The 55,241-nt window shown below is 62.2% G+C and carries 54 protein-coding genes, 1 other RNA gene and 1 riboswitch; of the genes, 24 read left to right on the top strand and 31 right to left on the bottom strand.

Annotation, left to right across the window (positions count from 1 at the left end):
• Positions 1–173: 173 nt before the first annotated feature.
• From nusG to AC2FM5_RS05100, 7 genes are all read right to left on the bottom strand, one after another.
• Positions 174–707: a transcription termination/antitermination protein NusG gene (gene nusG, locus AC2FM5_RS05130; RefSeq protein WP_093964422.1), complete on the bottom strand. Its 534-nt coding sequence runs from the start codon at positions 705–707 to the stop codon at positions 174–176.
• 247 nt (positions 708–954) lie between these two features.
• The gene (gene secE / locus AC2FM5_RS05125) at positions 955–1,152 is read right to left on the bottom strand and encodes a preprotein translocase subunit SecE (RefSeq protein ID WP_093964338.1); all 198 of its coding nucleotides are present in this window, start codon (positions 1,150–1,152) and stop codon (positions 955–957) included.
• Between the two features lie 89 nt (positions 1,153–1,241).
• Positions 1,242–1,400, bottom strand: a complete 159-nt coding sequence (gene ccoS, locus AC2FM5_RS05120; RefSeq protein WP_093964337.1) for a cbb3-type cytochrome oxidase assembly protein CcoS — start codon at positions 1,398–1,400, stop codon at positions 1,242–1,244.
• A 5-nt stretch (positions 1,401–1,405) separates the two neighbouring features.
• Positions 1,406–3,583: a heavy metal translocating P-type ATPase gene (locus tag AC2FM5_RS05115; protein ID WP_496734233.1), complete on the bottom strand. Its 2,178-nt coding sequence runs from the start codon at positions 3,581–3,583 to the stop codon at positions 1,406–1,408.
• Between the two features lie 4 nt (positions 3,584–3,587).
• Positions 3,588–4,046 carry a FixH family protein gene (locus AC2FM5_RS05110; protein WP_170364356.1) on the bottom strand — a complete coding sequence of 153 codons (459 nt, stop codon included), beginning with the start codon at positions 4,044–4,046 and terminating at the stop codon, positions 3,588–3,590.
• A gap of 3 nt (positions 4,047–4,049) precedes the next feature.
• Complete coding sequence (gene ccoG, locus AC2FM5_RS05105; protein ID WP_170391110.1) at positions 4,050–5,477, bottom strand: cytochrome c oxidase accessory protein CcoG; 1,428 nt, start codon at positions 5,475–5,477, stop codon at positions 4,050–4,052.
• A 101-nt stretch (positions 5,478–5,578) separates the two neighbouring features.
• Positions 5,579–6,454, bottom strand: coding sequence for a LysR family transcriptional regulator (locus tag AC2FM5_RS05100; protein WP_496734230.1), 876 nt, complete (start codon positions 6,452–6,454; stop codon positions 5,579–5,581).
• A gap of 99 nt (positions 6,455–6,553) precedes the next feature.
• Here AC2FM5_RS05100 and AC2FM5_RS05095 point away from each other — a divergent pair, with 99 nt between their 5' ends.
• On the top strand, positions 6,554–6,715 hold the full coding sequence (locus tag AC2FM5_RS05095; protein ID WP_170364352.1) for a hypothetical protein: 162 nt from the start codon (positions 6,554–6,556) through the stop codon (positions 6,713–6,715).
• Positions 6,716–6,865: 150 nt separating this feature from the next.
• On the opposite strand, the gene ccoP is transcribed toward AC2FM5_RS05095, so the two are convergent.
• From ccoP to ccoN, 4 genes are read right to left on the bottom strand one after another with little or no spacing between them, the layout of a single operon-like run.
• Entirely contained in the window at positions 6,866–7,729 is an 864-nt protein-coding gene (ccoP, locus tag AC2FM5_RS05090; RefSeq protein WP_496734227.1) for a cytochrome-c oxidase, cbb3-type subunit III, read from the bottom strand.
• Complete coding sequence (locus AC2FM5_RS05085) at positions 7,726–7,911, bottom strand: cbb3-type cytochrome c oxidase subunit 3 (RefSeq protein ID WP_093964331.1); 186 nt, start codon at positions 7,909–7,911, stop codon at positions 7,726–7,728. The genes ccoP and AC2FM5_RS05085 overlap by 4 nt, the downstream gene beginning before the upstream one ends.
• Before the next feature lie 11 nt (positions 7,912–7,922).
• Complete coding sequence (gene ccoO, locus AC2FM5_RS05080) at positions 7,923–8,651, bottom strand: cytochrome-c oxidase, cbb3-type subunit II (RefSeq protein ID WP_093964330.1); 729 nt, start codon at positions 8,649–8,651, stop codon at positions 7,923–7,925.
• A gap of 14 nt (positions 8,652–8,665) precedes the next feature.
• Positions 8,666–10,273, bottom strand: coding sequence for a cytochrome-c oxidase, cbb3-type subunit I (ccoN, locus tag AC2FM5_RS05075; RefSeq protein WP_093964421.1), 1,608 nt, complete (start codon positions 10,271–10,273; stop codon positions 8,666–8,668).
• 196 nt (positions 10,274–10,469) lie between these two features.
• Here ccoN and AC2FM5_RS05070 point away from each other — a divergent pair, with 196 nt between their 5' ends.
• Positions 10,470–11,309, top strand: coding sequence for a universal stress protein (locus AC2FM5_RS05070; RefSeq protein WP_170342393.1), 840 nt, complete (start codon positions 10,470–10,472; stop codon positions 11,307–11,309).
• Positions 11,310–11,360: 51 nt separating this feature from the next.
• On the opposite strand, the gene AC2FM5_RS05065 is transcribed toward AC2FM5_RS05070, so the two are convergent.
• Both AC2FM5_RS05065 and glyA read right to left on the bottom strand, forming a co-directional pair.
• Complete coding sequence (locus tag AC2FM5_RS05065) at positions 11,361–11,615, bottom strand: GlsB/YeaQ/YmgE family stress response membrane protein (RefSeq protein WP_093964328.1); 255 nt, start codon at positions 11,613–11,615, stop codon at positions 11,361–11,363.
• A 58-nt stretch (positions 11,616–11,673) separates the two neighbouring features.
• Positions 11,674–12,996, bottom strand: a complete 1,323-nt coding sequence (glyA, locus tag AC2FM5_RS05060) for a serine hydroxymethyltransferase (RefSeq protein ID WP_496734223.1) — start codon at positions 12,994–12,996, stop codon at positions 11,674–11,676.
• A gap of 98 nt (positions 12,997–13,094) precedes the next feature.
• Between glyA and AC2FM5_RS05055 the strand changes: the two genes are divergently transcribed.
• Positions 13,095–13,967 (top strand): LysR family transcriptional regulator, encoded by an 873-nt coding sequence (locus tag AC2FM5_RS05055; RefSeq protein ID WP_170365004.1) that lies wholly within the window; start codon positions 13,095–13,097, stop codon positions 13,965–13,967.
• Here AC2FM5_RS05055 and fnrL read toward each other — a convergent pair.
• Positions 13,964–14,707 carry a transcriptional regulator FnrL gene (gene fnrL / locus AC2FM5_RS05050; RefSeq protein ID WP_170360914.1) on the bottom strand — a complete coding sequence of 248 codons (744 nt, stop codon included), beginning with the start codon at positions 14,705–14,707 and terminating at the stop codon, positions 13,964–13,966. The genes AC2FM5_RS05055 and fnrL overlap by 4 nt on opposite strands.
• Positions 14,708–14,768: 61 nt before the next feature.
• Here fnrL and hemN point away from each other — a divergent pair, with 61 nt between their 5' ends.
• Positions 14,769–16,124, top strand: a complete 1,356-nt coding sequence (hemN, locus tag AC2FM5_RS05045; RefSeq protein WP_496734220.1) for an oxygen-independent coproporphyrinogen III oxidase — start codon at positions 14,769–14,771, stop codon at positions 16,122–16,124.
• A gap of 211 nt (positions 16,125–16,335) precedes the next feature.
• Positions 16,336–18,264, top strand: a complete 1,929-nt coding sequence (locus tag AC2FM5_RS05040) for an elongation factor G (RefSeq protein WP_496734218.1) — start codon at positions 16,336–16,338, stop codon at positions 18,262–18,264.
• Here AC2FM5_RS05040 and AC2FM5_RS05035 read toward each other — a convergent pair.
• The 5 genes from AC2FM5_RS05035 to AC2FM5_RS05015 form a co-directional block, all read right to left on the bottom strand.
• Positions 18,261–19,838: an ABC transporter ATP-binding protein gene (locus AC2FM5_RS05035; protein WP_170342383.1), complete on the bottom strand. Its 1,578-nt coding sequence runs from the start codon at positions 19,836–19,838 to the stop codon at positions 18,261–18,263. The genes AC2FM5_RS05040 and AC2FM5_RS05035 overlap by 4 nt on opposite strands.
• Positions 19,835–20,941 carry an ABC transporter permease gene (locus tag AC2FM5_RS05030; RefSeq protein ID WP_170342380.1) on the bottom strand — a complete coding sequence of 369 codons (1,107 nt, stop codon included), beginning with the start codon at positions 20,939–20,941 and terminating at the stop codon, positions 19,835–19,837. Before AC2FM5_RS05030 ends, AC2FM5_RS05035 begins: the two co-directional genes overlap by 4 nt.
• Positions 20,942–22,036 (bottom strand): microcin C ABC transporter permease YejB, encoded by a 1,095-nt coding sequence (locus AC2FM5_RS05025; RefSeq protein WP_170341405.1) that lies wholly within the window; start codon positions 22,034–22,036, stop codon positions 20,942–20,944.
• A 1-nt stretch (position 22,037) separates the two neighbouring features.
• On the bottom strand, positions 22,038–23,948 hold the full coding sequence (locus tag AC2FM5_RS05020) for an extracellular solute-binding protein (protein WP_496734242.1): 1,911 nt from the start codon (positions 23,946–23,948) through the stop codon (positions 22,038–22,040).
• 172 nt (positions 23,949–24,120) lie between these two features.
• Positions 24,121–24,624 carry a c-type cytochrome gene (locus tag AC2FM5_RS05015; RefSeq protein ID WP_170341467.1) on the bottom strand — a complete coding sequence of 168 codons (504 nt, stop codon included), beginning with the start codon at positions 24,622–24,624 and terminating at the stop codon, positions 24,121–24,123.
• A gap of 119 nt (positions 24,625–24,743) precedes the next feature.
• Between AC2FM5_RS05015 and AC2FM5_RS05010 the strand changes: the two genes are divergently transcribed.
• Entirely contained in the window at positions 24,744–25,577 is an 834-nt protein-coding gene (locus AC2FM5_RS05010; protein ID WP_170342378.1) for a prephenate dehydratase, read from the top strand.
• A 56-nt stretch (positions 25,578–25,633) separates the two neighbouring features.
• On the opposite strand, the gene AC2FM5_RS05005 is transcribed toward AC2FM5_RS05010, so the two are convergent.
• Positions 25,634–26,101, bottom strand: a complete 468-nt coding sequence (locus AC2FM5_RS05005) for an SRPBCC family protein (protein WP_496734213.1) — start codon at positions 26,099–26,101, stop codon at positions 25,634–25,636.
• A gap of 38 nt (positions 26,102–26,139) precedes the next feature.
• Positions 26,140–27,123, bottom strand: a complete 984-nt coding sequence (gene nudC / locus AC2FM5_RS05000) for an NAD(+) diphosphatase (RefSeq protein ID WP_170600087.1) — start codon at positions 27,121–27,123, stop codon at positions 26,140–26,142.
• 173 nt (positions 27,124–27,296) lie between these two features.
• Between nudC and AC2FM5_RS04995 the strand changes: the two genes are divergently transcribed.
• Complete coding sequence (locus tag AC2FM5_RS04995) at positions 27,297–29,165, top strand: 5'-nucleotidase C-terminal domain-containing protein (protein ID WP_496734212.1); 1,869 nt, start codon at positions 27,297–27,299, stop codon at positions 29,163–29,165.
• A 39-nt stretch (positions 29,166–29,204) separates the two neighbouring features.
• An RNA gene (gene ffs / locus AC2FM5_RS04990) (signal recognition particle sRNA small type) lies at positions 29,205–29,303 on the top strand.
• A gap of 81 nt (positions 29,304–29,384) precedes the next feature.
• Here the strand turns inward: ffs and AC2FM5_RS04985 are convergent.
• A complete protein-coding gene (locus AC2FM5_RS04985) occupies positions 29,385–30,242 on the bottom strand; it encodes an alpha/beta hydrolase family protein (protein ID WP_170434042.1) in 858 nt (285 codons plus the stop codon).
• A gap of 84 nt (positions 30,243–30,326) precedes the next feature.
• Between AC2FM5_RS04985 and AC2FM5_RS04980 the strand changes: the two genes are divergently transcribed.
• On the top strand, positions 30,327–30,899 hold the full coding sequence (locus AC2FM5_RS04980; RefSeq protein ID WP_170364992.1) for a TetR/AcrR family transcriptional regulator: 573 nt from the start codon (positions 30,327–30,329) through the stop codon (positions 30,897–30,899).
• Positions 30,900–30,927: 28 nt separating this feature from the next.
• Positions 30,928–31,145, top strand: a riboswitch (cobalamin riboswitch).
• An 86-nt stretch (positions 31,146–31,231) separates the two neighbouring features.
• On the top strand, positions 31,232–31,639 hold the full coding sequence (locus AC2FM5_RS04975) for a hypothetical protein (protein WP_170341391.1): 408 nt from the start codon (positions 31,232–31,234) through the stop codon (positions 31,637–31,639).
• 3 nt (positions 31,640–31,642) lie between these two features.
• Here AC2FM5_RS04975 and AC2FM5_RS04970 read toward each other — a convergent pair whose 3' ends face one another.
• Entirely contained in the window at positions 31,643–32,146 is a 504-nt protein-coding gene (locus tag AC2FM5_RS04970; protein WP_093964312.1) for a protein-tyrosine phosphatase family protein, read from the bottom strand.
• 155 nt (positions 32,147–32,301) lie between these two features.
• Between AC2FM5_RS04970 and AC2FM5_RS04965 the strand changes: the two genes are divergently transcribed.
• The 3 genes from AC2FM5_RS04965 to recR all read left to right on the top strand — a co-directional run bounded on the left by AC2FM5_RS04965 (position 32,302) and on the right by recR (position 35,127).
• Positions 32,302–34,056, top strand: coding sequence for a DNA polymerase III subunit gamma/tau (locus tag AC2FM5_RS04965; RefSeq protein WP_170457403.1), 1,755 nt, complete (start codon positions 32,302–32,304; stop codon positions 34,054–34,056).
• Positions 34,057–34,142: 86 nt separating this feature from the next.
• Positions 34,143–34,487 (top strand): YbaB/EbfC family nucleoid-associated protein, encoded by a 345-nt coding sequence (locus tag AC2FM5_RS04960; RefSeq protein WP_005980576.1) that lies wholly within the window; start codon positions 34,143–34,145, stop codon positions 34,485–34,487.
• Positions 34,488–34,533: 46 nt separating this feature from the next.
• Positions 34,534–35,127 (top strand): recombination mediator RecR, encoded by a 594-nt coding sequence (gene recR, locus AC2FM5_RS04955; protein ID WP_170341385.1) that lies wholly within the window; start codon positions 34,534–34,536, stop codon positions 35,125–35,127.
• Positions 35,128–35,198: 71 nt separating this feature from the next.
• Here the strand turns inward: recR and AC2FM5_RS04950 are convergent, their stop codons facing one another.
• Complete coding sequence (locus AC2FM5_RS04950; RefSeq protein ID WP_093964418.1) at positions 35,199–35,696, bottom strand: lactoylglutathione lyase family protein; 498 nt, start codon at positions 35,694–35,696, stop codon at positions 35,199–35,201.
• A 196-nt stretch (positions 35,697–35,892) separates the two neighbouring features.
• Here AC2FM5_RS04950 and AC2FM5_RS04945 point away from each other — a divergent pair, with 196 nt between their 5' ends.
• Positions 35,893–36,381 carry a hypothetical protein gene (locus AC2FM5_RS04945; RefSeq protein WP_170341383.1) on the top strand — a complete coding sequence of 163 codons (489 nt, stop codon included), beginning with the start codon at positions 35,893–35,895 and terminating at the stop codon, positions 36,379–36,381.
• Here AC2FM5_RS04945 and AC2FM5_RS04940 read toward each other — a convergent pair.
• A complete protein-coding gene (locus tag AC2FM5_RS04940; RefSeq protein WP_170342355.1) occupies positions 36,378–37,019 on the bottom strand; it encodes a ribonuclease T2 family protein in 642 nt (213 codons plus the stop codon). The genes AC2FM5_RS04945 and AC2FM5_RS04940 overlap by 4 nt on opposite strands.
• A gap of 130 nt (positions 37,020–37,149) precedes the next feature.
• Here AC2FM5_RS04940 and AC2FM5_RS04935 point away from each other — a divergent pair, with 130 nt between their 5' ends.
• A complete protein-coding gene (locus tag AC2FM5_RS04935) occupies positions 37,150–37,911 on the top strand; it encodes a DUF1013 domain-containing protein (protein WP_170342353.1) in 762 nt (253 codons plus the stop codon).
• Between the two features lie 50 nt (positions 37,912–37,961).
• Positions 37,962–38,351 (top strand): hypothetical protein, encoded by a 390-nt coding sequence (locus AC2FM5_RS04930; RefSeq protein ID WP_170341377.1) that lies wholly within the window; start codon positions 37,962–37,964, stop codon positions 38,349–38,351.
• Positions 38,352–38,392: 41 nt separating this feature from the next.
• Here the strand turns inward: AC2FM5_RS04930 and AC2FM5_RS04925 are convergent, their stop codons facing one another.
• The gene (locus AC2FM5_RS04925; protein WP_496734205.1) at positions 38,393–39,421 is read right to left on the bottom strand and encodes a permease; all 1,029 of its coding nucleotides are present in this window, start codon (positions 39,419–39,421) and stop codon (positions 38,393–38,395) included.
• Positions 39,414–39,722, bottom strand: coding sequence for an ArsR/SmtB family transcription factor (locus tag AC2FM5_RS04920; RefSeq protein WP_093964304.1), 309 nt, complete (start codon positions 39,720–39,722; stop codon positions 39,414–39,416). The genes AC2FM5_RS04925 and AC2FM5_RS04920 overlap by 8 nt, the downstream gene beginning before the upstream one ends.
• 134 nt (positions 39,723–39,856) lie before the next feature.
• Here AC2FM5_RS04920 and pdxR point away from each other — a divergent pair, with 134 nt between their 5' ends.
• The 6 genes from pdxR (at position 39,857) to AC2FM5_RS04890 (ending at position 48,893) form a co-directional block, all read left to right on the top strand.
• Positions 39,857–41,317 (top strand): MocR-like pyridoxine biosynthesis transcription factor PdxR, encoded by a 1,461-nt coding sequence (gene pdxR, locus AC2FM5_RS04915; RefSeq protein WP_170391132.1) that lies wholly within the window; start codon positions 39,857–39,859, stop codon positions 41,315–41,317.
• A 125-nt stretch (positions 41,318–41,442) separates the two neighbouring features.
• Positions 41,443–43,218 (top strand): sulfoacetaldehyde acetyltransferase, encoded by a 1,776-nt coding sequence (gene xsc / locus AC2FM5_RS04910; protein ID WP_496734202.1) that lies wholly within the window; start codon positions 41,443–41,445, stop codon positions 43,216–43,218.
• Between the two features lie 21 nt (positions 43,219–43,239).
• Entirely contained in the window at positions 43,240–44,247 is a 1,008-nt protein-coding gene (pta, locus tag AC2FM5_RS04905; protein ID WP_496734200.1) for a phosphate acetyltransferase, read from the top strand.
• Between the two features lie 90 nt (positions 44,248–44,337).
• A complete protein-coding gene (locus AC2FM5_RS04900; protein WP_496734198.1) occupies positions 44,338–47,157 on the top strand; it encodes a molybdopterin oxidoreductase family protein in 2,820 nt (939 codons plus the stop codon).
• Between the two features lie 112 nt (positions 47,158–47,269).
• A complete protein-coding gene (locus tag AC2FM5_RS04895; protein ID WP_496734196.1) occupies positions 47,270–48,019 on the top strand; it encodes a 4Fe-4S dicluster domain-containing protein in 750 nt (249 codons plus the stop codon).
• A gap of 1 nt (position 48,020) precedes the next feature.
• Positions 48,021–48,893: a dimethyl sulfoxide reductase anchor subunit family protein gene (locus tag AC2FM5_RS04890; protein WP_496734194.1), complete on the top strand. Its 873-nt coding sequence runs from the start codon at positions 48,021–48,023 to the stop codon at positions 48,891–48,893.
• A 74-nt stretch (positions 48,894–48,967) separates the two neighbouring features.
• Here the strand turns inward: AC2FM5_RS04890 and dapA are convergent, their stop codons facing one another.
• Positions 48,968–49,840: a 4-hydroxy-tetrahydrodipicolinate synthase gene (dapA, locus tag AC2FM5_RS04885; protein ID WP_496734192.1), complete on the bottom strand. Its 873-nt coding sequence runs from the start codon at positions 49,838–49,840 to the stop codon at positions 48,968–48,970.
• A gap of 133 nt (positions 49,841–49,973) precedes the next feature.
• On the opposite strand from dapA, the gene AC2FM5_RS04880 reads away from it, so the two are divergent.
• On the top strand, positions 49,974–51,947 hold the full coding sequence (locus AC2FM5_RS04880) for a lytic transglycosylase domain-containing protein (protein ID WP_496734190.1): 1,974 nt from the start codon (positions 49,974–49,976) through the stop codon (positions 51,945–51,947).
• Here the strand turns inward: AC2FM5_RS04880 and AC2FM5_RS04875 are convergent.
• Positions 51,921–52,790, bottom strand: coding sequence for a DMT family transporter (locus AC2FM5_RS04875; RefSeq protein WP_170451347.1), 870 nt, complete (start codon positions 52,788–52,790; stop codon positions 51,921–51,923). The two genes, AC2FM5_RS04880 and AC2FM5_RS04875, sit on opposite strands and share 27 nt — an antisense overlap.
• Positions 52,787–53,452, bottom strand: a complete 666-nt coding sequence (gene mnmC2, locus AC2FM5_RS04870; RefSeq protein ID WP_170360866.1) for a tRNA (5-methylaminomethyl-2-thiouridine)(34)-methyltransferase MnmC2 — start codon at positions 53,450–53,452, stop codon at positions 52,787–52,789. Before mnmC2 ends, AC2FM5_RS04875 begins: the two co-directional genes overlap by 4 nt.
• 55 nt (positions 53,453–53,507) lie before the next feature.
• Between mnmC2 and AC2FM5_RS04865 the strand changes: the two genes are divergently transcribed.
• Positions 53,508–54,542, top strand: a complete 1,035-nt coding sequence (locus AC2FM5_RS04865) for an NAD(P)/FAD-dependent oxidoreductase (protein ID WP_496734187.1) — start codon at positions 53,508–53,510, stop codon at positions 54,540–54,542.
• Here the strand turns inward: AC2FM5_RS04865 and AC2FM5_RS04860 are convergent.
• A partial coding sequence (locus AC2FM5_RS04860; protein ID WP_496734185.1) for an HTD2 family dehydratase occupies positions 54,534–55,241 on the bottom strand: 708 nt, incomplete at its 5' end. The two genes, AC2FM5_RS04865 and AC2FM5_RS04860, sit on opposite strands and share 9 nt — an antisense overlap.

Here is a 55,241-nt window from a genome sequence, read left to right as displayed (position 1 = left end):
AGCCCGGCTGCGCAACGGTCATACCTGTACCAAGCACAAGTGTGCATCAGGCAAGGAGTTAGGGCAAGCGGCCAAGGCTGTGGCGTAACCTTACCGGCAACCACCAGAAACAGTTGCGCCGCCTGTTACGGCGGCGCGTTCGATTTCTGCACGATCAGTTCCTGCAGGAAAGATCAGCTCTGCTTGGTGACCTGCGTAAAGTCCAGCTCGACCGGAGTTTCGCGCCCGAAGATCGAGACGGTAACCTTCAGCTTCTGGTTCTCGTCGTCCACGCCCTCGACCATACCGTCGAAATCCTCGAACGGGCCGTCGTTGACTTTGACCTTCTCGCCAACCTCGAAGCTGATCATCAGCTTGGGTGCTTCTTCACCTTCCTGAACACGGTTGAGAATCTGGTTCACCTCGGCGTCGCGCATCGGCATCGGGCGGCCCTGCGGACCCAGGAAACCGGTGACCCGGTTGATCGAGTTGATCAGGTGATAGCCCTGATCCGACATTTCCATGTGCACCAGAACGTAGCCGGGCATGAAACGGCGTTCAGTCGTGACCTTCTTGCCCCGGCGCACCTCGATGACCTCTTCGGTGGGAACCAGAACCTCGTCGATCTCGTCCTCAAGGCCGTGCTCGGCCACCGACGTGCGGATCTGCTCTGCGATCTTCTTTTCGAAATTCGAAAGAACGCTGACCGAGTACCACCGTTTCGCCATGAACCTGTCGTCCTTGTTTGCCTTTGGCGCGCCGCGTCGGGCGGACGCACCTGAATTGAAATTTTGTCGCGGTCCGGCCGCGTGTTCCGGAATAAAAAGCGGCGCGCAGTCCGAATCGCCGCACGCCCATCCCGAAAGGTCCCGCGTCAACTACTCTGACATTGCCTGCTGTGCAAGGGGGCAGTGCCGGTCGGGCGCCCGAAGCGGGCGCACCTCGGCGCGATCCGACGGGACCCGGCAGTCGGCTTTAGCTGAACATACCCAGGATCAGTTGCAGACCGCCGCGAATGCCCAGATCCACCAGAGCAAAGAACACGGCAGTCAGAGCCGCCATGATGAACACCATGACCGTGGTCAGCAGAACCTCGCGCCGCGTCGGCCAGACGACCTTTGCAACTTCGGCACGGACTTGCTGAATGAACTGGATCGGGTTTGTGGTGGCCATTAGGCTTGGTCTCTCTGCTAGCGGATGGGCCGGACATAGCCGGGCATTGCGGCAATTTCAAGGGCCGTCGGCATCACGATTGCACCCGGTCAGGACTTGGGGCGATCATCCCACTCGTTGCTCAGAATCCGTCGGGCATCGCCTTCGGGGTCGTCATATTGGTTGCTGCGGACCGTGTAGATGAACGCCACCAGCCCAACACCGCCCAACAGCAGCGAAATCGGTATCAGATAGGCCAGAACTTCCATAAGGATCACCTCAGGCGCAGAGCGTTCAGGGATACGGTAATCGACGATGTGGACATCGCCAAGGCCGCGATCAAGGGCGTCGCAAGGCCGGCAACGGCCAAAGGCACCGCGATGACATTGTAGATCGTCGCAATCTGAAAATTCTCGCGGATGCGCTGCGTCGCCCGGACAGCAGTATGGCAGGCATCGGCGATCGGCGACAGGTCATTGCCTAGCAGAACGATGTCCGAAGCCACACGGGCCGCATCCAGTGCCGAAGCCGGAGAGATCGAGGCATGGGCCGCCGCCAGCGCGGCTGTGTCGTTCAGCCCGTCACCGACCATCAAAACCCGGCGGCCTTGGTCTGCCAGCTTCTGAATGTGTCCCGCCTTGTCCTGCGGCAGTGCCCGCGCGATCCAGGTCTCGATCCCCAGCTTCTCGGCCAGAGCTTTCACGGCGTTGGTCGTGTCCCCGGACATGAGGATGACGTCCTTGCCCGCATCGCGCAAAGCCGCGACCGCGTCGGCGGCGCCGGGGCGCAATGAGTCGGCAAAGCGGAACTCGACCGGGCGATCGTCCCCCACCGCCAACCAAGCCGCGGTGTAATCACCTTCCGTCGCGCCCACCCATTCGGCTCGGCCCAGCCGCACGAGTTGCCCCTGAAACTGGCCTTCGGTCCCGCGACCGGGAATCTCGGTGACGTTTTCAACCTCGGCCGGGGTGTGCCCCTCGGCCCGAGCGGCCCGGGTCAGGGCGACCGCCAGCGGATGCGCCGAAGCCTGTGCCAAGGCCAGAGCGATCTCGATCTCACGGCCTGTGTGTTCGCCACCGTTGACCAGTTGAGGCGCGCCTGATGTGAGCGTTCCGGTCTTGTCGAACACTACGGTGTCGACCTCGGCCAACCGCTCCAACGCGGTGGCGTCCTTGATCAGCATCCCCTTGCGGAACAGCCGCCCCGAGGCTGCGGTGGTGACCGCAGGAACCGCCAACCCCAACGCACAGGGGCAGGTGATGATCAGCACAGCGGCGGCGATGTTCAGAGCTGTGCGCAGATCGCCAGAATAGATGTACCAGCCAACGAAACTGAGTGCGGACAGGATATGAACCCCGGGGGCATACAGCTTGGCCGCCTTGTCCGCCAAGGACGTATAGCGCGACCGCCCGGATTCCGCGATGGCCACAAGATCTGCCATGCGGTGCAGCGAAGTCTCTTCGCCCACCGCCGTTGCCTGAATGGTCAGCGGCCCGGTCAGGTTGACCTCACCCGCGCTGACCTGTGTTCCCGGCTGGGCAAATACCGGCAGGGTTTCACCGGTCAGCAACGACCGGTCCAACTCGGATTCACCGGTCACGATCTTGCCGTCCACCGGCATCCGCCCCCCTGGTCGCACCAGGATCAGGTCACCGACGGCCAGTTCGGCAACAGCGACCTCGCGCTCGGCCCCGTCAACAAGACGGATGGCGCGCGGCACCTCGAGGGCTGTCAGCTCCTCGGCGGCGGAGCGGGCCGCGGCACGGGTGCGGTAATCCAGATAGCGCCCCGCCAGCAGAAAGAACGTCAGCGTCAAAGCCGCATCGAAATAGGCGTGCTCACCGCTCAGCGCCGTTTCCCAAAGCGAAGTGACCAAGGCCAGCAGGATTGCCAGAACGATCGGCACGTCCATGTTCAGGCGGCGAACACGCAGCGCGCTCCACGCGTTGGCAAAAAACGGTTGGGCCGAGAACGCAATGGCCGGGAGGGCGATGGCCGCCGATATCCAGTGAAACATGTCGCGCGTCGCGTCAGTGGCGCCGGACCAGACGGACACTGACAGCAGCATCACGTTCATCGATGCAAAGCCGGCGACCGCGAGCCGCATCAAAAGGTCTCGTCCGGCCTTGTCTGATTGCGTGGCTGACAGGGCACCCGGATCCAGCTCATGCGCCTCGTACCCGGCCCGATCGAGGACCGGGATCAGGTCCGTTGCCCGAACCTCGGGGCCCGCCTTGATCAGAGCGCGCTTGAGCGTCAGGTTGACCCGCGCGTCCTGTATGCCGGGGTGCGCGTTCAACGCACGTTCGACATTGGCAATACAGGCCGAGCAATGAATGCCCGGCAGTGACAGCGCGATCTGAACGTCGACCGGTACCGGCCTGGCCGGTTCCGCCGGGGCCGCGATGCAGCCCGGACAGGCTGCGGTCCCGGATGTCACCTGCGACGACATCGGCCTAACCCTTGATGTACAACGGAATGCGCCGACTGAATTCCGCGCCGTCCGCATCGCGCGCGACGATACGGACATTCCAGTTGCCTTTTCCAAGTGTCGCCGGGGTGGAATACGCCACACCATCAAAGGTGAAGTCCGGCGAAAAATCCTCGCGCATATGAGTTGCGCGGCCGACCACGGCTTGCAGCTCGGCCACCCGCACAGGCACGCCTTGCGCATCCGTGATGCGAAGGATCAGCAGGCCGCCCTTGGTTTCCACGTCTGCATCCCAGCCCAGAGACTGCTGCTCCTGCAGCTTTTCGTTGAACTCCTGACTGGCAACGTAGGAGTTCTTGACCTCGAGCCCGGGAAATGTCGCGACTGCTTTGTATGCCAGCACCAGATTGACGGCGATGATGACCCCGAAGGCCCCGACAAAAACCGCAAGAGCGTGCTTTCCGGTGAATTTGCGCTCGGCCATGGTTCAGTTCCCCCGCCCGTTGAACGTGGTGTCCTTGTAGGCGCGCTCGCCGCTTTGCAGGTCTTCGACCCAGATCCGGACCGGTGTCGTTTCCGCCGATGCGGGCGCTGTATCTTTCGCGGCGACGATGTAAACCCGGGTCAACTGTGCCGTGTCCGCAGTTACGTTTACCGTATCCAGTTCCGTTCCTTCAATCTGAACCTGCAGGCTTGGGTCACCGACCAGAGACAGTTTGAACAGGCGGTCTTCGCCATGTTTGTTCCGCAACCGCACGTCGTAGGTGTTGCGGATCGAACCGTCGGACATGGTCACGAATGTCGGATTGCGCACCGGCGCAACCGTCAGATCGATATCCGACCGGATGAACAACGCAAACAGCAGGCCAAAACCCACCAGCGACCAAAGCGCGGTATACATGATCGTCCGGGGCCGCAGGATGTGCTTCCACACGTTCTTGGGAGGCTGGCCTGCGCGTTCACGCGTTTCGTCGCTGAGCGCCATATAGTCGATCAGACCGCGCGGCTTGCCGATCTTGGCCATCATGTCGTCGCAGGCATCGATGCACAGCGCGCAGGTTATGCACTCCAGCTGTTGTCCATCACGGATGTCGATTCCGACCGGGCAGACATTGACGCAGGCCATGCAATCGATGCAGTCGCCCAGTTCAGAGTCGGCCGTCCGTTTGCCCTTGCCGCGCGGCTCGCCCCGCCATTCTCGGTAGCCAACCACCAGTGTGTCCTCGTCCATCATCGCCGCCTGAATTCGCGGCCACGGACAGGCATAGATGCAGATCTGCTCGCGCGCGAACCCGCCGAAGAAAAAGGTCGTGCCGGTCAGAACCAGCATGGTGGTATAGGCGATCGGATGAGCGTTGCCGGTCACAAGATCCCGCGCAAGGGTCGGCGCATCCGCGAAATAGAACACCCAGGCCCCGCCGGTCGCCAGACCGATCAGGAACCAGACCACCCATTTGGTCAATCGCAGGCGAGCCTTGCGGAAATCCAGCTTCTTCTGACGATGAAGGCGCAGGCGGGCGTTTCGATCGCCCTCGATCCAGCGCTCGACCAGAATGAAAAGGTCGGTCCAAACCGTCTGTGGGCAGGCATAGCCGCACCACACCCGCCCCAAGGCCGACGTAAACAGGAACAGGCCCAAGCCGGCCATGATCAGCAGACCGGCCACAAAGTAGAATTCGTGTGGCCAGATCTCGATCCAGAAGAAGTAAAAGCGGCGGTTCGCAAGATCCAGCAGCACCGCCTGATCCGGAAGGCTGGGCCCCCGATCCCACCGGATCCACGGCGTCACATAGTAGATGCCAAGCGTGACGGCCATTATGATCCATTTGAGGTTCCGAAACTTGCCGGAAACGCGCCGTGGAAAGATCGGTTCCCTTGCGGCGTAAAGGCTGGGGGCTGGGGTGTGATCGCTCACGGCATGGCTCCGGATCTTGCTGTTTGTCGGGCGACTTGTTCCAGATCATACACCGAACAACTTTGACATGGGTCAAAAGCGCATCGCGCAGACACCTTTTGTCACACCTGGTTCGCTTGGCGTTTCAGCCACCCGACGAACGTCTTCACCGCCTTTCTCTGCGGCGTTTGCGCCATCACGATGTGGTAGCCTCGGGCGTCCGGTGCGACATGAAGTTCAACTAGTCTTCCGGCCACGATATCACGTTCGACCAAATGTCGCACCGTCACCGTGACCCCCTGCCCCGCGCGAACGCCCTCAAGGACCAGGTTGCCCGGCAGACTGGTCCGTCCGGCGCCTGGGTCCATGGCCGCCCCATGTTGTGCCAGCCATGTGCTGGCTTCGGTCGTGCCCACCTCTTCCAGCCACGGCAAACGGGCCAGATCAGCCGGCGACCACTCGGATCTGGACCCTAAGAGACTGGGCGCAGCAACGATGACCATCGGGGTTTTCAACAACATCTCGGACCGGACGCCCGGCCAATCGCCTGCCCCGTATCGAATCGCGACATCCACCCCGCCGGGGCGCAGATCGACCAGTTCCGGTGACGGATCCAAGGTCAGATCGATCCCCGGGTGATCCGACCGGAAAATCGGCAGCCGCGGCATCAGCCATGAAGCAGCAAATGAGGAGGTCAGCGAGACGTGTACCGGCCGATCCTCTCCCGCGCGCACCAAGTCCGAGACCGCCGCATGGATGGCGCCAAACCCCAGCTGAACGCTACGGGCCAGGTGTTCGCCATCCGACGTCAGGACCAGAGTCTTGCCCGACCGGTCCAACAGGGTCACGCCCATATGCGCCTCAAGCGCGCGCAACTGCTGGCTTATGGCGGCATGACTTACATTCAACGCATCGCCAGCCTTGACGATGTTTCTGTGCTCGGCGAATGCAGCGAAAGACCGTAGCGCCGATAGTGGCGGAAGGTTCAGCCAGTCCATATGTAACCTCTGCTTACATATGAACACGGTAATTGAGTCGCAAATATCCGGTCAAGAGCCGATGCTGGAACCCGAGTTCATCGCATCAGGAGAAAGACCATGCTGAACATCTACGCTGCTTCCTTCATGACCGCCACGCGGCTGAACGCCCCCAAGCTGCGCGACGCGCCCAAACCGAATGCGCCAAAAAGGAAAAGATGGCTGCCCGCCGGACACTGGTGGGTCAGCAAGAGCCGCGAGTTGGATCCGCGCAACCTTTAGGATCAGATTGCGTGCCCGCGCTAGACCGGGGCCATTGTCAGCACTATTTTCGGAAAATGCGGTGCCGGCTGTTCAGGAAACGCGCGAACAGATGGAACAGCCGGCACCTAGGCCTTCGGGCGGCACGCCGCCCGAAGGTGTTCTCGGATCTTATTGACCGCCACCCAACTGGTGGACATAGGCCGACACGGCGCGGATCTGCGCCTCGGTCAGACGCGTGTCCCAGGGGGGCATGACGCCAAACCGGCTGTAGGTCACCGTTTCGGTCAGCGTTTTCTCATCGCCGCCATACAGCCAGATCGCATCCGTCAGGTTCGGTGCGCCCTGCGCGATATCGCCCTTTCCGTCTTCGCCGTGACAGGCCGCGCAGTTGTCCTCGTAGACAACCTTGCCCGCCTGCGCCGCAGCATCGTCGGATTGGGCGTTGGTCAGCGACATCACATATTGCACGACCTGGGTGATTTCCTCGGGCTCGAGGATCTCGCCGAATGCCGGCATTTCGGAGTAGCGCGCGTCGTCGCTTTCTTCGTTGCGAATGCCGTAGCTGACCGTGGTGACGATGTCATCCAAGGTGCCGCCCCACAGCCAGGCGTCGTCCAGAAGGTTCGGGAAACCCTTTGCGCCCTGAGCGCCCGAACCGTGGCACTGCGCGCACCAGGTGCGGAACACGGCGCCACCGGCGTTGACCGCATATTGCTGCAGCTCGGCATCCTTGGCGATATCATCCAGCGGTGTCTCGACCAGCTTGGCGTTCCACGGAGCGTTGGCCTCTTCGAACGAAACCATCTCCTTCTGCACCAGCTCGCGCGAGGACCAGCCCAGCACACCGGCGGTTGCAGATTGCACCAGCGGCCACGCCGGATACATGATCGTGTAGATCACACCCCAGAAGATGGTCGCGTAGAAGGTCCACAACCACCAACGCGGCATCGGGTTGTCGAATTCCTCGATTCCGTCCCACGAGTGGCCAGTCGTCTTGGGATCACCCGGCTGTTTTTCAGGTGTCTTGCTCATTTCCGCGCCTCCTCGGATGTGGCGGGTTTGTCTTGATGCCGGAACGGGATGTTTGCGGTGTCCTTGTATTCCTTGCTGGCACCGGGGCGGAACACCCAGATGACGATGCCGACAAAGAAGGCGAACAACAGAAGCAGCATCCAGCTATCCGCGAATTGCCTCAGGATCGTGTATTCTTCCATCACACCCTCCTTTAGCGGCTTGCATCCGGGGTGAAGGTCGAGAAGTCGACCAGCGTTCCCAGCATCTGCAGATATGCAACCAACGCATCGGCTTCGGTCAGTTCCGGCTGACCATCGAAGTTGCGCACGTTGACGTTTTCGCCATAACGCTCCAGCAGCCCGTCATAGTCGCTGTCCGGATCGGCCTGCGCCCGGAAATCGGCAACTGCGTTTTCCAGCATCTCGTCCGTATAAGGCGTGCCCAGAACCGCATTGGTGGCCATGATGTCACCGATATACCGGCCGTCGATCTTGCGGTTTTCCAGGAAGCCGTATTTCGGCATCACGGATTCCGGCACCACCGATTGCGGATCACGCAGATGGTCCACGTGCCATTGATCCGAGTAGCGGCCACCCACACGGGCCAGATCCGGCCCGGTGCGCTTGGACCCCCACTGGAACGGGTGGTCGTACATCGACTCGGCCGCCAGCGAGTAGTGGCCATAGCGTTCGACTTCGTCCCGCATCGGGCGGATCATCTGACTGTGGCAGACATAGCAGCCTTCGCGGATGTAGATCTCACGCCCCGCCATCTCGAGAGGGGTGTAAGGGCGCATGCCCTCCACCTTCTCGATTGTGTTCTCAAGGTAGAACAGCGGGGTGATCTGAACGATGCCACCGATGGTCACGACCAGGAAGCTGAAGATCAGCAGGAGGGTCGCGTTGGTCTCGAGGATCTTGTGTTTGTCGAGAATTGCCATTGCTCCGGCCCTCCTTATTCAGCCGGGACCGCGACGGTCAGGCTGGCCTCTTTGGCCGGAGCCCGCCGGACGGTCATCCACAGGTTGTAGCACATGATCAGCGCACCAGCGACGAACAGAACACCGCCCAGCGCACGCACCACATACATCGGGAACTTGGCCGCCACGGTGTCGGCGAACGAGTTCACCAGGAAGCCGTTGGCATCCACTTCGCGCCACATCAGGCCTTCCATGATACCGGTGACCCACATCGACGCGGCGTAGAGCACGATACCGATGGTGGCGAGCCAGAAGTGCCAGCTGACCATCTGCAGCGAGTACAGACGCTCGCGCTTCCAAAGAACCGGCACCAGGAAGTACAGCGCACCAAATGTGATCATGCCGTTCCAGCCCAGCGCGCCGGAATGCACGTGACCAATGGTCCAGTCGGTGTAGTGCGACAGCGAGTTCACCGCGCGGATCGACATCATCGGACCTTCGAAGGTGGACATGCCGTAGAAGCCGACCGAGATCACCATCATGCGGATGACCGGGTCGGTACGCAGCTTGTCCCAAGCGCCCGACAGGGTCATCAGGCCGTTGATCATGCCACCCCACGAAGGCATCCACAGCACGACCGAGAACACCATGCCCAGCGTCGAGGCCCAGTCAGGCAGCGCGGTGTAGTGCAGGTGGTGCGGACCAGCCCAGATATACAGGAAGATCAGCGCCCAGAAGTGGATGATCGACAGTTTGTAGCTGAAGACCGGGCGTTCGGCCTGCTTGGGAATGAAGTAATACATCATGCCCAGGAAGCCCGCGGTCAGGAAGAAGCCCACGGCGTTGTGCCCATACCACCACTGGATCATGGCATCCTGCACACCAGACCAGACGATGACAGATTTCGAACCCCAGATGCTGACCGGAATGGTCATGTTGTTGACCAGGTGCAGCATCGCGACGGTGACGATGAACGCCAGGTAGAACCAGTTCGCCACATAGATGTGGGGCTCTTTCCGCTTGACGATCGTCCCCAGGAACACGGCCAGATAGGCCACCCAGACGATGGTCAGCCACAGGTCCACATACCATTCAGGCTCGGCATATTCCTTGGACTGGGTCCCGCCCAGCACATAGCCGGTCGCGGCAAGAACGATGAACAGCTGATAGCCCCAGAACACGAACCAGGCCAGGTTGCCGCCCCACAGACGCGCGGCGCTCGTGCGCTGCACGACATAGAAGGATGTGGCGATCAGGGCGTTGCCGCCAAACGCGAAAATAACCGCTGATGTGTGCAGCGGGCGCAACCGGCCAAAGTTCAGAAGCCCTTGCGCCCATTCGAAGTTCAGCACCGGAAAGGCCAGCTGGAACGCGATGAAGGTTCCCACCAGGAACCCTACGACACCCCAAAAAGCGGTTGCGATCACGCCATAGCGGATCACGCCATCCATGTACTCACCCGAACGATCGACAAGAATATCCGGCTCATCCGTGTTTCGCAGCGTCCAGATGAACAGGCCACCGGCGATGAGCATCACCAGTATCGCGTGCACCTGATACGCCAAATCCCGCGCATAGTTGGATCCGATCGCTGCGAACAGCACGACCAGACCAAGCGCGATCAGCTTGATGTAATTCGACATATTGCGTCCCTTTGCCATGCTCCGGGCGATTCTTGTGCCGCATAGAGCTTTCGTTGACTGGTTGCTGTATGATCCATGCACAACCAATGCTGCTTTGATCTGCATCAAGACAATAGCCTGAAAACTGTGACAGGCATAAGCAAATGAATGGGTTACCTGGTCGCACAGGTTTCAGAACCCGAAACACGAGGTCGAAATGGCTTATAAATCTCTTCTCACCGTCATGACGGAAACCAAATTTGCCAAGCCGGCTCTGGCCCAGTTGGTCGCCTTGGCAGAAGCGCAGGACGGCCATGCCGAAGCGCTGTGCCTCGGTGTCGACCGTAGCCAGACCGGCTACTACTACGCGGGCGCAAACGCCCTGATCCTTCAGGAGACCTTGAAGCGTGCAAATGCCGAGGCCGATGAAGTGCTTGCCTTTGCCGAGGATTTCCTGGGCAAGTCAGGCGTACGCTGGTCCGCTGAAAACGGCGTGGCGCAGATCGCCGACCTGGGTCGGCACGTCGCGCATCGGGCCCGTTTCTCGGACCTTGTCGTTTTGCCGCAGCCCTATGGCAAAGATCGCGGCGCCGAGGCCGAACCGATCATCGAAGCCGCCATGTTCGAGGGTCACGCCCCGGTTCTGGTGGTCCCGGATGACGCGAAACCGTTCGCCAGCCCTCGGACGGTGCTGATCGGCTGGAATGAGAGTGTCGAGGCGATGAATGCCATTCGGCGCGCGCTGCCGTTCCTGCGAGCGGCCGAGCTGACCCGGATCGTTGTGATCGATCCGCCGCGTCACGGCCCTGATCGCTCGGACCCGGGCGGTATGCTGTCGCAAATGCTGTCTCGCCATGGCGTGAAATGCGAAATCGACGTGCTGAGCAAGACGATGACGCGTGTGTCCGACATTCTGAACCGTCACGCCGCAGACGTCGAAGCCGACATGATCGTGATGGGCGCCTATGGTCACTCGCGGTTCCGCGAGGCCATTCTGGGTGGCGCGACACGGAACATGTTGGAACAGTCCTCGGTTCCGGTATTCCTGGCCCACTGAACTGCGGGCACAGCAAAACAAAAAACCGCCCCGGAAGGGGCGGTTTTTTCGTCAGACCTTTTTGACCAAACCGATCAGGAACAGAAGGATGACGGCTCCGATCGTTGCAAAGAAGATCGACGACACCATACCGCCGCCGACGGAAAACCCGAGCGCGGGAAAAATCGTTCCGGCGAGAAAAGCGCCAACGATCCCGACGATGATGTTCCCGATCACGCCAAAGCCGCGGCCCTTCATGATCCTGCCCGACAACCAGCCCGCGATCGCGCCGATGATCAGCATTGCCAATAGGCTACTGAATTCCATGCCTTGCTCCTGAATATTGTTTCACGCAAAGACATTAGAACACGGCCGGGCCGTTGGGTCACGCACGAACGTAGTGCATCCCCTGGAACCCGGATCGCAGATCCCGCACCTTGGGCGCGACCGATGCGGGATCATCGGCCGACAGCGCCTCGGCGAACAGGGCCACAAGTTCTCCGGCATGTTCGGGGGTCACGCCCCGCCGGACCAACTCGGGCGTTCCGATCCGCAATCCGTTCATGTCACCCGCAACCGGGGCGATCGGCAAACCGATACCACATGCCAGTAACCCAGCCCGCCGCAGGTGTTTTGACACCGCCTGCCCGCCCCCATAGTCGGCGGCCTTCAGCGCGAATTGGTGCGAGGTGGTGGCTCCACCAGCCCCTTTGAACACTGGCAATCCCTGATCTTCCATCTCGCTGGCCATTGCCTGCGCAAGATCGATCATCGCTTGCCCATAGGCCGGCCCGAAGTCGACCCAGTCCAGCAAAGAGATTGCCAGAGCCGCCGATTTCGCGGCATCGAAATTGGCTGTCATTCCAGGAAATGCGATGGCGTCCAGCCGTTCTGCGATTTCGGCGTCGTTGGTGACGATCAGTCCACCCGCAGGGCCGCCCAGGCTTTTGTAGGTGCTCATCGTCATCAGATGCGCGCCTTCATCCAACGGGTTCGCCCAAGCCCCGCTGGCGATGATCCCGCATTGGTGGGCCGCATCGAACAGAACCTTGGCCCCGATTTCGTCGGCAATTTCGCGCACGGCCGACACAGGATGCGGAAACAGGTTCAGCGAGCCACCGACGGTGATCAACCGGGGCTGGTGCGTTTTGGCCATGTCGCGCAGAGCGGCCAGATCCAGACTGTACCCGTCCGCATTCACTGGTGCATTGACCGTTTGCAGACCATAAAGCCCTGCGCAGCCACCCTCATGGTGGGTCACGTGCCCGCCGACCGCTGCCGGAGGCGCGATGATCGTATCGCCCGGCCGTGTCAAAGCCATGAAGCCATACAGATTAGCCAAGGCGCCGGATGCCACTCGGATTTCGGCGTATCGCGCGTTGAACACGCGGGCCGCAAGCTCGGCCGCGATCACCTCGATCTCCTCGATGGCCTCGAGACCCATCTCGTATTTGTCGCCCGGATAGCCCAAAGATGGACGACTGCCCAGACCCGCGGCCAGTGCTGCCTCGGCCCTCGGATTCATGACATTTGTCGCCGGGTTCAGATTGAAACACTCGGCATCGTGAATATCCGAGTTTCGCGCGATCAGCGCGTCGATCCGGGCCTCAATCGCCTCCGAGCTGCTGTCGGCAACCTTCTGGGCGATGGTCTGAACAAGGTTTTCGCAGTGGCCCGGAACCCAGGCACGGTGAGCAAGGTGCTGCATCTGATCCTCCGTCTTTGCGGCCAACGATGCAAAGATCCTGACTTGCGCGCAAATCAGTTTTGCGAAAAATTAGGGTCAGAAAAATTGAGCCTAAATCCATGCCCGTTGCTCCACCGCGCCCCAAGCCCCTGCCCCTGAACGCGCTGCGTGCGTTCGAGGCCGCAGCCCGCCTGGGAGGATTCTCGGCCGCGGCTACGGAACTTGGCGTCAGCGCAGGCGCGGTGTCAGCCCATGTCAAAACGTTGGAAGACGAACTGGGTGCGCCCCTTTTCGAGCGCACCGCAAGAGGCGTTGCCCTGACCGCGCTGGGACAGAAGGCATTGCCGGACCTGACCAAGGCCTTCGACACCCTGGGACAAACCACATTGGCCATGCGCGCCCAGGCACAGCCGCAGGTGGTGCATATCGTGACGCTGCCCTCGATTGCACAGCTGTGGCTGTCGCCAAGGTTGCCCGAACTTCGAGCCGCAGAGCCGGAAATCGAAGTTTCGCTCACGGCCGAGGAAACCCCGCCCAACCTCAAGCGCGCGCCCTTCGACATCTACCTGTTTTTCGGCGGTGACTTGGGGGACCCCATCGCCGAAGACGCCATCTTTCCGATTTGCGCGCCGGCCTTGGCGCGTCGCCTGACTACGCCCGAGGACTTGGCGAATGTGACCTGCCTGTCCGACTCTACCTGGTTCGACGATTGGCAAACCTGGGTGGCCGCGGCGCGACCCGGATGGGCGTTCACACCCCGCGGGCCGGTTTTCTCTTTGTACGCGCTGGCCGTCGAAGAAGCGCTGAACGGTGCGGGTGTGTTGATGGGACACAAGGCGCTGGTTCAGCCGCATCTGGACAGCGGTCGACTGGTGGCTCCGTTCGAAACGGTGGTCACTCTTCCCGACAGGCTCAAGCTGTGGTCGCCACGTGCCGCCCGATCGCAGACACCGGTCGGGCGCGTCGTCGAGTGGCTCAGAAAAACCGCTTAGACCAGAAACCCGCCGTCCGAATCATCCCCGGCCTCTTCCATCAGGCGGCCGATATCCGGAACGGTCACGTGGCGCTTGCCCTGCAGCAGGATCACTTCATCCTTTTTAAGCGCAGAAATCTGACGGCTGACGGTCTCGAGCGTCAGACCAAGGTAGTCGGCCATCGCCTCGCGGGTCAGCGGCAGGTCGAAGACGATGGGGCCGGATGAGCCCTTCTGGCTGGCAGACGCATCCCGGCGTGCGATGATCGACAGCAGGCTGGCGATCTTCTCTCGCGCGGTCTTGCGGCCAAGAACCAGCATCCATTCACGCGCCGCGTCCAACTCGTCCAACGTCATCTGCAGCAAGCGGTGGGCAATATGCGGCGTGCTGCCCATGAGGTCCTCGAACGGTTTCTTGCGGAAGCAGCACATGACCACGTCGGTGGTCGCTTGCACGTCATAAGGCGCCGAGTCGCGCCCCGGCCGCCCTACGAAGTCGCTGGGCAGCAGCAGGCCCACCATCTGGGTGCGCCCGTCCTCCATGGTTTGGGTCAGAGACGCGATCCCGGACACAACCGAGCCTACGAAATTCATCTGATCGCCCGACCAGATGATCGTCTGACCGGCCTCGAAGCTGCGGTAATACTTGATTTCTTCCAACGCGACCAACTCGTCCGCATCGCAGCGCGCGCAGACGGCTCGATGCCGAATTGGGCAATCTTCGCAATTGGAGTGGTCAACGAGGGTATTAAGTGTCATGCGCGCGTCCACTTGATCTCGGTCAAGGTTTTCTGGTCGTCGAGCCTATACCGGTGTCGTCATGATAGTAAAACCTCAATTGGCAAAGCTCGGACTATTTGACGCGAAGGTACCGCGTTATACCAGCTATCCGACCGCCCCCCACTTCAGCAATGACGTGGGGCCCGACATGTTCAGCGACTGGATTTCCGCCATCCGGCCGGGCAGTTCGATCTCGCTCTATGTCCATGTGCCGTTCTGTCGCCGGCTGTGCTGGTTCTGCGCCTGCCGCACTCAGGGCACCCAGACCGACAACCCCGTCATCGCCTATGTCGATGTCCTCAAGGCCGAGCTGGACTTGCTGGCCGCGCGCCTGCCCAGCGGGGTGACCCTGTCGCGCCTGCACTGGGGCGGGGGTACGCCCACGCTGCTGAACCCCGACCTGATGCGTGAACTGGCTGCGCATATTCTGGGCATCGTCCCACTTGGACCCAACGCGGAATTCTCGGTCGAGATCGACCCCAACGAGGTGGATGCCGCTCGACTGGATGCGCTGGCCGAAGCCGGGATGAACCGCGCCTCGATCGGGGTTCAGGATTTCGACGACGAGATCCAGAAGACCATCGGGCGCATCCAGAGCTATGAAACCACCCGCGAGGCGATCGACATGATCCGCGAGCGCGGTGTGCCCAGCCTGAACGCCGACATCCTGTACGGACTGCCGCACCAGACCAAGGCGCGGATGACCGAAAGCGTGCAGAAGCTGCTGTCCCTCAACCCCGACCGGGTGGCCTTGTATGGCTACGCGCATGTGCCGTGGATGGCGAAACGCCAGCAGCTGATCCCGTCCGACGCCCTTCCGACGCCGGAACAGCGGCTTGATCTGTTCGACACCGCGCGCCGTCTGTTCCTGTGGGACAATTACGAAGAAATCGGCATCGATCATTTCGCCACCAAGGATGACGGGCTGACCCACGCGCTGAAGGCCGGGCGGCTGAAACGCAACTTCCAGGGCTATACCGACGACCAGGCCGAGGTTCTGATTGGCGTCGGCGCCAGCTCGATCTCGCGCTTCCCGCAGGGCTATGCGCAGAATGCACCGGCCACGTCGGCCCATACCAAAGCGGTGCGCGATGGCCGGCTCTCGACCTCGCGCGGGCATCTGTTCAAGGATCAGGACATTCTGCGCGCCCGCCTGATCGAGGCCCTGATGTGCGACTTCCGCATCGAAACGGCCGAGATCCTGCGCGACCACGACATCTCGGCGGCCGAGCTGAAGGCGATGTACCAGCGCGCCAATGACGCCTTCGACGGGTTGTTGCAAATCACCGATGACGGGCTGTTCATCCCGCCCGAGGCGCGCGCCTTGACCCGGATGATCGCCCGCACCTTCGACGCCTATGACCTGAGCAAGGCGGGCCACAGCTCGGCGATCTGACGACAGGCGGCAGGCCGCATGCCGGCCAGTCGCCACAATGCAAAAAAGCGGGGGGTTGACGCGCGCGGTGGGTTTTCCCCACACTCGGTAGGCGGGCGGCAGGCCGCCCGACGCCGAGGCAGGCCATCATTCAGACAGACTCGCCGGCGCATCCGCGTTCGACAGCTCCTTTCGTGCAACCACTCTGCAACTTGACGAAGGGACAGCACCCATGCGCGTTTTTACCGTCCTCGGCCCCAGCCAATCGGGCAAGACAACACTGGTCGAGGCCATCAGTCGCCTTGATGGCCGGCCCACCACATTCGACCTGTCCGGAACCGTGCATCTGCACGGTTTTTCTTATCTGGACGAACCGTGGTGCGCGATCGACGTGGATGGCGGGGGCGATGCGCTGGCCTATGCCGGACCCGCCATGGCCATTTCCGACGCGGCCGTGGTGGTGGTCCCGCCGGACCCGGAAGCGGCGGTTCTGTGTGCCCCCTATCTGCGGCTGGTCGAGGAGGCGGGCATTCCCTGCTTTCTGTTCATCAACCGGATGGACAACCCCAACGGCCGCATCCGCGACATCATCGCCGCGCTGCAGACCTATTGCAGCCATCACATCACCCTGCGACAGGTGCCGATCCGTGAAGGCGAAACCATCGTCGGCGCCGTCGACCTGATCTCGGAGCGCGCGTGGAAATATCAGGAAGGTCAGCCCTCGGCGCTGATCGAACTGCCGCAATCGGTGGCCGATCGCGAGGCCGAAGCCCGCACCGAACTGCTCGAAACCTTGTCGGATTTCGACGACCACCTGCTTGAGCAGCTGATCGAGGACAAGCAACCGCCCAGCGCCGAGGTCTATGACCTGGCCGCGCAGGTCCTGCAGAAACACCAGCTGATCCCGGCCTGTCTGGGCGCAGCCAGCCATGGCAACGGGCTGACCCGCCTGATGAAGGCCCTGCGGCACGAGGCGCCCGAATTCGACATCGCCGCCGACCGGGACGCGGCGCCCGAGGCCGCCCGCGCCATCGCCGGGTTCGCCGACGTCAAAAAGCACATTGGCAAAATCATCGTCCTGCGGGGGCTGGGCGAGGGGATCAAGGCGCATGACCCGCTGGGCGGCGAAACTGTTGGCAACCTGACCGCGCTGGACGCAAAGACCCAAATCGACGGGCTGAAGGCCGGCGAGATCGGGCTGGCGGTGAAATCCGATCACCTCAACCCCGGCAATATCTATGACAGCAGCGGCTCCACGCCGCTGCCGGATTGGGCCACGGCGCATCCGGTCGCCTATCGGCAGGTGGTGTCGCCGGCCCATGAACGCGACGACGTGCGCCTGTCCAACGCGCTGTCCCGGCTGGTCGAGATCGACCCGGGCCTGACGCTGGAACAGGACGAGCTGAGCGGCCACGCCGTTCTCGGTTCCCAAGGGCCGCAGCACATGCGGCGGGTGGTCGCCAAGCTGGCCGAGGATTTCGGGATCGAGATCGAAACCTCTCCGGTCGAGACCGCGTATCGCGAGACCATTCGCGCCACGGTCGAACACCGGCACCGCCACCGCAAGCAATCCGGCGGAGCGGGGCAGTTCGCCGATGTGGTGATCTCAGTCGCGCCGCTGCCACGCGGATCGGGTTTTCAATTCGACGAGGTGGTCAAGGGCGGCGCGGTGCCCAAGAACTATATCCCCTCGGTCGAACAAGGCGCGGTCGATGCGTTGGCGCAGGGCCCCGAGGGCTTTCCGGTGGTGGATGTGAAGGTCACGCTGCATGACGGCAAGCATCACAACGTAGACAGTTCCGATTTTGCCTTCCGGACAGCCGGAAAGAACGCCGTGCGCGAGGCCTTACCACAGGCCAAGCCGGTTGTTTTGCAGCCGATCCTGAACGCCGAGATCCATGTTCCGTCGGCCTTCGTGGGCGATCTGGTGCCCACGATCAGCTCGCTTCAGGGGCAGGTACTGGGGTTCGAGGGCAACCCGAACGCGCCGGGCTGGGAGATATTCAACGCCCAACTGCCCGCCGTGGCCGAGGACGAACTACACCGCACACTGGCCAGCGCCACACGCGGCACCGGCTGGGTCAAGCTGCAGTTCGACCACTATGAAGAGCTGCGCGGCCCGGTGCCGAAATCGGCGGCGCGCGAAGCGGCCAACGCCTAGCCTGCCGCCGCGATCAGTTCGCGGGTATAGTCATCCTGGGCGTTGACGAAAAGATCTTCGGCAGCGCCCATCTCGACCACGTCTCCGTTGCGCATGACGATCACCTTGTGTGACATCGCCCGCACCACCTTCAGGTCGTGGCTGATGAACAGGTAGGCCAGCCCGTATTTCTTCTGCAGGTCGCGCAGCAATTCGACGATCTGCACCTGCACCGTCATGTCCAGCGCACTGGTCGGTTCATCCAGCACCAGCAGCTTGGGCCGCAGCACCATGGCGCGGGCAATCGCGATGCGCTGGCGTTGCCCGCCCGAAAACTCGTGCGGATAGCGGTCCATGGCCGCCGGGTCCAGGCCCACCTCGGTCATCACCTCGGCCACCAGTTCGCGCGGGGCACGGTGCGGGTCGACCTTGTGGATCGCCAGACCCTCGGCAATGATCTGCTGGCAGGTCATCCGCGGGCTGAGGCTGCCGAACGGGTCCTGAAACACGATCTGCATGTCCTTGCGCAAGCGGCGCAGCTCGCGCGTGGACCAGCGGCGCACATCCTGCCCGCGGAAGGTGATCCCGCCCTCAGAGGCGATCAGCCGCATGATCGCCAGCGCCAGCGTGGTCTTGCCCGAGCCGCTTTCGCCCACGATCCCAACGGTTTCGCCCGCCCGCACGCTGAGTGTGGCGTCGTTCACCGCCTTCACATAGCCGACCGTGCGCTTCAGGAACCCGCGCTGGATCGGAAACCAGACCTTCAGATGCTCGGTCCGGGCCACTTCTTCGGCGGCGGGGTCGATCGGGTCGGGTATGCCCGTGGGTTCGGCCGCCAGCAGCTTGCGGGTATAGGGGTGCTGAGGGTTGTCGAAGATCTCGGCCACGGGGCCGGTCTCGACGATCTCGCCATCCTTCATCACGCAGACCCGGTCGGCGATGCGTCGCACGATGCCCAGATCATGGGTGATGAACAGCATCCCCATGTTTTCCGATTTCTGCAGTTCGGCCAGCAGTTCGAGGATCTGCGCCTGAATCGTCACGTCCAGCGCAGTGGTCGGCTCGTCCGCGATCAGGATGTCGGGCTTGTTGGCCAGCGCCATGGCGATCATCACCCGCTGCCGCTGTCCGCCGGACAGCTGATGGGGATAGGCGTCCAGCCGTTCCTCGGGGTCGCGGATACCGACCTTGTTCAACAATTCGACGATCCGGGCGCGCGCCGCGTCGCCCGTCAGACCCTGGTGCAGGGCCAGCGATTCCGCCATCTGCTTCTGGATCGTGTGCAGCGGGTTCAGCGAGGTCATCGGCTCCTGGAAGATGAAGCTGATGTCGTTGCCGCGGACCTCCATCAGGCGCTGCTCGGATGCGCCAATCATCTCCTGCCCGTCATAGGTGACCGACCCTTCGACGATCGCGCTGTCGCCCAGCAGCGACACGGTGGACAGCGCGGTGACCGATTTTCCCGACCCGGATTCACCCACCAGCGCCACAGTTTCCCCGCGATCGACATGGAACGACACGCCCCGAACCGCCGTGGTCACCTGCCCGTCCTGACGGAACGAGACCTTGAGGTTTTTCACATCCAGCAAGCTCATGAGAAGGTCTTTCGCGGGTCGAACGCGTCACGCACGCCTTCGAAGATGAAGACCAGCAGCGACAGCATGATGGCAAAGGTGAAAAAGGCAGTGAAGGCCAGCCATGGCGCCTGCAGGTTCTGCTTGGCCTGCAGGGTCAGCTCACCCAGCGAGGGCGCCGAGGACGGCAGACCGAAGCCCAGAAAATCGAGGCTGGCCAGCCCCCCGATCGTGCCGGTCACGATGAAGGGCATGAAGGTCAGCGTGGCCACCATCGCGTTGGGCAGCATGTGGCGGAACATGATGGTCAGGTTGCCCACGCCCAGCGCCTTGGCCGCGCGCACGTACTCCAGATTGCGGGCGCGCAGGAACTCGGCCCGCACCACGCCCACCAGACCTGTCCAAGAGAACAGGATCATGAGGAACACCAGCAGCCAGAAACTTCGCCCCAGCACCGCGAACATGATGATGATGACGTAAAGCGAGGGCGTCGCCGACCAGATCTCGATGATGCGCTGGAAGATCAGGTCCAGCCAGCCGCCGAAAAAGCCCTGCAGCGCGCCGGCAAATATACCGATCAGGCTGGCCGCGCCGGTGACGATCAGGGTGAACAGGATCGACAGGCGGAATCCGTAGATGACGCGCGCCAGAACGTCGCGTTTGGTGTCGTCGGTGCCCAGCAGGTTCTGCCCGTTGGGCGGCAGGGGCGCCGCACCGGGACGGTCGACGCTGGTGTTGTAGGAATAGGGGATCGGCGGCCAGATCGCCCAGCCGCGCTCGAATCCTTCGGCCTGGAACGTCCCCGCCTCGATCTGCTCGATGATGCCTTCGGGGTCGTCGAAACAGTCTTCCAGCCCGCCGCTGTCGATCAGGCAACGGACCTCGGGGTCGCGATAGATCGCCTCGGTCTGGAAGTCGCCGCCGAACTCGGTCTCGGCGTAGAAGTTGAAGATGGGCGTGTAGAACTCGCCCCGATACTTCACCAGGATCGGTTTGTCATTGGCGATGAATTCCGCGAACAGCGACAGGCCGAACAGCACTGAGAAGATGATCAGCGACCAAAAGGCCCTGCGGTTGCGGCAGAAATTGCGCCAGCGGCGCTGGTTCAGAGGAGAAAGTGCCATTTACCCCTCGCGTTTCTCGAAATCGATGCGCGGGTCGACCAGCACATACATCAGGTCGCTGATGATGCCGACGACCAGACCGAGCAGACCGAAAATGAACAGCGTCCCGAAGATCACCGGATAATCGCGCGCCACCGCGGCCTCAAAGCCCAGACGGCCCAAGCCGTCCAGCGAGAAGATCGTCTCGATGATGATCGACCCGCCGAAGAACACGCCGATGAACACCGCCGGAAAACCGGCGATCACGATCAGCATCGCGTTGCGGAATACGTGGCCGTACAGAACGCGCTGCTCGCTCAGCCCCTTGGCGCGGGCGGTCATGACGTATTGTTTCTTGATCTCGTCCAGAAAAGAATTCTTGGTCAGCAGCGTCAGCGTGGCAAAAGCGGAAATCGTCAGTGCGATGGTCGGCAGGGCGATGTGCCAGAAATAGTCGGCCACTTTGCCCAGCAGGCTGAGGTCTTCCCAATTGTCCGAGGTCAGCCCGCGCAGCGGGAAGATCTGCCAGTAGGAGCCGCCCGCAAACAGCACCAGCAGCAGGATCGCGAACAGGAAGCCGGGAATCGCATAGGCCACGATGATGGTCGCGCTGGTCCATGTGTCAAAGCGTGAACCATCCTTCACCGCCTTGCGGATGCCCAGCGGGATCGAGACCAGATAAGCGATCAGCGTCGACCACAGGCCCAGCGAGATGGACACCGGCATCTTTTCCAGCACCAGGTCGATCACCGAGACCGAGCGGAAGTAGCTTTCGCCGAAATCCAGCGTAAGATAGTTGCCCATCATGTTCAGGAACCGCTCGACCGGCGGCTTGTCGAAGCCGAATTCCTTCTCCAGTTCGGCGATGAATTCCGGCGGCAGCCCGCGGGCGCCCACGTATTTGTCATCGAAGACGCCACCGCCGGGTTCGGCCCCGGCCCCCGCGTCACCGGACCCCGCAAAACCCGCAAATACATCGCCCTGCCCTTCGATCTGGGCGATGATCTGCTCGACCGGACCGCCGGGTACGAACTGCACCAGCGTGAAGTTGACGATCATGATGCCCAGAAGGGTCGGGATGACCAGCAACAGGCGTCGAAGAATATATGCGCCCATGTTAACGCAGCGCGCCTTCTGCTTTCAGGGCCACTTCCTTCTCGGGATTGATCCACCACAGATCAAGGTATCCCAGCGCATAGGGCGGCAACTGATCGGGGTATTCGTACATGTTGTAGTAGGCTGTCCAGTATTCCGCGATATACCCATCCGGTATGATGAAGAACTCATAGCGCAAGGCGCGATCCAAGGCCATAAGCGCTGCATCCTGATCGGTTTGATTGTTGGTCGCAAAAGACGCCTCGATGATGGCGTCCACCAACGGGCTGGCAAGGCCTGCCGGGTTGAACAGGCTGAACTCGGCCTCTTTCGAGCCATACATCTGACTGAGGCCGCCGCCAGTCGACAGGAACGCGCCATAGCGTGTCGAATAAACCATGTCATAGTCACGCTCGCGGCTGCGCAGGGTGTACTGCGCCGGATCGACCTTTTCGGCTGAAGCATCCACGCCCAGCGCCTGAAGGTTCTGGACAAAGGTCTCGATCATCGTGGCCGTCGATGTCGGCAGGTTGGACGGATAGGGGATGTTCACCCGCAGGGTCTGACCCTGAGCATTGCGGCGCAAGTTGCCGTCGCCCACCGGCCATCCGGCTTCGTCCAACAGTTTTGAGGCTTTGCGCAGGTTGCGCCGATCGTTCAGGCGCGCCGGGTTGGATTCGTGAACGGTCGTCACCGGTTCGGACAACAGCTCGGGTGGAACCACGTCGCCCAAGGCCTGCAGAAATGCCAGCTCTGCCCCCTGCGGTGTATCCATCGCTTCAAGCGGCGTGCCTTCGATGAACGAATCGCGGGGAGAGTTCAGGCCGAACAGCAGAGATTCATTGGCCCATTCAAAGTTGAATGCCAGCGCCAGTGCCTTTCGAACATTCTTGTCCGCGAATTGCGGACGCGCGAGGTTGAACACAAAGCCCGACGGGGTCGGCGGGCTGCCATTCGCTATCGCGTCCTTGACGACGTAGCCCTCTTTCAACTTGGGGAAGTCATACCCGGTCGCCCACAGTTTGGGGTCGCTTTCGATCCGCAGCGTGTATTCGCCTGCCTTGAAGCCTTCAAAGGCGGCTGTCTGGTCCGCGAAATACTCGACTCGGATGGTATCGTAGTTGTGCCGGCCCTTGTTGAACGGCAAGTCCTTGCCCCAGTAGTCGTCCCGGCGTTTGTAGACGATGCGCCGGTTGATATCGTAGCTGTCCAATTTGTACGGCCCAGATCCAACGGCGACTTCCAGGCGCGGCTCGTCGAGACGGCGGGACGGGTCTGCCTCGAACCACGCTTTCGAGAATACGGGCGTCGCGCCGACGGTTTCGATCCGGCTGCGGGCCGTCAATTCGGGATTGAACGTGAACTTGACCGTGTGCGTATCCAGCGCCTCGGCGCCGGTCACCATCCGCCCGACGGCCTGTGCATATGACGGCAGGCCCTGTTCGATGAACAGTCGGTGGCTGTAGACCACATCCTCGGCGGTGACGGGCGTGCCATCCCAGAACGTCGCTTCGGGGCGCAGGTGGAAAATGACCCAGTTGCGGTCGGCGTCATACTCCAGGCTCTCGGCCAAAACGCCGTAGTACTGACCGACACTGTCATCGGTGCTGTCCATCAGCCGATCGTATTGCAGTGTCGTCAACGCTCCGGGGCGACCTTTGCGTGAATATGGATTCAGGGAATCAAACGTGCCCGATGCGGCCAATGACAGTTCGCCGCCCTTGGGCGCATCCGGGTTGGCATAGTTCAGGTGCGTGTAGTCGGCGGGGTAGTCGAGATTGCCGAAGTACGAGTAGCCATGGCTGCGAATGATCTGGTCCTCGTCGGCCCGGGCTGGCCCCGCCTGCCCCAGAACCAACGCCGCCGAAATGCCCAATGCCGCGACCCAATGACGAAAACCTTGTTCGCGCGCGCCAGGCAGATGGGAAATCATACGGGTCATCCTTCGATGTTGTCTTCTGTCCATGTCCTTGTGCGCAAGCTAAAAGCCCAGCACTGACACTTGCAAGTTTAGAATGCGTGAGCGCTTTGTGAAGTTTTGCTCAGACGAAAAAAGCCGCTGCACATGGCAGCGGCTTTCGCTTTTCCGTGTTTGGATGGGCAGATCAGCCGCCAATCGTCTGCAGGTACGCGATCAGGTCAGCGCGTTCCTGAGCCTTTTTGAGACCGGCAAAGCTCATCGAAGTGCCTTGGATATAGCCTTTGGGGTTTGCAATGAACGCATCCAGCTCTTCCGGGGTCCAGTTGCCGCCATGCGACTGCATCGCCGCCGAGTAGCCGAAGCCCGCAGCCGCCGCCACAGGGCGGTCCACGACGCCATACAGGTAGGGACCGGTGCCATTGGCGCCTTCTTCCAGCTTGTGGCAAGCCGAACACTTGCGGAAAACCTTCGCGCCCTTTTCCGGGTCAGCTGCGGCCAGCAGATCGGCAAAGACCACTTCTTCGCCGTCAGCGCTTTCGCCCGAGCTTTCGGTTTCAATAACATAGGCGGCTTCGCCGTGCCCGCCGACATGGTAGAGAACATCGCCCCCCCATTTTGCCAGGAGGAGTACAAGGAAGGCACCGAACAGGCCGGCTGCGGCCTTGGTAACTGTCATCGTGTCGAACATTGATCGCGAGTCCATTTCAGCTGTCTTCGGGGTGTCTAAGGCTTCCCCTTGCAAGAGGCAAGGTATAGACACCGCGACGAAACGCCCAATTCTGGAACTTGTTGCACGGAATCGACCAAATGACCAAACGCATCGCCTTTCAGGGGGAACCCGGCGCCTACAGTCACGAAGCCTGTCGCAATGCGCGTCCGGATATGGAGGCGCTGCCCTGCCGAACATTCGAGGACGTGATCGAATCGGTGCGCTCGGGCGAGGCCGATCTGGCCATGCTGCCGGTCGAGAACAGCACATATGGACGAGTGGCCGATATCCACCGCCTTCTTCCGCACAGCGGGCTGCACATCGTGGACGAGGCCTTCGTGCGGGTTCACATCAACTTGCTGGGCGTGCCGGGCGCGAAACTCGAAGATATCACCGAAGCCCATTCGCATCTGGTGCTGTTGCCGCAATGCGCAAACTTCCTGAAGGCCCACGGCATCCGCGGGCGCGTCAGCCCTGACAACGCCCGCGCGGCGCGCGAGGTCTCGGAAGCGGGTGAGAAACATTCGGCGGCCCTGGCCAGCGAACTGGCTGGCGAAATCTATGGCCTTGAACTGCTGGCGCGCCACATCGAAGACAGCGACGACAACACGACCCGCTTTCTGGTGATGTCCCGCGAGGACGACCGCCGCCGCCGTGGCGAGCACGGGATGATCACCAGCTTCGTGTTCCAGGTCCGGAACATTCCGGCGGCGCTGTACAAGGCCATGGGCGGTTTTGCCACCAACGGCATCAACATGACCAAGCTGGAAAGCTACATGGTTGATGGCTCGTTCACGGCGACTCAGTTCTACGCCGACATCGTCGGCCACCCGGAAGACCGCAACGTGCAGCTCGCGATGGATGAACTGCAGCATTTCACCACGAATGTGGAAGTGCTGGGCGTGTACCCCGCTGCTCGACCACGCGGTTAGTCTGCTCCCACGCGCAGGCAGCTTGGGACTGCTCACCGCCAGTCAAACGCCGGCTCTCAAGCCCCGTGCAGATAGCGTTCTTCCATTTCGCGCGCAAAATCGCTCAGTCGCATCTGGAACTGGCGCCGGAATCTGGCCTTGCCCAGCTTCAACGACTGCAGAAGCAGACGCGCAGGCAAGGTCTTGGCCGCCAGTGACATCTCGATGCTCAGCCGCGTCTGCTTTTGCGACAGCGACAGAAGATCAATCGTGGTCAGGCCGTTCATCCCCTTGCTGGTCGATTGAAACCGCATGGCTGTGGGGCGATCGAACTCGGCCACCTCGATCGCGACGTGGCGTGGCTTGCCACGGATCATGATATCGGCTTCCCAGCACGACCCGACCCAGTGGCCCGGCATTTCGACAGTGCGTCGAACCTCGGCACCGCGGCGCATCGCCATGCGCTCGAACCGTTCGAAGTCCGCGACCATGTCGAACACCGCATCGATCGGCGCCTGGATATCTTCGCGTGCTGAAACCTGCATGTCGGCCTTTTCTGCTCAGTCAGGGTGTCAGTGTTTCGTCAGTCCAGCGTATCTGCAAGCCAGTTACGCAAAAGAAAATGCGCGATTGCCCCCTTTCGCGCCGGCAGAAGCTTGGGGTGCTCGCCTGCAAAAGCCTGCATCATCTCGGACTTGGTGACCCACATCGCGTCCTCGATCTCGACCGGGTCGATCGTGATCTCGCGGGACAGCGCCTGCGCTGCACACCCGAACATCAGCGACGACGGAAATGGCCAGGGTTGACTTGCCAGATAGCTGACGTGTCCGACCGGAACGCCGGCCTCCTCCATGACCTCACGCCGCACGGCGGCTTCAAGGGTCTCGCCCGGCTCGACGAAACCGGCCAACAGGGAATACATGCCGTCGGGCCACCCCGGAGATCTGCCCATCAGGACGGAATCGCCCTGCGTGACCAACATGATCACCACCGGATCGGTCCGTGGAAAGTGCTGGCCGCCACAGGCCGGGCACAGTCGTTGCCACCCCGCCTGCGAAATGTTGGTCGGGTTGCCGCAGCGCGCGCAAAACCTGTGCGTCTCGTGCCAGCCGATCACGGCTTTGGCGGTGGCTGCCAATTCGGCGTCCCGGGCCGACAGCCGGGTCATGATCCGACGAAGCTCGGCGAACACGTGGCCGACGGGCAGCCCCGGATGCTGCTGTTCGGTTCGGTCCACGAATGCTCCAACGCCCGACAGGTCCAACCCGTCGGCAGACCAATTCGAAATGTCCATTGCAAACAGCGGCGCACCCGCATCACTGCGCCCCAGCAAGATCGGTTGGTCAATCGCCCCGCCGGGTCCGTTCGCAACCAGATCGTGGCCCATCGGAACCAAGGCCAACTGGTCCAGCGCTTCGCCCATGACCAGCGGTTTGCCCCGCCACATCAGGATGCACCGCGCCGTGGGATCGGACCGTGCTTCCTCCAAAGCTCTGGCATCGGTACGGATCTGCGCCGCCCGGTCCAGTCCAGAGCCGCCAAATGTCACGCTTTCCGCCCGTTTCATGCCTGTCCCTTTGGAATTTGCACAAGGGCTGCCACGACTTGGGCACTGGCGCAATGGGAATCCACACTCGCAAAAAGCATCGTTGTCGCAAAGGACGCATGGAAGCCCGGACGATTGCCTGTATTCTACCTTTCAGTGAAAACGTATGCACAACAGCACTTAAAAGAAGAAAATTGGCTCTGAAATCCTCCCTGCTTCAGGCACATCCCCACTTGAAAACCGCGCACATCCGGATTCTTGCAACGACCGATCTGCACATGAATCTGAGCAGTTTCGACTACTATGCGGACCGGCCGGAACGAAGTGTGGGCTTCACCCGAACCGCCAGTTTGATCCGCTCTGCACGTCAAGAGGCGGAAGACGCAAATGCAACTGTCCTGCTGTTCGACAACGGCGATTCCCTTCAGGGGACACTTCTGGGTGACTGGGCGGCCGAACAGACCGACGCTACCCACCCCTTGATGTCCGCCTTTGGGCGCTTGGGCTACGACACAATTGCGCTGGGGAACCACGACTTCGGCTTTGGTCTGCCAACTCTGGGCCGAATCGTTTCTCGGGCACCTTGCCCGGTTTTGTGCAGCAACCTGCAGTGTCTGACCGGGGTCGCGCCCTGGCAGAAACAGGCCATCCTGACCCGTCATGTCCACATCAACGGCCAAAGCATTGCTGTCCGAATTGGCGTTTTCTCGATCCTGCCGCCGCAGACGGTGAAGTGGGAAGCACTACAATTGCAAAGCCAGGTCGTAGCCGAGGATGCCGTCTCCACGGCGCGCCGGATGGCCGAGAATTTGCGTCGTCAGGGCTGCGACCTGATTGTGGCTCTTGCACATTCCGGCCTAGGCGAGCCCGACGCCGCGCCGATGTCGGAAAATGTGGTCGCACAGCTTTCTGCTCTGGACGGTATTGATGCAATCGTGGCCGGACACACGCACCTGACACTGCCCGACCCAAGCGATGGTAACCCGCAGCTGGCCAGACCCTTGGTCATGCCCGGATCAGCGGGGTCGCATTTGGGGGTGATCGACCTGACGCTTGCCGTGAACGCCACGGGAGAAGTGAGAATTGCTGGTCACAGCGCGCATCTGCGCGCGATCTGCCCGGGCGGGGCTGAAACCGGCGCTCGGGTCGTTCCTGAAGACCCTGAGATGGTCGAACTTTTTGCCGCCGCCCATAAGGCGACCCGCAAAGCCGCTGCCCAGCCGGTGGGCCGGATCAATCGTACCCTGCACAGCTATTTCACCTTTTGCGGGGTGGATCAGGGGCTGAACTTGGTCGCCGCAGCACAGGCGGCAGCCCTGCGACCGGTTCTGGCCGGAACGACCTTTGAAACCCTCCCTGTTCTGTCCGCAGCCGCACCTTCGAAATTCGGAGGCCGGGCCGGACCACGGCATTACACCGAAGTCCCGGCTGGCGATGTCACCGTAAGGCATGTCTCGGACTTGCATGTGTTTCCAAACCAACTGGCCGCCATGCTGCTGGATGGCCGCCAGATCGCCGAGTGGCTGGAGATGTCGGCTGCCCAGTTTTCCCAACTTGGCAACAGCGACGAGCAGGTTCTGATCGACCCCGAGGGCACCGGGCACAATTTCGACGTGCTGCATGGGGTGACCTACAGGTTCGATCTGACCCAGCCCGCGCGATATGATTTAGGCGGCCAGTTGATCGACACGTCCCATTCCCGCCTGCGCGATCTTGCCTTTCAGGGCCGCCCCGTCGATCCGGATGAACAATTCGTCGTTGCATCAAACAGCTACCGAGCCAATGGCGGCGGCAACTTTCCCGTCCCAGACCCGGCCCGCCTGATCCCGGTGCCGCCGCTGAGCCTCCAGGGAATCTTGCGCGACTACCTGGCGGGACGATTGGGTCCGGATCCGGTGGAAAACACCGCCCAAAGCTTTTCCTTTGTTCCGCAGGCGGGCCGGTCCGTGATTCTGAAGACCGGGCCACGCGCTGCAAACTACCTGCACGAGCTCGACCACTTTGCAGCCACCACCGACGGGCAGGACGCGCGCGGGTTTCTTAGGGTACGCCTGTCTTTGTGACGGGTTGCCAAGCGGGTGCGTGATGCCTATATCGGCGGTCGAGAGGTTGGCGCGGGCAAGCGCCTCGCCAACCTGGTCAGGTCCGGAAGGAAGCAGCCACAACGAGCCCCGCTTGGGTCGATGTCCAACCTCTCACTTGACGCCGCGCCGCGTATTCGGCCCGGTCAATCCAACCTCTGCATTTCGTCGTTGTTCCTGAAAACCGCGCTTGCGGGCGGGTCAGGCGATCAATCGCGGCCAAACGGCACTGCTGCGCCGGGCGAAGGCGCCGATATGACCGATTTCGGACAGTCCGAAATCCTTGGGCTCCAACAAGTGCCGACGGGCGGTCGGACCATAGAGTTCAGCCAGCCGCCAGACGGCGGGCGGTGGCACTGTCTGGTCATCCTCGAACGCAATGATATCCGCCGTGGCGTTCGCCCGGCTCCAATCCGCTTGGGGAAGCGTGTCTCCCAATTCGGGCAGATAGCTGGTGGGCGATGTACACCACTTGCGCCATTGCCAATAGACGCCCGCCGGCAAATCGGCTCCGAATCCCAGAAGTTTCCCAGGCAGGTACCCCAGAAGACGCACCAGAGGTGGCACGTGGCCATACCAGAACAGAGTCGCCAAGCCCTTGTAGGGCCACGGGTGATCGGCCACCGTCACCAAACCTGCGCACACACAGATCATCCGGTCGATCTGTTCGATTTCCGGTTGCAGCGGACCCAGCATTCCACCGACCGAATGCCCGATCACCCACAGTTTTGCCTGCGGGTATCGACGGTGCATCTCGGCACGCGCTGCGGGCATGTCGATCAGCGCCCAGTCCGCCATCGTGGCCTTCGAGTCTTTCAGCCGCCCGGTCAGCGAATGCTCGAAATCCCGGTAATCATATGTCAGGCAAGCCATACCGCGCTCGGCGGCCAGCCAGCGAGCAAAGTGCTGATAGTAGTCACGTGGCACTCCTGTTGCGCCGTTCAGCACAACAACGGTTTGCGGCTCGACCGCCGGAGTGTAAAGCCGCGCCGCCAGCTGGGTCTGGCCCGACGGAAACTTAAAGTCTTCCACGTCAACCGCGTGCTGCGAATCCAACATCTTTGCCTCCAAACACTCTGGACCGATCGGTCTAATACTTTGTGTCTGGACCAATTGGTCTAGGCCTGTCAATATTTGGCCTGCATGACCCAACGTCCACCAAACACCAAAGATCGCCTGATCGTGACTGCCGCCCGACTGTTCCAGCGCTCGGGCTATAACGGTGTCGGTCTGGCGGAATTGCTGGCCGAAGCGCAAGCCCCCAAGGGTTCGCTTTATCACCATTTTCCAAAGGGCAAGCCGGATCTGGCCCTGGCGGCGGCCAGTTGGGCCTCGGACGGGATGTTGAGCATGATCGCTGCGGCATTCGACGACGCCGCGGATTTTCGCGACGGGGTCACCACCCTGTGCCACAAGATCGCGAAGCTGTTCGACACCTCGGCCCAATGGGAGACCTGCCCGATCGCCGCCACCCTGTTCGAAAGCCCCGACAACCGCGCGTTTCGGGAACATGCAGACCGTCTGTATGAAAGCTGGATCATCGAAGTTCGAAACCACGCCGCGCGGTTCGGAGTTTCCGACCCTGAAAATGCTGCGGACACCCTGTTCATCGTGATGCAAGGCGGCTGGCAATTGGCCCGTGCCCGCAGGGATTCGAATGTGCTGCGCAGACTGCCTGATCTGTTCCCTTGGGACTCACTCCGGCAACCGGGCTGAAACCGTCTTGACTCGATCCCGGATACACCGCTAGCGATGAGGGGATGGTTCCCGTGCCGTTTCGGTCCGGGATGAAAAGGGAACACGGTGCGGTCCAACCCGGAACTCCGGAGCGGACCAAGGCCGCGACTGCCCCCGCAACTGTAGGCGGAGAGCGATGCCTAAATACCACTGACCGCAAGGTTGGGAAGGTCGGCAAAGCAAAGACCCGCAAGTCAGGAGACCTGCCATCAAACGTGAAACCGAAACTCGGACGGGGTGTCCGGGCAGGGTCTGGCCTTGAAACCGGCGTCTGTCCAAATCCACCTCGCCCAGCGCGCGGAGGGCGCAACATGATTTGGAAGACCGATACCCATGAATTCGCGGCAACCATCTGCCAGCGCACCGGAAAGACCTGCCCGGCATTGGCGCGCATGGCACGGGCCATCGCGCAGGCAATGGCGACGGCGCAGGCGGCTACATCCCCCGACTTCCAAGTGGAAGGCAGTAGCGAACTGGCCCATTGCGAACATGGCTGCACGGCGCGGTTCGATGCACGTCCCGAACGGATCCGCGTGTATTGCGGAGCGGCCGCCGACACCCCGTCCGACTGCCTTGATACCTACGCCGACATGCTGTTTGACGACCAGAGCGACGCCCTGCCTGCGCAGGTCATCAGTGATCGACCCTGTGCGATGCTGCAGGCCACGGCGATCATGCCCGTGGTCAGGGCCGAGCGCGAGTTCCGCGCAACCGCCTGAATGTCAGGTCGCCAGTGCCTCGCGCGCTGGGGCGACGGCCCAGTCCATCTGAGCATCAGTCTCAACCGCGCAGGGGCGTACGGCCCGCAGGCGTTTCAGGGCCTGTTCCGGCTGCTCGCCGCTCTCGATCATCAAGCGCAGAACAACCATGCCAGACCGCCCACAACCGCCCCGGCAGTGGACCAGTACCCGCCCGCCGCCCGACAGCGCATGGCGGGCGGCGGCGCTGACTTCGGGCCATCGGCCGGATATCTCGGTCGACGGCGCCGAGAAGTCGGCGACCGGAAGATGCGCCCACCGACAGGCGCGCCGATGAATGTCACAGCCCAATTCGCCCGCACCCACAGAAACCAGTTCGGCAAGGGTTGTCATCGAAATCACCAGCCCCGGCGCCCAGGCTGAAATCAGGTCCAGATCTCCCTCATAGTCGCCGCCACCGCCGGGAACCGAGGTAAGGGCCAGCGTACCGCCGCCCACCTGCAATGCATGAACCACAAGATTTGTCATCAGACGTTCCCCCCGAAACTGGCTGATTGAAATTGATCCGCGCAGTATGCCTCACACCGCGCGCTCGCCAAAGCGAAAAACCTGCACCGGTGCTGTGGACGCGGGGCACCTGGAACTCTACCCTGCATCGTCAGTACGAATCCGTCAGAGCAGACATGACCACACAGTCCAGCCCCGCCTATCAGGTTCTCGCCCGAAAATACCGCCCGGAAACCTTTGCCGACCTGGTCGGTCAGGATGCCATGGTGCGCACGCTGAAAAACGCGTTCGAGGCGGACCGGATCGCGCAGGCCTTCATCATGACCGGCATCCGCGGCACCGGCAAGACGACCACGGCCCGGATCATCGCCAAGGGCATGAACTGCATCGGACCCGACGGCAATGGCGGCCCAACGACCGAACCCTGCGGCCAGTGCGAGCATTGCGTGGCCATCATGGAAGGTCGCCATGTGGACGTGCTGGAAATGGACGCCGCCAGCCGCACCGGCGTGAACGACATCCGAGAGATCATCGACAGCGTGCGCTATCGCGCCGCCAGCGCGCGGTACAAGATCTACATCATCGACGAAGTCCACATGCTGTCGACCAGCGCCTTCAACGCGCTGTTGAAAACGCTGGAGGAACCGCCCGAGCATGTGAAATTCATCTTCGCCACGACCGAGATCCGCAAGGTTCCGGTCACCGTGCTGTCGCGCTGCCAACGGTTCGACCTGCGCCGGATCGAGCCCGAAGTGATGATCGGCCTGCTGCGCAAGATCGCCACCGCCGAGGGCGCGGAAATCTCGGATGACGCGCTGGCACTGATCACCCGCGCCGCCGAAGGCTCGGCCCGGGATGCGACCTCGCTGCTGGATCAGGCAATCAGCCATGGTGCCGGCGAAACCACCGCCGACCAGGTGCGCGCGATGCTGGGACTGGCCGACCGGGGCCGCGTGCTGGACCTGATGGACATGATCCTGCGCGGCGATGCGGCCGGGGCCCTGACCGAACTGGGCGCGCAATATGCCGAGGGCGCCGACCCGCTGGCGGTGTTGCGCGATCTGGCCGAAATCACGCATTGGGTCTCGGTGGTGAAGATCACCCCCGACGCAGCCGAAGATCCCACCGTCTCGCCCGATGAACGCACCCGCGGCCAGCAGATGGCCGAGGCGCTGCCGATGCGGGCGCTGACCCGGATGTGGCAGATGCTGCTGAAGGCACTAGAGGAAGTCTCGGCCGCCCCCAACGCCATGATGGCTGCGGAAATGGCGGTGATCCGCCTGACCCATGTGGCCGATCTGCCCAGCCCTGAAGAGTTGATCAAACGCCTTCAGGACAGCCCTCCGCCGCCCGTCGGCGGGCCGGGGGGCGGCGTTCCGGTTGCCGGCAACACCGCCCCGCCCGTGACCGCGACGGCCTCGGCCCATGCGCCCACCCCGCGCGGTGTGGGCGGCGCGCCCACGGCGGCGTTGGCCCAAGACGTGCAGACCGCGCTGGCGCGTTATCCAACGTTTGAGCATGTGGTCGAGCTGATCCGCTCCAACCGTGACGTGAAGCTGCTGGTCGAGGTCGAGAACGGCGTCCGCCTCGTCTCGTACCAGCCGGGCCGGATCGAGTTCACGCCCACCGAAAAGGCGCCCACCGACCTGGCCGCGCGGCTCGGGTCCGCGCTGCAGCGCTGGACCGGCAATCGCTGGGCGGTCTCGATCGTCTCGGACGGGGACGCGCCCACCATCGCCGAACTGCGCGACGCGGCCGAGCTGGCGCTGAAGGCCAAGGCCGAAGAACACCCTTTGGTTCAGGCGGTTCTGACACAGTTCCCCATGGCCCGCATCACCCGGATTGAAACACCCGAGGACCGTGCGGCCAAGGTCGAAACCGAAGCCCTGCCCGAGGTCGAAGACGAATGGGACCCGTTCGAGGAAGACTGATCATCCGCGCAGAAGGCGCGCTGCCCTTGTGAAGGACGCAGACGGCCCGTATTTAGGCCGCAAATCGAATGACAGGAGACATACAGATGCTCAAAGGACTCGGCGGTCTGGGCGACATGGCCAAGATGATGAAATCCGCGCAGGAACTGCAGACCAAGATGGCGCAGATGCAGGAAGAGCTGAACACCATCATGGTCGTCGGCGAATCCGGCGCGGGCCTGGTCAAGGCCACGGCCTCGGCCAAGGGCGAACTGAAAGGTCTGGACATCGACCCCTCGATTTTCAACAGCGACGACAAGGAAGTGGTCGAGGACCTGATCCTGGCCGCAATCAAGGACGCGCAGACCAAAGCCGCCGAGCGGTCGCAGGAAGAAATGGCCAAGCTGACCGAAAGCATGGGCCTGCCGGCGGACATCAAGCTGCCGTTCTGATCTTCGCCCCTCAAACCCCCGCCGCCAAAGCCACGCAGGACAGGCCATGAGTTCGAACAGTGACATCGACGCCCTGATCGATCTGATGGCCAAGCTGCCGGGGCTGGGACCGCGCTCGGCCCGGCGGGCGGTGCTGCACCTGATCCGCAAACGCGCCCTGCTGCTGACGCCGTTGTCGGACGCCATGCAGCAGGTCGCCGCCACCGCACGCGAATGCCTGAACTGCGGCAACGTGGGCACCACCGACATCTGCGACATCTGCAATTCCGAAGACCGCGCCACCGGTGAGCTGTGCGTGGTCGAAGACGTGGCCGACCTGTGGGCGATGGAACGCGCGGGCGTGTTCAAAGGCCGCTACCATGTGCTGGGCGGAACGCTCTCGGCGCTGGACGGCGTCGGCCCGGAAGACCTGCGCATCCCCCGCCTGCGCGACCGCGTCACCGCCGAAAACATCACGGAAGTAATCCTGGCCCTGAACGCGACCGTCGACGGGCAGACCACGGCCCATTACATCGCAGATCAGTTGGAAGGACAGGTCCGCCTGACCTCGCTGGCGCAGGGCGTGCCGATCGGGGGCGAGTTGGACTATCTGGATGACGGGACCATCACCGCAGCGCTGCGGGCGCGGAAAGAACTGTAGCTGCCGCGTGCTGCCTGCAAGCAGCACGCTCTCGCCCCTCCCCGATTGCAAGGTACCACTTTACCCATCGGTCAGGTGTAGGCACCCGACGAGTAGGTCAATTCATAGGAATGGCTGTAGATCTCGAAGACTATCCCGAACGGATCCTCGACATAGACCATGCGGTAGGGTTTCTCGCCGGGGTAGTAGTATCGGATAGGCATGCGTTGTTTCCCGCCGGCCGCCACGATTTTTTCCACCAAGCCTTCGACATCAGGATCCTGGACGCAGAAATGGAACGTCCCGTTCCTGCGAAAGTCGATGTTGTTTTCCGGCGCGTAGTTCCCATCAAATTCAAAAAGCTCGATCCCGATACGATCGGCGGTCGCCAGATGCGCGATACGCAGTTTTTTCCAATTCGGGCCAAACACGTCCGTGCACATCACGCCGATGTCCGTGTCATCCTCGACCACATCGGTTGGCGGCATGATCACGTAAAACCCCAAAACCTCGGAATAGAATTTCACGGCTTCGTCCACGTTCGGGACGGACAACCCGATGTGAGAGAATGTTCTTGGATGTTGAGGCATGGCTTGCTCCTTGGTTTGTTGGGCAAGACGTATTTTGCGACGTCCTTGTTTCAAGCGCCCGCCCCACAAGGCAAAGCCGTGTTGTTCCATGCACATAGATCATCATGCACTGCTGCCGAGGCCTAGAATGATCTTTCCGTCGACCCCGCACCGTGTACTATGCCCTAGCCTGACCCATTTGATATCGGAACCCGCCATGAAACGCCTTCTCGCCCTGACCTTCGCCGCCTTCACCGCCACTTCCGCGTGGTCACAGCAACTGGTCGACAAGGGGTTCGTCGAAGGCTGGAACATCATGATGGACCCCAATCTGGGCAACGGCTGTCTGATCCAGACGGTGTATCAGGACCTGTCCGTGGTGCGCCTGGGCTACGATGCGCTGGACAATCGGGGCTATTTCACCGTTTTCCACAAGGGGTGGGGCAACATCGAGCCCGGCAAATCCTATCCGATCCGGTTCGAGCTGGACGGCAAGAGCTTTGACGCCACAGCCATCGGGTTCAAGCAGGATCGGGTGCCCGGTGCGACCGTGTTCTTCACCGACCGGAACTTTGTTGCGGCCATCGCCCAGAACAAGACGATGACGATCTACAACCCCGCAGGCGAGCGGGTTTTGGCGATCGATCTGAAGGGCACCGCCAAGGCATTGGACTATGCGCGGGACTGCCAGAACAAGAAGCTCTAGCGAATCGGATCGAACAACGCATCCGAAGCGGTGCAGTCCCGGATCACGTCCCGCCCACAGGGCACCGGGTCCAGATCACGTGACAGACAGACGCGCACTTCTTCGATGTAACCGTGCTTGCAAGTGACGGTGATCATGTCCGGCTCGAGCCCCGGATTGGCGTCGAGGAAGGCATCCTCGACCACGCGCGCCGGCAGTTTCACGGCTTTGTCCAACTTGCGAAACACCGGCGGTCGGGTGATGCGGTCATAGGCTTGCCGGGACAACGCGTAGTAGTCCGCTGCGGACAGGCCCGAACAGGTGCCGTGTTTCTTCCACTGGTGCCAGGCCAGACCCGAACTGCCTTGAATATCTTCCATCTGTCGGGTCATCGCACGAGACGGCGGCGCCTTGGCTGTCGGGCAATAGGAGGGCCAGCCCTGGTGGTATTGCGGCCACAACCCGTGCAGGATCCAGCCGTGATCGTGGCGCGCATCGCATTGGTCGGATCCGCGCGCGTCGCCTTCGCGGGCGCACCAGTTGGGCGACCAGCTCAGCGACAGGACGTAATAGTCGAACTCGCCTGACTTCTCGCCATCGGCCAGCGCGGCCATCGCGCCGAAAATCCACACCAGCAGCCCCAATAACGCCCAGCGCATTCGCCTCTTCCCTTCTTGCATCTGCACGACTATATACGGGCCAAGTTCCCCGACAACGGAAACCTGCCCCAAGACCACGGGGCCGCCGAATTCCGGCGACGGGACAGATGTATTCAAAGGAGACGGGCTGATGGCAAAACCCCTGATGGCCAAGGCAACCGCCGTTTGGCTGGTGGACAATACCACGATCAGCTTCAAGCAGATCGCGGATTTCGTGGGCATGCACGAGTTGGAAGTACAAGGCATCGCTGATGGCGATGTGGCGGCAGGCGTCAAAGGGTTCGACCCGATCGCCAACAACCAGCTGACCCAGGAAGAGATCGACAAGGCCGAGAAAGATCCGCTGCACAAGCTGAAACTCAAGTTCAACCCGGCCGCCGCCGGCGAGGAAAAGCGCCGCGGTCCGCGCTACACGCCGCTGTCCAAGCGCCAGGACCGCCCGAACTCGATCCTGTGGCTGGTCAAGTTCCACCCGGAGCTGAGCGATGGCCAGATCGCCAAACTGGTTGGCACCACCAAGCCCACGATCCAGTCGATCCGCGAGCGCACCCACTGGAACATCGCCAACATGCAGCCGATCGACCCGGTCGCGCTGGGCCTGTGCAAACAGTCCGAACTGGATGCCGCCGTCCAGAAAGCCGCCGCCAAGAAGGCCGCCGAAGGTGGCGTCATGAGCGATGACGAGCGCCGCAAGCTGGTCTCGACCGAACAGTCGCTGGAAATGGATGCCGCTCCCAAGATCCCCACGGCGATCGAGGGGCTGGAAACCTTCTCGCTGTCCGATGACGGCGACGAGGAAAAAGAAGACGAAGCAGTGGTGGATGCCGACAGCTTCTTCAACCTGCCCAAGGGCGGTGCCGAAGAAGACGACGAGGACGATCTGCGCAACTGACACTGTGCTGGCCCCGGTCCGATGGACCGGGGCCTTTTTGGAACTGGACCATGCTGAACATTCTATCGTCTATCTTCGGGCCGCACCGGGCGGTTTCGATTTACGCTTTCGCAAAAACCAAGGGACTGGCCATTCTGGGCGGCGTGGCCGTTATCGCCGTAGCTGCCGGTCTGCTGCTGTTCAGCGGCGATGGGAAACACGAACACGAAGCGTATATGACCGTTCCTGTACTGTCGGCTACGCCAATCAATGGTGATCTCAAGAACGGGGTCATCGCGTCGGTTCGATTGCCGGACGGATCGGCAACTTCAATCACCGCGACCGAGGCGCCGATCGCGCGCAGTGTCGGAACCACGGCCTGTGTGGAAAAACGGGTTTTCGTGGACAGCGGCGAACCGCGCTATCGGTTCAAATTGCCAAGCAACTGCGGCGCAAGCTGATATACAGAACCGCCCGAAGAATACTCCGGGCGGTTTTCTTCTTACAAAAGCTGGAACAGAATCCCTGCTGCAATAGCTCCGCTGATCCCAAGCCCGATATAGGCTGCGAACACACGGGGTTTGACCAGAGACCAGACAGCCGCCATGGCCGGAATGGAACTGACGGCCCCGGCGATCATGAAGGACATCGCCGCGCCCGCGCTCATCCCCTGCTCCATCAGGCCGGCCAGAAGCGGCGGCGCGACATACGAGTTCAGGTAGGCCGGCATCCCGACAAAGGCGGCGATCACGATCGGCACCGCACCGTCGCCACCAACCAGCCGCGCGATCAGATCAGCCGGAACATAGCTGACCAGCAGCGCCTCGAGCACATAGGCCAGAGCGAGCCACTTCAGCAGGAACAGGCCGTTCTGCACAAATTCCCGACGGAACCGGACGCGGCGTTCGGGCTCTTCCCAAAAGCGCCAAAGCAGCGTGTCTTTCTTCGGACCGCAGCCACAGCATCCGGCCGGTTCATAGTGGCGCAGAGGTTGGGCAAAGGCACCCTGACGCATAAGAAAACGCACCGCGAACCCGCCGAACAATCCCAGTGCCACGGCGGCAACCGCTTTGCCGATCGCAAACGGCCAGCCCAAAGCGCCCGCCGTGATCAACAGCGTGGGCGGGTCAATCAACGGCGAGCTCAGCCAGAAGGCCATGACCGCCGACAAGGGCGCACCCAATGCAAGCAGGCCTGCGATGAACGGGATCACCTCGCAGGAGCAGAACGGAGCCAACCCGCCGAACAACGCGGCCAGCAGGATCATCCGGGTTTCGCGGCCCTCGAAGGCCCGGGCAACCATAGTCTCGGCCCCGCTGGCCTTGAGGTAGGACAGCAACAGCACTGCAAACAGGATGTACTGACCGGTGTGCACCAGAGCCTTGGCTGCAAAAGTCATGACGTTCACCCAATTGCCTGGGTCCAGAATGGCCACAAGCACAAGGATCGCCACGATCAGGGCCCAGGGTGTCTTCAGCAGACCGGACAGGGTTTGACCAACGGCCTTCGGGGATTGGGTCAATTCAGCCATCGTTTGCGACCTTTCTGGATTCATCCGCGCAGCATTCGCTGAGGATGAACTGCGCCAGTGATCTCAATTCATCGAAACATGCTCGGTTGATTGTGGTCCGCCCGGATTTCTCCTGCTCGACCACGCCGCCTGCCGCCAGGAATCGCAGGTGATGAGCCAGGGTGGACGGTGCCATCCCAGTCCGACTTTGGATCTCTCCGACCGTCAGACCAGCCTGTCCGGCCCGCACAAGGGTCTTGAGCACCTGCAATCGCGCCTCGGACCCCATCGCCGAAAACCCTGCAGCAGCTTTTTCCCACATTTGGTTATCTCCATTAAACTAGATTTCTAGTTTTTTAGTGATGAGCAAAGCCCGAGTCAACCGTATGGATAAATTTCCGTTGATCCCGAATAAGTCCAGATTGCCCTGTATTTAAGTCCAACATATAACGAGGCATGGGAATTTCGGTCGATACCTTCTTTCTGAAACCGGGCGGTCAGGGCACTCTGCAGGCGCAGATCCAGCAGATGATTGCCGAGGGCATCCTGTCAGGCCGCTTTCATGTCGGTGAGAAACTGCCGTCGTCGCGCAAACTGGCCGCGCATCTGGGTGTCAGCCGCATCACGGTGACGCTGGCCTATACCGAGTTGCTGGCAAATGACTATCTGACGGCCAAAGGCCGGTCCGGGTACTACGTGTCACAGAACGCGCCGGTGCCACCGAAATACACACCGGTTCAGCGCAGCGAAGAAACCGTCAACTGGGACGCCGCACTGGCCCGCCGCTTTTCCGAGGGTGATTTTCTGGCCAAGCCACCGGATTGGCGAGAATATAGCTATCCGTTCATCTACGGCCAGGCCGACCGCACCCTGTTTGATCATGCGAACTGGCGCCTCTGCGCCGTTCGGGCCCTTGGCCACAAGGATTTCGACTCGCTGACCGGCGACTACGTGGATCAGGACGATCCGTTGCTGATCGAGTTCATTGCCCGCCACACCTTGCCCCGCCGCGGTATCGCCGCTCGGCCCGAGGAAATCCTGATCACGCTGGGCGCTCAGAACGCCCTTTGGCTGACCTCGCGCATTCTTCTGGGCCATGGGCGCAAGGCGGCGATCGAGGACCCCAGCTACTACGCTCTGCACGAGCTTATGCGCTGCTCGGATGCCTCGATGACACCATTGCGGGTGGACAAGGATGGGTTACCGCCCGAGTCCATCCCGGACGGCACCGACGTGATCTACACCACGCCCAGCCACCAATGCCCGACAACCGCGACAATGCCCGTCGCCCGGCGTCACGACCTGTTGAAACGCGCCCGCGAACTGGACGCAATGATCGTCGAAGATGACTATGAATTCGAGATGGCCTTCCTGGGTGCCCCGTCCCCGGCGCTCAAGTCCTTGGACAAGGACGGGCGTGTGGTCTACGTGGGCAGCTTTTCCAAGTCTTTGTTCCCGGGATTGCGGTTGGGGTACATGGTCGGATCCGAACCGTTCATCCGCGAGGCCCGCGCGCTGCGGTCGCTCGTTTTCCGACACCCACCCGGCCATATCCAGCGAACGGCGGCCTATTTCCTGTCGCTCGGGCACTATGACGCCCAGATACGGCGTATGTCCAAGGCTCTGATGCAGCGGCGCAAGACGATCGAGAACGCGATCGAGGCGAACGGGTTGACCGTGGCAGGGCGCGGGGTCTTCGGTGGATCGTCGATGTGGATGAAGGCACCGGACCACGTCGACACCGCGGAATTGGCGAAAACGCTTCAAAATCAGAGTGTTCATATCGAGCCCGGCGCGGCGTTCTTCTCGGGGCCGGATCGGCCAAGGAACTACTACCGCCTGGGGTACTCCTCGATTTCGGCTGACCGGATACCCGCGGGAATCGAGCGGGTTGCGGCCGCGATCCGGGACTGCTGAGGCCACACTGGACCTACTCCGGCGCCGTGTCTGGCCCTAACCCAGATGCCCCCGTTGCGCCAAAACCAATGGCAAGCCAAGGCGTATCGCCTGACCGTTTCCACCATTGCTTGGAGAGCGTCCAAATGAAAATGACGACAGAAGAGGCCTTTGTTAAGGTTCTGCAGATGCACGGCATCGAACACGCGTTCGGGATCATTGGCTCGGCCATGATGCCGATCTCGGACCTGTTCCCCAAGGCCGGGATCATGTTCTGGGACTGCGCTCATGAAGGCAGCGCCGGCATGATGGCCGACGGCTACACCCGCGCCACCGGCAAGATGTCCATGATGATCGCACAGAACGGCCCCGGCATCACCAACTTCGTCACTGCCGTCAAAACCGCCTACTGGAACCACACACCGCTGCTGCTGGTCACACCGCAGGCCGCGAACAAGACCATCGGACAGGGCGGCTTTCAGGAAGTCGAGCAGATGAAACTGTTCGAGGACATGGTGGCGTATCAGGAAGAGGTCCGCGATCCATCCCGCGTCACCGAGGTTCTGAACCGCGTGATCATGAAGGCCAAGCGCGCCAGCGCCCCGGCTCAGATCAACATCCCGCGTGACATGTGGACTCAGGTCATTGACGTCGAACTGCCCGCGGTCGTCGATTTCGAGCGTCCCGCAGGCGGTGAAACCGCTGTCGCAAAGGCCGCCGAACTGTTGTCGAACGCCAAGAACCCCGTGATCCTGAACGGAGCGGGCGTGGTGCTGGCCAAAGGCGGCATCGAGGCCTCGAAGGCCCTGGCCGAGTGTCTGGATGCGCCGGTTTGCGTCGGCTACCAGCACAACGACGCCTTCCCCGGCAGCCATCCGCTGTTTGCCGGCCCGCTGGGCTACAACGGGTCCAAAGCAGCGATGGAACTGATCAAGGAAGCCGACGTGGTCCTGTGCCTCGGCACGCGCCTGAACCCGTTCTCGACCCTGCCGGGCTATGGCATGGAATACTGGCCGGCCGACGCCAAGATCATCCAGGTCGACATCAACCCCGACCGGATCGGCCTGACCAAGAAGGTCTCGGTCGGTATCGTCGGCGACGCGGCCAAGGTGGCAAATGGCATCCTGGCGCAGCTGAGCGACACGGCCGGAGACGAAGGCCGCGCCGAGCGCAAGGCCAAGATTGCCGAGAAGAAGTCGCGTTGGGCCCAGCAGCTCAGCAGCATGGACCACGAGGACGACGATCCCGGTACCAGCTGGAACGAGCGCGCGCGCGCGGCCAAACCCGACTGGATGAGCCCCCGCATGGCATGGCGCGCCATTCAGGCCGCGCTGCCGAAAGAAGCCATCATCAGCTCGGACATCGGCAACAACTGCGCCATCGGCAACGCCTACCCGTCCTTTGAGGAAGGTCGCAAGTATCTGGCCCCCGGCCTGTTCGGACCGTGCGGATATGGCCTGCCCGCCATCGTCGGCGCCAAGATCGGCTGCCCGGACGTGCCCGTAGTTGGCTTTGCCGGTGACGGCGCCTTCGGCATCGCGGTGAACGAGCTGACCGCCATCGGCCGCGAGGAATGGCCTGCCGTGACGCAGATCGTGTTCCGCAACTACCAGTGGGGCGCGGAAAAGCGCAACTCGACCCTGTGGTTCGACGACAACTTCGTGGGCACCGAACTGGACACCAAAGTGTCCTATGCCGGCATCGCCCAAGCCTGCGGCCTGAAGGGTGTCGTCGCCCACACCATGGACGAGCTGACCGCCGCCCTGAATCAGGCCATCGAAGACCAGAAGAATGGCATCACCACCCTGATCGAAGCCCTGATCAACCAGGAACTGGGTGAACCGTTCCGCCGCGACGCGATGAAAAAGCCTGTGGCCGTGGCCGGCATTTCCGCCGACGACATGGTGCCGCAGCAGGTCTGAGCGGGAACGGAGCTGGAGCGGATGACCCTGACACCCATCGAGTTGTTGCGTCAGCAAGCTCCGGCAATCCGGCCAGTCGTTGCTCTGAGCGAAGGCAGTGATCCCCGCATCGTTGCGGGGGCGCTTGCCGCCCGGTCCGCAGGGCTGTCCGACATCATCCTTGTCGGTCCGCGGGCAGAAATCGAAGCCGAGTTGCTGGCGCAGGGCGCCGCACCGGGCGATGGCCTTTCCATCCATGACCCGACCGAGTCGCCGCTGACCGAGGAGTTCGCGGCCATCTACCACGATCTGCGCCGGCACAAGGGCGTTGATGCAGCGTCGGCCCGGTCCGCCGCCGAAACGCCCTTGGTCTACGCGGCCATGCTGGTCCGGACAGGGCGCGCCACGGGAACGGTCGGTGGCGCTGTCCACACGACCGGTGATGTAGTTCGCACGGCGATTCAGGTGATCGGCCTGGCCCCGGATGCCGGATTGGTGTCCTCGTTTTTCCTGATGTACCCGCCGGACCAGGGCGGACCTGATGCGCGCGCGATGCTGTTTTCCGATTGCGGGCTCGTGATTGATCCGACCGCATCGGAGCTGGCCCATATCGCAGCCGCCTCGGCCCAGTCGGCCCGGGCCATCCTGCGGGAACAGCCGTCGCTAGCGATGCTGAGCTTTTCGACCAAAGGCAGCGCAAGACATCCCGGTGTCGACAAGGTCACCGAGGCAACACGTCTTTTGCGCGAACAGCATCCCGAGCTGCATGTCGACGGCGAGCTGCAATTCGACGCGGCTTTTCACCCCCCCGTCGGCCAGAAAAAGGCTCCTGGATCGACAGTGGCCGGAAAGGCCAACGTCATGATCTTTCCCAATTTGGACGCGGGAAACATCAGCTACAAGATCACCCAGAGGATCGGTGGATACATGGCGATCGGTCCGGTGCTGCAGGGTCTGGCCCGACCGGCGAATGATCTGTCCCGCGGCTGCAGCGCCGAGGATGTCGAACAGATGATCGCCGTGACCGTGCTGCAGGCATTGGGAACATGACTATCAAATCTGGCGCCATCGTCAGAACAGTATTCTAAATCCGGGCTGAAAGTGACAAGTTCGTCCCGACGCAAACGACTGGATCCGCAAATGACCCATCAGCAGCCAATCCTCGACACGTCTCCCAAGGTCTCGGACGAGGTTCGCAAGACAACCTGCTACATGTGTGCCTGCCGATGCGGGATCAACGTCCACATGAAGGATGGCAAGGTCGCTTACATCGAGGGCAACCGTGACCACCCGGTGAACAAGGGGGTTCTGTGCGCCAAAGGCAGCGCGGGCATCATGCAGGTCAACGCCCCGTCACGCCTGCGCGCTCCGCTCAAGCGGGTGGGTCCGCGCGGGTCAGGTGAGTTCGAGGAAATAAGCTGGGACGAAGCGTTGGACATCGCCGTCGGCTGGCTCAAACCGTTGCGCGAGGACAACCCCGAGAAGCTCGCCTTTTTCACCGGCCGCGACCAGTCGCAATCCTTCACCAGCTTCTGGGCCCAGAATTTCGGCACCTGCAACTATGCGGCCCATGGCGGTTTCTGCTCGGTCAACATGGCGGCCGGCGGAATCTACACGATGGGCGGCGCGTTCTGGGAATTCGGCCAGCCCGATTGGGACCGCACCAAGCTGTTCATGCTGTTCGGCGTGGCAGAAGACCATGACAGCAACCCGATCAAGATGGGTATCGGCAAGATCAAGGCGCGCGGTGCCCGCGTGATCGGGGTGAACCCGATCCGCACCGGCTACAACGCAGTGGCCGATGACTGGGTCGGCATCACGCCCGGGACCGACGGGCTGTTCATCCTGTCGCTGATCCATGTGTTGATGAAAGCCGGCAGGATCGACCTGGATTACCTGAGCCGCTATACCAACGCCCCTGTCCTGATGAATGCCGCCGAAGGTCCTGAAAAGGGCCTGTTTCTGCGGGACGCGGACGGCAAGCCGTTGGTGATTGACCGGGTCACGGGGCAACCGACGGCCTTCGACAAACCGGGCGTCCGGCCGGACCTGACCGCCACCTATGAAATGGACGGCATCACCCACCGGCCGGTCTTTCACCTGATGGCGGAAAAATACCTCAGCGACGAATACGCCCCCGAAGCGGTGGCCGATGAATGCGGCATACCCGCCAGCCGGATCCGCGCCATCGCCGGTGAACTGGCGCGCGTCGCCTTTGACGAGGCCTTCGAGCTGGACCAGGAATGGACTGACTTCCGGGGCGAAAAGCACAGCAAGATGATCGGCCGGCCGGTAGCCATGCACGCGATGCGCGGCGTTTCGGCCCATGCCAACGGATTCCAGACCTGCCGCGCGCTGCACGTGCTGCAGATCCTGCTTGGCACGGTCGAAGTTCCGGGTGGGTTCCGCTTCAAGCCGCCCTATCCGAAGCCGGTCGAAGCACACCCGACCCCCCATTGCAAGGTCACGCCAAACTCGCCCCTGGACGGCCCGCATCTGGGTTTCGTGCGCGGCCCCGAAGATCTGGCCCTGAAGGCCGATGGCAGCCCGGCGCGCATCGACAAGGCCTTTACCTGGGAAAACCCGATGTCCAGCCACGGGCTGATGCACATGGTGATCTCGAACGCTCACGCGGGCGATCCCTACAAGATCGACACGCTGTTCATGTACATGGCCAACATGTCCTGGAACTCGACCATGAACACTAAGGGCGTGATCGAGATGCTGACGGACAAGGATGACAACGGAGACTACGTGATTCCGCGGATCATCTACTCCGATGCCTATTCCTCGGAAATGGTGGCCTATGCCGACCTGATCCTGCCCGACACCACGTATCTGGAGCGGCATGACTGCATCTCGCTCCTCGACCGCCCGATCTGCGAGGCCGACGGAGCCGCAGATGCGATCCGCTGGCCGGTGATCGAACCCGATCGCGACGTGCGCGGATTTCAGACGGTGCTGATCCAGCTGGCCAACAAGCTGGGTCTGCCGGGTTTCACCGATGAGGACGGCTCGGCCAAATACACGGACTATGCCGACTACATGGTCAACCATCAGCGCAAGCCAGGCATCGGCCCACTGGCTGGATTCCGCGGCGCAGATGGCTCGCAGGTGGGTCGAGGCGACGTGAACCCGAACCAACTGGACCGCTATATCGAGAATGGCGGCTTCTACGTGGAACACATCCCGGACGAGGCCCTGTTCTACAAACCCTGGAACGGCGCCTATCAGGACTGGGCAGTGGGAATGGGCCTGTATGACGGCCCGCAACCCTACCTGTTCCAGCTCTATTCCGAACCGATGCGCAAGTTCCAGCTGGCCGCCGAAGGCCATGGTGACCGCCAGCCCCCCGACCACTTGCGCGGCCGCATCAAAGAAACCATGGACCCGCTTCCGATCTGGTACGAAACCGACCAGACCGGAAACGAAGGCTTTACCGTAAACGCCCTGACCCAGCGCCCCATGGCGATGTATCACAGCTGGGGCACCCAGAATGCCTGGTTGCGGCAACTGCACGGGCGCAACCCGCTGTATGTTCCCACCAAGCTGATGTGCGAACACGGACTGAAGGACGGGGACTGGGCCAAAGTCAGTTCTCCGCACGGAGAAATCACTGTGCCCGTAATGGAAATGGCGGCGTTGAACGACAACACCGTCTGGACATGGAACGCCATCGGCAAACGCAAGGGCGCGTGGGCGCTGCAGCCCGACGCGCCCGAGGCGACCAAAGGATTCCTGCTCAACCACCTGATCCACGAATTGCTGCCGCCCAAGGGCGACGGTCTGCGCTGGGCCAATTCCGACCCGATCACCGGACAGGCCGCGTGGTTTGACCTCAAGGTCAAGATCGAAAAAGCCGAAGCACCGGCAGACGCCCAAAGCCAACCGGAATTCCCGCCAATCAAATCTCCGGTCGGCACCGGCCCCAAGGATCTCGCATGGAAGGTTGGCAAATGACGATGCCCCGCACTCCATTTGGCCCGCAATACTCCGGGGATGAATTGAGCCGAGCGGCTCAGGAGGGGGTTGCCCCCCTTTCGACCCCGGCCCTCGACAAAGAGCAGACGCCATGACCCAACTTCCCCAATCCACCGAGCGAAAAATGGGCCTGGTCATTGACCTGGATACTTGCGTCGGCTGTCATGCCTGCGTGATCTCCTGCAAGGGCTGGAACACCGAGAACTACGGCGCCCCCCTGTCCGATCAGGACGCCTATGGCGCGGACCCCTCGGGCACATTCCTGAACCGGGTGCACTCTTACGAGGTGCAGCCGGCCGAAGGTGCCGCCCAGCTGATCCATTTCCCGAAATCCTGCCTGCATTGCGAGGATGCGCCCTGCGTCACCGTCTGCCCCACCGGCGCCAGTTACAAGCGGGTCGAGGACGGGATCGTGCTGGTCAACGAAAGCGACTGCATCGGCTGCGGCCTGTGTGCCTGGGCCTGCCCCTATGGCGCGCGCGAACTGGACGCAGCAGAGGGGGTCATGAAGAAATGCACCCTGTGCGTCGATCGCATCTACAACGACAACCTTCCCGAGGAAGACCGCGTTCCCGCCTGCGTGCGGACCTGCCCCGCGGGGGCCCGCCATTTCGGTGATCTGGGCGACCCCGACAGCGAGGTCAGCCAACTGGTGGTCGAGCGCGGCGGAATGGATCTGATGCCCGAAATGGGCACCAAACCGGTCAACAAATACCTGCCACCCCGCCCCAAGGATACGGTCGAAAAGCAGATCGACATCCTGGCGCCCCTGCTGGCGCCGGTCGCCGACGAGCCGAAGGGCTTCCTTGGCTGGCTGGACAAGGCATTGGAGAAGCTCTGACATGCATCCCGCACCTTCCGTCATCCTGTTCACCACTCTGTCGGGGCTGGGCTTCGGCCTGCTGTTCTTCCTGGGCCTCGGCTTTCCGAATGTCTCGGGCTGGGTGGCCTTCGTGTTCTTCGCCATCGCCTATGCGCTGTCCGTGGGAGGGCTCATGGCCTCGACCTTTCACCTCGGCCACGCCGAGCGCGCGCTCAAGGCGTTCACCCAATGGAAGACAAGCTGGCTCAGCCGCGAGGGCTGGTGCGCAGTTCTGGCCCTGTTGGTCATGGGGCTCTATGCGATCGGCGCGATCTTTCTGGACCAACGCTGGTCCGGTCTGGGTCTGATCGGTTCGCTGCTCTCATTGGCGACCGTATTCACGACCTCGATGATCTACACGCAACTCAAGACGATCCCGCGGTGGAACCTGACACTGACGCCTGTGATGTTTCTGAGCTTCAGCGTGGCGGGTGGCGCGCTTCTGGCGGGGCAGACCGCATTTGCGATCCCGCTGCTGTTGATCGCCGCGCTGGTTCAAATTCTTTACTGGCGTTCGGGCGATCAGGCCTTGGCCAACTCGGGAACCAACCTTGGTACGGCAACTGGTCTTGGCGACCGGGGTTCTGTCCGCGCGTTTGAACCGCCGCATACAGGAACCAACTATCTGCTGCGCGAATTCGTTCACGTTGTCGGACGCAAACACGCAGACAAGCTGCGGGCCATTTCCTTTGCCTTGGCCTTCGTGGTTCCCGTCGGTCTGTTGATCCTGCCGTTCAACCACCTGGTCGGAGCGCTGGCGGTGCTATCTCATCTGGCAGGAATCGCGACTTCTCGCTGGCTGTTCTTTGCCCAGGCCGAACATGTGGTCGGGCTGTACTACGGCAAGCGCTAAGTCGCTCTGCAGGCAAGCAAAGGGCGGTGCCGGTTCTCCCGGACACCGCCCTTTTTCTTTTGGAACACGCCTGATCAGATCAGGCCCGCATGCTCCATCGCGGCATCAATCGCGGCCTTTGTGCTGTCTTCCAGCGTCGTCAGCGGCGACCGCACTTCTTCGGTGCAGCGTCCCAGTTTGCTGAGCGCGTATTTCGCACCCACCAGGCCCGGTTCGATGAATATGGCCTCGTGCAGCGGCATCAACCGATCCTGATATTCCAGCGCCGTCGCATAGTCGCCCGACAGGGTCGCCTGCTGGAACTCGGCGCACAGCTTTGGGGCCACGTTCGCGGTGACCGAGATACAGCCGACACCACCATGAGCGTTGAAACCCAGGGCCGTCGCGTCCTCACCCGAAAGCTGGCAGAAGTCTTTGCCGCAGGCAGCGCGCTGCTGGCTGACGCGGGCAAGATCGCCCGTGGCGTCCTTGACACCGATGATCCGAGGCAGTTGCGCCAGCGCACCCATGGTGTCCGGGTTCATGTCGATGACCGAGCGGCCCGGGATGTTGTAGATGATGATCGGAATATCCGCACAGTCATGCAGCGCCCGAAAATGGGACAACAGGCCTTTCTGAGTCGGCTTGTTGTAGTAGGGCGTGACGACCAATGCCGCATCCGCACCCACTTTCTGTGCGAATCGCACGAACCGGATGGCTTCGAGCGTATTGTTCGACCCGGCCCCGGCGATGACCGGCACGCGCCCCGCGGCGGCCTTGACCACCTCGGCCACTACGGTTTCGTGTTCCTCGTGGCTCAGCGTCGGGCTTTCGCCGGTCGTGCCGACGGGCACCAGACCGGTCGACCCTTCGGCAATCTGCCATTCCACCAATTGTTTGAGCGTATCCAGGTCCAACTCGCCGTTGCGGAACGGGGTGACGAGAGCTGGCATCGAGCCTTTGAACATGGAACGCTCCTTGAGGTTCAATCGTGTGATGTGCGTCGCGGGCCGACACGAATTTAGGTTTCTTGAGTTGATCCCGGCGGCGCAAGGTTTATCCTGAATGGCTGTATCCTCGGTTGGTCGGGAAATGCAAGGGATGACACGGATTCTGTCGCTGATCGCGACGATGATTCTAGCTTTGACGCTTCAAACTCAGGCCGTGCGGGCCGATGTGGTGTCCGATCTTCGGGCCGCAATGTCCGAAATGCGCAAAGGCGACTGGAACGCCGCCTTGCGCGTGGCCGGCACCCGCGGCTCGGTCGCGCGCGACATCATCGTGTGGCACTGGCTGCGCCAAGGCTTCGGCAGCTCGGGCGATGTTCTGGTCTTTCTGGAACGGCGGCCCGATTGGCCGGGCCTTGCCTGGCTGCGCCGCAAAAGCGAGCCGTCCTTTACCGGCGCGGACCCGGACCGGGTGCTGAAGTTCTACAAGGACAACCCCCCACAGACCGCCGAGGGAGCTCTGAACTATGCTGTGGCACTGAAGGCCAAGGGCCGAACCGGTGAGGCCGAGGCAGATATCGTCACTGCCTGGCGGACGATGCCGATGGGTTCGGGCCTGCAGCAGGACTACGTTCAGAACTTCGGGCCACTGCTGAAACCGCATCACGAGGCTCGTCTGGACCGGATGCTGTGGGATGGTCATCTGATCAGCTCGGCCCAGATGCTGCCGCTGGTCAGCGAAGACTACCGCAAACTGGCCGAAGCGCGGATCGCCCTGCAAAAGCGCCAACCCGGCGTGGATGGCAAGGTTGCCGCCGTTCCGAAGGCGCTTGCCGATGATCCGGGGCTGGCCTTTGACCGGTTCGTATGGCGGGACCGCAAAGAGCTGGACGACAGCGCCATTGATCTGATGCTGGCGCGCTCGACCAGCCCGCAGGCACTGGGCGAACCCGACAAGTGGGCCGAAGGGCGACGCAGGCTGGCTCGGCTGGAAATGCGTCAGGGTGATGCGAACCGGGCCTATGCCATCGCCGCCAATCACCACATGACACCCGAGATGGGGTATGGATATGCCGACCTCGAGTGGCTGTCGGGTTTCCTGGCTTTGCGCAAGCTGAACGACCCGGCCACAGCCGTTCGGCATTTCCAGAACTTCCTGGGGGCTGTGAAGTCTCCGATCTCGATGGGTCGGGGCGGGTATTGGTTGGGCCGGGCCTACGCCGCAACCGGAAACGCCGAGAAAGCCTACGAGGCTTATGCAATCGGCGCCGACTACCAGACCTCGTTCTATGGCCTGTTGGCTGCAGAACAGATCGGACGGCCATTTGACAGCGACCTGGCCAACCCGCGCCGGGCGCCCCATTGGAAACAGGCCGAGTTCGCCAAGTCCAGTGTGCTTGAGGCGGGGCTGCTGCTGATACGAGCTGGCGAGCCGGAATTGGGCGAACGGTTCCTGACGCACCTGGTCGAAAGCCTGGATCCGGTGCAGGCCGGCCAGCTGGGTGATCTGGCGGTCGAGTTGAAGGAGCCGCATCTGGCGGTGATGATCGCCAAACGGGCCGCGACGAATGGAGTCGTATTGCCCGCGGCGTATTACCCGGTCCATCCCGTTGCGGATATCGGATTGCCCATGGCCAAGGAAATGACCCTGGCCATCGCACGCCGCGAAAGCGAATTCGACCCGGTCGTGATCAGCGGTGCCGGCGCGCGCGGCCTAATGCAGGTGATGCCTGCGACCGCCAAGCTGGTCGCGCAGGAACTGGGCATTCTCAGCGGTCATCAGACGGGACGTTTGACCTCGGATTGGCGATACAACGCCAAACTGGGGGCAAACTATCTGGCCGGGCTGGCTGCCGAATTCAACGGCAACGTCGTGATGATGGCCGCAGGTTACAATGCCGGCCCCAATCGCCCGAAATCATGGATGGACCGCTACGGCGACCCGCGAACCGGCGCGGTGGATATCGTCGACTGGATCGAGACGATCCCCTTCAACGAGACCCGCAACTATGTGATGCGGGTGACCGAGAGCCTGCCTGTCTACCGCGCAAGGCTGGGCAAACCCGCGCTGCCGATCCCGTTCTCGCAGGAGTTGGTCGGATCAACCCTGTCGGCGTTCGCGCCATAGGGTGAACAGACCCGCCGCCACCACCAGCCCCGCCCCCGCGACCACCGCGGGGCGCAGGGTCTCGTCAAAGATCGTGATGCCCAGGATTGCGCTCCACATCAGGTGGAAATAGGCAAAGGGCTGTACGGCGCTGGCCTCTGCCATCTCGTAGCACTTGATCAGCAGCCAATGCCCCAAAACGCCGGTAATGCACAGCAGCCCCATCCAGAACCAATCCCGCGGCACCATCGGCTCCCAGAACCACAGGCCGATGCAGGTCATGACCAATGCTCCGACGATCCCGGTCCAGAAGAAGCTGGTTGCGGTACTGTCCTGACGCGCGGCATAGCGGGTCAGCAGACCATAGAACGCAAACATCAGCGCCGAGATCAGAGGGATCACTGCCCACGGATTGAAAACGCCCATGCCGGGCTGCAGAATGATGAGCACGCCAACGCATCCGACCCCGATGGCCGACCAGCGCCGCCAGCCGACCTTCTCGCCCAGCACCGGCCCGCTGAGCGCGGCGACCAGAAGCGGATAGCAGATGAACACCGCCTGGCTCTCGATCAGGCCGAGAATGGTAAAGCCGTAGACGGCGACGCAGATCTCGCCGGCAAGCAGCAGGCCGCGCAGGATCTGCAGGCCCGGTTGCCGCGTCCGGGCGACGGCCGCCAGACCACCGGGTGCGCGCGCCGCCAAGGCAATCACGAAAGCCGCAAAGAACCAGTATCGCAGCATGACCACCATGTAGGTGTTGTACGTGCCGGCCAGATGGCGCGAGATGCCGTCCTGCAACGCAAACACGATCGTGGCCGCGATCATCAGCGCAATACCCGCCCGCACGTTGTTTGTCTGGGTCATGCCTTGGTCGCCCGCGTCATGTGCCGTTTGCGGCCGTATCCCGGCGCGCGGGATACCGAAAACCCGGCTTCCTGCAACCCACGCCGCACGAACCCGGCTGCGGTATAGGTGGCGGCCGTCCCTTCGGGCGCTGTATGGGCCGCCACTTGCCGTATCAGTTCAGGCTGCCACAACTCAGGGTTCTTGGCGGGCGAGAACCCATCCAGGAACCAGGCATCGGCGAGCCCGTCCCAAACAGGCAGGGTCTGGCGGGCATCACCTTCGATCACGGTCAGACGCAGCGTGTCCAAATCACAGCCGCCACCCTGCCATCGGTCAAGGAACCGGTCGGCCCAGGGCGCCAGCTCGGGAAAGGCCGCAAGCGCGCGCTTCATATCGGCAGGGGCCATCGGAAAGGCTTCGAAACTGGTGAACGTCAGCGGACCCGATTGTCCGGACTTCTCCCATTCCGACCAAGCGGTCAGCATGTTCAGTCCGGTTCCGAACCCCAGCTCGGCGATGTGAAAACCGGGGGCAAAGCGAGCGGGCAGATCGTTGCCTTGCAAAAAGACATGACGGGTCTCCTCCAGTCCGTTCTGAAGGCTGAAATAGGGGTCGTCGAAACGATCAGAAACAGGGACTGTCTCATCCCTCCACGACAATTTGGCGCGCTGGTCTGCCATCGGGAATTCCTGTAGCTAAGCGGCGCGACACTGAACAAGGAAAAGGGGATTGGCAATGGTCGATGTGACGATCCGCGGGGCTGGTATATTTGGCCTGTCCATCGCCTGGACTTGTGCGCGACGTGGCGCCAGGGTCCGGGTCGTCGATCCCTACGGCGCGGGTTCAGGGTCCAGCGGCGGGCTGGTGGGTGCCCTTGCCCCGCACGTTCCGGAAAACTGGAACGACAAGAAAGCATTCCAATTCGAAAGCCTGCTGATGGCCGAACCGTTCTGGCGACAGGTGGAGGCCACCGGCGGCGTTTCGCCCGGCTATGCGCGTCTGGGGCGGATCCAGCCCATCAACGACCCAAAGAACCTCGACCTGGCGCATCAGCGTGCGGCCTCGGCCCGCGACCTTTGGCAGGGTCGGGCTGAATGGACCGTGGTCGAGGCGCGCTCGGTCGGATCATGGTGCCCGCCCAGCGCAACGGGATTCGTCATCCACGATACGTTGAGTGCACGCATGCATCCACGCCGGGCCTGCGCCGCGCTGGTGGCCGCGCTGGCCGTGATGGGGGTTGAGGTCGTGCCCGAAGCCCGGGACACCGGGGCAGTCATTCATGCGACCGGGGTGTCCGGCCTGTTGGAACTGTCCGATGCTTTCGGCAAGGCAGTCGGAAACGGGGTCAAGGGACAGGCGGCACTGCTGCGGTTCGACGCGGGCCAGGTGCCGCAGCTGTTTGCGGAGTCGATCCATTTCGTGCCCCACGCCGACGGGACACTGGCCATCGGCTCGACGTCCGAGCGGGACTATGACGACCCGACCGGCACCGATGCTGCGCTTGACGATGTGATCCAGCGCGCGTTGCAGGCGGTTCCTGTTCTACACGGCGCGGAGGTGATCGAGCGTTGGGCCGGAGTCCGCCCCCGCAGCAAGAGCCGAGCGCCGATGCTGGGCGCACACCCGCTGCACAAGGGCCAGTTCATTGCCAATGGCGGCTTCAAGATCGGGTTCGGCATGGCCCCAAAGGTAGCCGAGGTCATGGCAGACCTTGTACTGGACGGACAGGATTCGATCCCCGAAGGCTTCCGCCCCGAGGCGTCACTGTGACCGTGGAAGGGCCACGGCCTGCATGCACTGCCGACCGTCCGGACCGCGGACCCATAAATCGTTTCCGTTTCGGCACAGCGTGGCAGGCTCGAAATGCATCAGCGGAGAGGACGCGCGAAAGGAGAACTCGGCCAGCGGCCCCATGAGATCAGTGGCGAGCAGCATCAGGTGTTGCGCCAGAAGCGGTCCATGAACCACCAGCCCGGCATAGCCTTCGACATCGCGGGCATAGTCAAGGTCATAGTGGATGCGGTGGCCATTGAATGTCAGCGCCGAGTACCGAAACAGCAGCGTGGTGTCGAACTCGACCTGGCGCAGGTCTGTTTCGTCCGTCCGGGCAACCGGGGCCGCTGATTTTGGTGCATCGGCCGACGGATCCTCGCGATAGACAAGGTCCTGCCATTCGGTCAGGCACAGCGTGTCGTCCTGCCAGATTTCGTGCTTGAGGGTCACAAACCCCAAGGGCCCAGTCCGTCCGGTCTTGGTGCTCACTTTGCTCAAGGTCGAGCGGCGTTCGGCTGGTGTGCCGGCGATCAGCGGAGCGGCGAACCGCAGTCGCCCACCGGCCCACATCCGACGCGGAAGACCGAGGTCGGGGACCAGCCCTCCGCCCACCGCGGGATGACCGTCGCGCCCCAAGCCCTCGGGCGGGCGCGGTGACCAGAAAAACAGCTGGTGAAAAAACGGCGGCAGCGACGT

The sequence above is a fragment of the Ruegeria sp. BHSA162 genome (genome assembly GCF_059613385.1).
Note: the sequence above shows the minus strand (reverse complement) of the source record. Positions and strands in the feature narration are given on the sequence as shown.

Excerpts from the sequence above, each read along its gene's own strand:
- nusG (WP_093964422.1), bottom strand. The coding sequence starts at position 707 with ATGGCGAAACGGTGGTACTCGGTCAGCGTTCTTTCGAATTTCGAAAAG.
- secE (WP_093964338.1), bottom strand. The coding sequence starts at position 1,152 with ATGGCCACCACAAACCCGATCCAGTTCATTCAGCAAGTCCGTGCCGAA.
- ccoS (WP_093964337.1), bottom strand. The coding sequence starts at position 1,400 with ATGGAAGTTCTGGCCTATCTGATACCGATTTCGCTGCTGTTGGGCGGT.
- AC2FM5_RS05115 (WP_496734233.1), bottom strand. The coding sequence starts at position 3,583 with ATGTCGTCGCAGGTGACATCCGGGACCGCAGCCTGTCCGGGCTGCATC.
- AC2FM5_RS05110 (WP_170364356.1), bottom strand. The coding sequence starts at position 4,046 with ATGGCCGAGCGCAAATTCACCGGAAAGCACGCTCTTGCGGTTTTTGTC.
- AC2FM5_RS05100 (WP_496734230.1), bottom strand. The coding sequence starts at position 6,454 with ATGGACTGGCTGAACCTTCCGCCACTATCGGCGCTACGGTCTTTCGCT.
- AC2FM5_RS05095 (WP_170364352.1), top strand. The coding sequence starts at position 6,554 with ATGCTGAACATCTACGCTGCTTCCTTCATGACCGCCACGCGGCTGAAC.
- ccoP (WP_496734227.1), bottom strand. The coding sequence starts at position 7,729 with ATGAGCAAGACACCTGAAAAACAGCCGGGTGATCCCAAGACGACTGGC.
- AC2FM5_RS05085 (WP_093964331.1), bottom strand. The coding sequence starts at position 7,911 with ATGGAAGAATACACGATCCTGAGGCAATTCGCGGATAGCTGGATGCTG.
- ccoO (WP_093964330.1), bottom strand. The coding sequence starts at position 8,651 with ATGGCAATTCTCGACAAACACAAGATCCTCGAGACCAACGCGACCCTC.
- ccoN (WP_093964421.1), bottom strand. The coding sequence starts at position 10,273 with ATGTCGAATTACATCAAGCTGATCGCGCTTGGTCTGGTCGTGCTGTTC.
- AC2FM5_RS05070 (WP_170342393.1), top strand. The coding sequence starts at position 10,470 with ATGGCTTATAAATCTCTTCTCACCGTCATGACGGAAACCAAATTTGCC.
- AC2FM5_RS05065 (WP_093964328.1), bottom strand. The coding sequence starts at position 11,615 with ATGGAATTCAGTAGCCTATTGGCAATGCTGATCATCGGCGCGATCGCG.
- glyA (WP_496734223.1), bottom strand. The coding sequence starts at position 12,996 with ATGCAGCACCTTGCTCACCGTGCCTGGGTTCCGGGCCACTGCGAAAAC.
- AC2FM5_RS05055 (WP_170365004.1), top strand. The coding sequence starts at position 13,095 with ATGCCCGTTGCTCCACCGCGCCCCAAGCCCCTGCCCCTGAACGCGCTG.
- fnrL (WP_170360914.1), bottom strand. The coding sequence starts at position 14,707 with ATGACACTTAATACCCTCGTTGACCACTCCAATTGCGAAGATTGCCCA.
- hemN (WP_496734220.1), top strand. The coding sequence starts at position 14,769 with ATGATAGTAAAACCTCAATTGGCAAAGCTCGGACTATTTGACGCGAAG.
- AC2FM5_RS05040 (WP_496734218.1), top strand. The coding sequence starts at position 16,336 with ATGCGCGTTTTTACCGTCCTCGGCCCCAGCCAATCGGGCAAGACAACA.
- AC2FM5_RS05035 (WP_170342383.1), bottom strand. The coding sequence starts at position 19,838 with ATGAGCTTGCTGGATGTGAAAAACCTCAAGGTCTCGTTCCGTCAGGAC.
- AC2FM5_RS05030 (WP_170342380.1), bottom strand. The coding sequence starts at position 20,941 with ATGGCACTTTCTCCTCTGAACCAGCGCCGCTGGCGCAATTTCTGCCGC.
- AC2FM5_RS05025 (WP_170341405.1), bottom strand. The coding sequence starts at position 22,036 with ATGGGCGCATATATTCTTCGACGCCTGTTGCTGGTCATCCCGACCCTT.
- AC2FM5_RS05020 (WP_496734242.1), bottom strand. The coding sequence starts at position 23,948 with ATGATTTCCCATCTGCCTGGCGCGCGCGAACAAGGTTTTCGTCATTGG.
- AC2FM5_RS05015 (WP_170341467.1), bottom strand. The coding sequence starts at position 24,624 with ATGTTCGACACGATGACAGTTACCAAGGCCGCAGCCGGCCTGTTCGGT.
- AC2FM5_RS05010 (WP_170342378.1), top strand. The coding sequence starts at position 24,744 with ATGACCAAACGCATCGCCTTTCAGGGGGAACCCGGCGCCTACAGTCAC.
- AC2FM5_RS05005 (WP_496734213.1), bottom strand. The coding sequence starts at position 26,101 with ATGCAGGTTTCAGCACGCGAAGATATCCAGGCGCCGATCGATGCGGTG.
- nudC (WP_170600087.1), bottom strand. The coding sequence starts at position 27,123 with ATGAAACGGGCGGAAAGCGTGACATTTGGCGGCTCTGGACTGGACCGG.
- AC2FM5_RS04985 (WP_170434042.1), bottom strand. The coding sequence starts at position 30,242 with ATGTTGGATTCGCAGCACGCGGTTGACGTGGAAGACTTTAAGTTTCCG.
- AC2FM5_RS04980 (WP_170364992.1), top strand. The coding sequence starts at position 30,327 with ATGACCCAACGTCCACCAAACACCAAAGATCGCCTGATCGTGACTGCC.
- AC2FM5_RS04975 (WP_170341391.1), top strand. The coding sequence starts at position 31,232 with ATGATTTGGAAGACCGATACCCATGAATTCGCGGCAACCATCTGCCAG.
- AC2FM5_RS04970 (WP_093964312.1), bottom strand. The coding sequence starts at position 32,146 with ATGACAAATCTTGTGGTTCATGCATTGCAGGTGGGCGGCGGTACGCTG.
- AC2FM5_RS04965 (WP_170457403.1), top strand. The coding sequence starts at position 32,302 with ATGACCACACAGTCCAGCCCCGCCTATCAGGTTCTCGCCCGAAAATAC.
- AC2FM5_RS04960 (WP_005980576.1), top strand. The coding sequence starts at position 34,143 with ATGCTCAAAGGACTCGGCGGTCTGGGCGACATGGCCAAGATGATGAAA.
- recR (WP_170341385.1), top strand. The coding sequence starts at position 34,534 with ATGAGTTCGAACAGTGACATCGACGCCCTGATCGATCTGATGGCCAAG.
- AC2FM5_RS04950 (WP_093964418.1), bottom strand. The coding sequence starts at position 35,696 with ATGCCTCAACATCCAAGAACATTCTCTCACATCGGGTTGTCCGTCCCG.
- AC2FM5_RS04945 (WP_170341383.1), top strand. The coding sequence starts at position 35,893 with ATGAAACGCCTTCTCGCCCTGACCTTCGCCGCCTTCACCGCCACTTCC.
- AC2FM5_RS04940 (WP_170342355.1), bottom strand. The coding sequence starts at position 37,019 with ATGCGCTGGGCGTTATTGGGGCTGCTGGTGTGGATTTTCGGCGCGATG.
- AC2FM5_RS04935 (WP_170342353.1), top strand. The coding sequence starts at position 37,150 with ATGGCAAAACCCCTGATGGCCAAGGCAACCGCCGTTTGGCTGGTGGAC.
- AC2FM5_RS04930 (WP_170341377.1), top strand. The coding sequence starts at position 37,962 with ATGCTGAACATTCTATCGTCTATCTTCGGGCCGCACCGGGCGGTTTCG.
- AC2FM5_RS04925 (WP_496734205.1), bottom strand. The coding sequence starts at position 39,421 with ATGGCTGAATTGACCCAATCCCCGAAGGCCGTTGGTCAAACCCTGTCC.
- AC2FM5_RS04920 (WP_093964304.1), bottom strand. The coding sequence starts at position 39,722 with ATGTGGGAAAAAGCTGCTGCAGGGTTTTCGGCGATGGGGTCCGAGGCG.
- pdxR (WP_170391132.1), top strand. The coding sequence starts at position 39,857 with ATGGGAATTTCGGTCGATACCTTCTTTCTGAAACCGGGCGGTCAGGGC.
- xsc (WP_496734202.1), top strand. The coding sequence starts at position 41,443 with ATGAAAATGACGACAGAAGAGGCCTTTGTTAAGGTTCTGCAGATGCAC.
- pta (WP_496734200.1), top strand. The coding sequence starts at position 43,240 with ATGACCCTGACACCCATCGAGTTGTTGCGTCAGCAAGCTCCGGCAATC.
- AC2FM5_RS04900 (WP_496734198.1), top strand. The coding sequence starts at position 44,338 with ATGACCCATCAGCAGCCAATCCTCGACACGTCTCCCAAGGTCTCGGAC.
- AC2FM5_RS04895 (WP_496734196.1), top strand. The coding sequence starts at position 47,270 with ATGACCCAACTTCCCCAATCCACCGAGCGAAAAATGGGCCTGGTCATT.
- AC2FM5_RS04890 (WP_496734194.1), top strand. The coding sequence starts at position 48,021 with ATGCATCCCGCACCTTCCGTCATCCTGTTCACCACTCTGTCGGGGCTG.
- dapA (WP_496734192.1), bottom strand. The coding sequence starts at position 49,840 with ATGTTCAAAGGCTCGATGCCAGCTCTCGTCACCCCGTTCCGCAACGGC.
- AC2FM5_RS04880 (WP_496734190.1), top strand. The coding sequence starts at position 49,974 with ATGACACGGATTCTGTCGCTGATCGCGACGATGATTCTAGCTTTGACG.
- AC2FM5_RS04875 (WP_170451347.1), bottom strand. The coding sequence starts at position 52,790 with ATGACCCAGACAAACAACGTGCGGGCGGGTATTGCGCTGATGATCGCG.
- mnmC2 (WP_170360866.1), bottom strand. The coding sequence starts at position 53,452 with ATGGCAGACCAGCGCGCCAAATTGTCGTGGAGGGATGAGACAGTCCCT.
- AC2FM5_RS04865 (WP_496734187.1), top strand. The coding sequence starts at position 53,508 with ATGGTCGATGTGACGATCCGCGGGGCTGGTATATTTGGCCTGTCCATC.